The 57,070-nt window shown below is 67.8% G+C and carries 51 protein-coding genes, 4 tRNA genes and 2 pseudogenes (1 of these 57 only partly in view); 26 read left to right on the forward strand and 31 right to left on the reverse strand.

Annotated features, from left to right (window positions below):
* Positions 1-2,526, forward strand: partial view of an AfsR/SARP family transcriptional regulator gene (locus tag HII36_RS03425; RefSeq protein WP_173521542.1) — the 3' portion only. 255 nt of this gene lie to the left of the window's left edge; 2,526 of the gene's 2,781 nt are visible here — the last part of the coding sequence; the start codon falls outside the window, past its left edge; its stop codon occupies positions 2,524-2,526.
* A 57-nt stretch (positions 2,527-2,583) separates the two neighbouring features.
* On the opposite strand, the gene HII36_RS03430 is transcribed toward HII36_RS03425, so the two are convergent.
* Both HII36_RS03430 and HII36_RS03435 read right to left on the reverse strand, forming a co-directional pair.
* Positions 2,584-4,335, reverse strand: coding sequence for an FAD-binding protein (locus HII36_RS03430; protein ID WP_217369115.1), 1,752 nt, complete (start codon positions 4,333-4,335; stop codon positions 2,584-2,586).
* Between the two features lie 13 nt (positions 4,336-4,348).
* Entirely contained in the window at positions 4,349-5,533 is a 1,185-nt protein-coding gene (locus HII36_RS03435) for an MFS transporter (RefSeq protein WP_173521543.1), read from the reverse strand.
* A 190-nt stretch (positions 5,534-5,723) separates the two neighbouring features.
* Here HII36_RS03435 and HII36_RS03440 point away from each other — a divergent pair, with 190 nt between their 5' ends.
* A complete protein-coding gene (locus HII36_RS03440; protein ID WP_217369116.1) occupies positions 5,724-6,668 on the forward strand; it encodes a LysR family transcriptional regulator in 945 nt (314 codons plus the stop codon).
* Here the strand turns inward: HII36_RS03440 and HII36_RS03445 are convergent.
* Together HII36_RS03445 and HII36_RS03450 are read right to left on the reverse strand one after the other, a co-directional pair.
* Entirely contained in the window at positions 6,652-6,945 is a 294-nt protein-coding gene (locus HII36_RS03445; protein WP_173521544.1) for a DUF1905 domain-containing protein, read from the reverse strand. The two genes, HII36_RS03440 and HII36_RS03445, sit on opposite strands and share 17 nt — an antisense overlap.
* Positions 6,946-6,975: 30 nt before the next feature.
* Complete coding sequence (locus HII36_RS03450; protein WP_173521545.1) at positions 6,976-7,362, reverse strand: DUF1761 domain-containing protein; 387 nt, start codon at positions 7,360-7,362, stop codon at positions 6,976-6,978.
* Between the two features lie 74 nt (positions 7,363-7,436).
* Here HII36_RS03450 and HII36_RS03455 point away from each other — a divergent pair, with 74 nt between their 5' ends.
* Both HII36_RS03455 and HII36_RS03460 read left to right on the forward strand, forming a co-directional pair.
* Complete coding sequence (locus HII36_RS03455) at positions 7,437-8,096, forward strand: TetR/AcrR family transcriptional regulator (RefSeq protein WP_173521546.1); 660 nt, start codon at positions 7,437-7,439, stop codon at positions 8,094-8,096.
* A gap of 44 nt (positions 8,097-8,140) precedes the next feature.
* On the forward strand, positions 8,141-8,638 hold the full coding sequence (locus HII36_RS03460; protein ID WP_173521547.1) for a ricin-type beta-trefoil lectin domain protein: 498 nt from the start codon (positions 8,141-8,143) through the stop codon (positions 8,636-8,638).
* Positions 8,639-8,708: 70 nt separating this feature from the next.
* Here HII36_RS03460 and HII36_RS03465 read toward each other — a convergent pair whose 3' ends face one another.
* Positions 8,709-9,599: a LysR family transcriptional regulator gene (locus tag HII36_RS03465; protein ID WP_328807571.1), complete on the reverse strand. Its 891-nt coding sequence runs from the start codon at positions 9,597-9,599 to the stop codon at positions 8,709-8,711.
* A 126-nt stretch (positions 9,600-9,725) separates the two neighbouring features.
* Here HII36_RS03465 and HII36_RS03470 point away from each other — a divergent pair, with 126 nt between their 5' ends.
* Complete coding sequence (locus HII36_RS03470) at positions 9,726-10,478, forward strand: SDR family oxidoreductase (protein ID WP_173521548.1); 753 nt, start codon at positions 9,726-9,728, stop codon at positions 10,476-10,478.
* Between the two features lie 338 nt (positions 10,479-10,816).
* Here HII36_RS03470 and HII36_RS03475 read toward each other — a convergent pair whose 3' ends face one another.
* Positions 10,817-11,410, reverse strand: a complete 594-nt coding sequence (locus tag HII36_RS03475; RefSeq protein ID WP_173521549.1) for a TetR/AcrR family transcriptional regulator — start codon at positions 11,408-11,410, stop codon at positions 10,817-10,819.
* A gap of 96 nt (positions 11,411-11,506) precedes the next feature.
* On the opposite strand from HII36_RS03475, the gene HII36_RS03480 reads away from it, so the two are divergent.
* The 3 genes from HII36_RS03480 to HII36_RS03490 all read left to right on the forward strand — a co-directional run bounded on the left by HII36_RS03480 (position 11,507) and on the right by HII36_RS03490 (position 14,345).
* On the forward strand, positions 11,507-12,103 hold the full coding sequence (locus HII36_RS03480; protein WP_173521550.1) for a hypothetical protein: 597 nt from the start codon (positions 11,507-11,509) through the stop codon (positions 12,101-12,103).
* Between the two features lie 803 nt (positions 12,104-12,906).
* The gene (locus HII36_RS03485; RefSeq protein WP_173521551.1) at positions 12,907-13,560 is read left to right on the forward strand and encodes a hypothetical protein; all 654 of its coding nucleotides are present in this window, start codon (positions 12,907-12,909) and stop codon (positions 13,558-13,560) included.
* A gap of 125 nt (positions 13,561-13,685) precedes the next feature.
* Complete coding sequence (locus tag HII36_RS03490; protein WP_173521552.1) at positions 13,686-14,345, forward strand: hypothetical protein; 660 nt, start codon at positions 13,686-13,688, stop codon at positions 14,343-14,345.
* A gap of 212 nt (positions 14,346-14,557) precedes the next feature.
* Here HII36_RS03490 and HII36_RS57735 read toward each other — a convergent pair whose 3' ends face one another.
* The 4 genes from HII36_RS57735 to HII36_RS03505 form a co-directional block, all read right to left on the reverse strand.
* Positions 14,558-14,689 carry a hypothetical protein gene (locus tag HII36_RS57735; protein ID WP_268959437.1) on the reverse strand — a complete coding sequence of 44 codons (132 nt, stop codon included), beginning with the start codon at positions 14,687-14,689 and terminating at the stop codon, positions 14,558-14,560.
* A gap of 1,720 nt (positions 14,690-16,409) precedes the next feature.
* Positions 16,410-16,772 carry a hypothetical protein gene (locus HII36_RS03495; protein WP_173521553.1) on the reverse strand — a complete coding sequence of 121 codons (363 nt, stop codon included), beginning with the start codon at positions 16,770-16,772 and terminating at the stop codon, positions 16,410-16,412.
* 333 nt (positions 16,773-17,105) lie between these two features.
* Complete coding sequence (locus HII36_RS03500; RefSeq protein ID WP_328807572.1) at positions 17,106-18,392, reverse strand: PP2C family protein-serine/threonine phosphatase; 1,287 nt, start codon at positions 18,390-18,392, stop codon at positions 17,106-17,108.
* A gap of 309 nt (positions 18,393-18,701) precedes the next feature.
* Positions 18,702-18,965 (reverse strand): hypothetical protein, encoded by a 264-nt coding sequence (locus HII36_RS03505; RefSeq protein WP_173521555.1) that lies wholly within the window; start codon positions 18,963-18,965, stop codon positions 18,702-18,704.
* 468 nt (positions 18,966-19,433) lie between these two features.
* Between HII36_RS03505 and HII36_RS03510 the strand changes: the two genes are divergently transcribed.
* Together HII36_RS03510 and HII36_RS58530 are read left to right on the forward strand one after the other, a co-directional pair.
* The gene (locus tag HII36_RS03510; protein WP_173521556.1) at positions 19,434-20,192 is read left to right on the forward strand and encodes a GAF and ANTAR domain-containing protein; all 759 of its coding nucleotides are present in this window, start codon (positions 19,434-19,436) and stop codon (positions 20,190-20,192) included.
* A 70-nt stretch (positions 20,193-20,262) separates the two neighbouring features.
* Complete coding sequence (locus tag HII36_RS58530) at positions 20,263-20,958, forward strand: GAF and ANTAR domain-containing protein (RefSeq protein ID WP_217369117.1); 696 nt, start codon at positions 20,263-20,265, stop codon at positions 20,956-20,958.
* 132 nt (positions 20,959-21,090) lie between these two features.
* On the opposite strand, the gene HII36_RS03520 is transcribed toward HII36_RS58530, so the two are convergent.
* Entirely contained in the window at positions 21,091-21,816 is a 726-nt protein-coding gene (locus HII36_RS03520; protein WP_173521557.1) for a class I SAM-dependent methyltransferase, read from the reverse strand.
* A 328-nt stretch (positions 21,817-22,144) separates the two neighbouring features.
* On the opposite strand from HII36_RS03520, the gene HII36_RS03525 reads away from it, so the two are divergent.
* Entirely contained in the window at positions 22,145-23,416 is a 1,272-nt protein-coding gene (locus HII36_RS03525; RefSeq protein WP_173521558.1) for a YcaO-like family protein, read from the forward strand.
* Positions 23,413-24,525 carry a SagB/ThcOx family dehydrogenase gene (locus HII36_RS03530; RefSeq protein WP_173521559.1) on the forward strand — a complete coding sequence of 371 codons (1,113 nt, stop codon included), beginning with the start codon at positions 23,413-23,415 and terminating at the stop codon, positions 24,523-24,525. The genes HII36_RS03525 and HII36_RS03530 overlap by 4 nt, the downstream gene beginning before the upstream one ends.
* Positions 24,526-24,663: 138 nt before the next feature.
* Here HII36_RS03530 and HII36_RS03535 read toward each other — a convergent pair whose 3' ends face one another.
* The 13 genes and pseudogenes from HII36_RS03535 to HII36_RS03585 form a co-directional block, all read right to left on the reverse strand.
* Positions 24,664-25,386 (reverse strand): IS5 family transposase, encoded by a 723-nt coding sequence (locus HII36_RS03535; RefSeq protein ID WP_173521590.1) that lies wholly within the window; start codon positions 25,384-25,386, stop codon positions 24,664-24,666.
* Between the two features lie 69 nt (positions 25,387-25,455).
* Positions 25,456-26,172 (reverse strand): collagen-like protein, encoded by a 717-nt coding sequence (locus tag HII36_RS57740; protein WP_217369118.1) that lies wholly within the window; start codon positions 26,170-26,172, stop codon positions 25,456-25,458.
* A 427-nt stretch (positions 26,173-26,599) separates the two neighbouring features.
* Positions 26,600-27,214 carry a DAPG hydrolase family protein gene (locus HII36_RS03545; protein ID WP_217369130.1) on the reverse strand — a complete coding sequence of 205 codons (615 nt, stop codon included), beginning with the start codon at positions 27,212-27,214 and terminating at the stop codon, positions 26,600-26,602.
* Positions 27,148-27,402: a hypothetical protein gene (locus tag HII36_RS55510; RefSeq protein WP_217369119.1), complete on the reverse strand. Its 255-nt coding sequence runs from the start codon at positions 27,400-27,402 to the stop codon at positions 27,148-27,150. Before HII36_RS55510 ends, HII36_RS03545 begins: the two co-directional genes overlap by 67 nt.
* 6 nt (positions 27,403-27,408) lie before the next feature.
* Positions 27,409-27,639 (reverse strand): DUF1427 family protein, encoded by a 231-nt coding sequence (locus HII36_RS59120; protein WP_173521560.1) that lies wholly within the window; start codon positions 27,637-27,639, stop codon positions 27,409-27,411.
* Positions 27,636-27,788: a DUF1427 family protein gene (locus HII36_RS03555; protein ID WP_173521561.1), complete on the reverse strand. Its 153-nt coding sequence runs from the start codon at positions 27,786-27,788 to the stop codon at positions 27,636-27,638. Before HII36_RS03555 ends, HII36_RS59120 begins: the two co-directional genes overlap by 4 nt.
* 268 nt (positions 27,789-28,056) lie before the next feature.
* Positions 28,057-28,644 carry a dihydrofolate reductase family protein gene (locus tag HII36_RS03560; protein WP_173521562.1) on the reverse strand — a complete coding sequence of 196 codons (588 nt, stop codon included), beginning with the start codon at positions 28,642-28,644 and terminating at the stop codon, positions 28,057-28,059.
* A gap of 146 nt (positions 28,645-28,790) precedes the next feature.
* Entirely contained in the window at positions 28,791-29,699 is a 909-nt protein-coding gene (locus tag HII36_RS03565; RefSeq protein WP_173521563.1) for a UbiA family prenyltransferase, read from the reverse strand.
* Between the two features lie 1,271 nt (positions 29,700-30,970).
* Positions 30,971-32,137 (reverse strand): DEAD/DEAH box helicase, encoded by a 1,167-nt coding sequence (locus HII36_RS03570; protein WP_173521564.1) that lies wholly within the window; start codon positions 32,135-32,137, stop codon positions 30,971-30,973.
* Between the two features lie 4 nt (positions 32,138-32,141).
* Positions 32,142-32,456 carry a calcium-binding protein gene (locus tag HII36_RS03575; protein WP_328807573.1) on the reverse strand — a complete coding sequence of 105 codons (315 nt, stop codon included), beginning with the start codon at positions 32,454-32,456 and terminating at the stop codon, positions 32,142-32,144.
* Entirely contained in the window at positions 32,453-32,869 is a 417-nt protein-coding gene (locus HII36_RS03580) for a type II toxin-antitoxin system VapC family toxin (RefSeq protein WP_217369120.1), read from the reverse strand. The genes HII36_RS03575 and HII36_RS03580 overlap by 4 nt, the downstream gene beginning before the upstream one ends.
* Before the next feature lie 250 nt (positions 32,870-33,119).
* Positions 33,120-33,404, reverse strand: a complete 285-nt coding sequence (locus HII36_RS59125; protein WP_407940734.1) for an Lsr2 family DNA-binding protein — start codon at positions 33,402-33,404, stop codon at positions 33,120-33,122.
* A gap of 80 nt (positions 33,405-33,484) precedes the next feature.
* Positions 33,485-35,779 (reverse strand): annotated as a pseudogene (locus HII36_RS03585) (TOTE conflict system archaeo-eukaryotic primase domain-containing protein); the annotation flags it as partial.
* Between the two features lie 197 nt (positions 35,780-35,976).
* On the opposite strand from HII36_RS03585, the gene HII36_RS03590 reads away from it, so the two are divergent.
* Positions 35,977-37,698: a hypothetical protein gene (locus HII36_RS03590; RefSeq protein WP_173521566.1), complete on the forward strand. Its 1,722-nt coding sequence runs from the start codon at positions 35,977-35,979 to the stop codon at positions 37,696-37,698.
* A 196-nt stretch (positions 37,699-37,894) separates the two neighbouring features.
* The gene (locus HII36_RS03595; RefSeq protein ID WP_173521567.1) at positions 37,895-39,178 is read left to right on the forward strand and encodes a site-specific integrase; all 1,284 of its coding nucleotides are present in this window, start codon (positions 37,895-37,897) and stop codon (positions 39,176-39,178) included.
* A gap of 152 nt (positions 39,179-39,330) precedes the next feature.
* On the opposite strand, the gene HII36_RS03600 is transcribed toward HII36_RS03595, so the two are convergent.
* On the reverse strand, positions 39,331-41,574 hold the full coding sequence (locus HII36_RS03600; protein WP_173521568.1) for a polyprenyl synthetase family protein: 2,244 nt from the start codon (positions 41,572-41,574) through the stop codon (positions 39,331-39,333).
* A 165-nt stretch (positions 41,575-41,739) separates the two neighbouring features.
* Between HII36_RS03600 and HII36_RS03605 the strand changes: the two genes are divergently transcribed.
* The 5 genes from HII36_RS03605 to HII36_RS03625 all read left to right on the forward strand — a co-directional run bounded on the left by HII36_RS03605 (position 41,740) and on the right by HII36_RS03625 (position 46,782).
* Positions 41,740-42,501: a hypothetical protein gene (locus tag HII36_RS03605; protein ID WP_173521569.1), complete on the forward strand. Its 762-nt coding sequence runs from the start codon at positions 41,740-41,742 to the stop codon at positions 42,499-42,501.
* A gap of 203 nt (positions 42,502-42,704) precedes the next feature.
* Positions 42,705-43,643 (forward strand): hypothetical protein, encoded by a 939-nt coding sequence (locus tag HII36_RS03610; protein WP_173521570.1) that lies wholly within the window; start codon positions 42,705-42,707, stop codon positions 43,641-43,643.
* On the forward strand, positions 43,643-44,554 hold the full coding sequence (locus HII36_RS03615; RefSeq protein ID WP_173521571.1) for a TRM11 family SAM-dependent methyltransferase: 912 nt from the start codon (positions 43,643-43,645) through the stop codon (positions 44,552-44,554). Before HII36_RS03610 ends, HII36_RS03615 begins: the two co-directional genes overlap by 1 nt.
* A 312-nt stretch (positions 44,555-44,866) precedes the next feature.
* A complete protein-coding gene (locus HII36_RS03620) occupies positions 44,867-45,130 on the forward strand; it encodes a helix-turn-helix domain-containing protein (protein ID WP_173521572.1) in 264 nt (87 codons plus the stop codon).
* The gene (locus HII36_RS03625) at positions 45,127-46,782 is read left to right on the forward strand and encodes a tyrosine-type recombinase/integrase (protein ID WP_173521573.1); all 1,656 of its coding nucleotides are present in this window, start codon (positions 45,127-45,129) and stop codon (positions 46,780-46,782) included. The genes HII36_RS03620 and HII36_RS03625 overlap by 4 nt, the downstream gene beginning before the upstream one ends.
* A gap of 1,059 nt (positions 46,783-47,841) precedes the next feature.
* Here HII36_RS03625 and HII36_RS03630 read toward each other — a convergent pair.
* On the reverse strand, positions 47,842-48,336 hold the full coding sequence (locus HII36_RS03630) for an ATP-binding protein (RefSeq protein WP_173521574.1): 495 nt from the start codon (positions 48,334-48,336) through the stop codon (positions 47,842-47,844).
* Positions 48,337-48,579: 243 nt separating this feature from the next.
* Between HII36_RS03630 and HII36_RS03635 the strand changes: the two genes are divergently transcribed.
* Together HII36_RS03635 and HII36_RS03640 are read left to right on the forward strand one after the other, a co-directional pair.
* Complete coding sequence (locus HII36_RS03635; protein WP_173521575.1) at positions 48,580-49,407, forward strand: helix-turn-helix domain-containing protein; 828 nt, start codon at positions 48,580-48,582, stop codon at positions 49,405-49,407.
* A complete protein-coding gene (locus tag HII36_RS03640) occupies positions 49,398-49,610 on the forward strand; it encodes a DUF397 domain-containing protein (protein ID WP_173521576.1) in 213 nt (70 codons plus the stop codon). The genes HII36_RS03635 and HII36_RS03640 overlap by 10 nt, the downstream gene beginning before the upstream one ends.
* Before the next feature lie 1,018 nt (positions 49,611-50,628).
* On the opposite strand, the gene HII36_RS03645 is transcribed toward HII36_RS03640, so the two are convergent.
* Both HII36_RS03645 and HII36_RS03650 read right to left on the reverse strand, forming a co-directional pair.
* Positions 50,629-50,701, reverse strand: a tRNA-Lys gene (locus tag HII36_RS03645).
* Between the two features lie 49 nt (positions 50,702-50,750).
* Positions 50,751-51,905: an acyl-CoA dehydrogenase family protein gene (locus HII36_RS03650; RefSeq protein WP_173521577.1), complete on the reverse strand. Its 1,155-nt coding sequence runs from the start codon at positions 51,903-51,905 to the stop codon at positions 50,751-50,753.
* Positions 51,906-51,997: 92 nt separating this feature from the next.
* Between HII36_RS03650 and HII36_RS03655 the strand changes: the two genes are divergently transcribed.
* Positions 51,998-52,279, forward strand: a complete 282-nt coding sequence (locus HII36_RS03655; protein ID WP_173521578.1) for a PspC domain-containing protein — start codon at positions 51,998-52,000, stop codon at positions 52,277-52,279.
* 4 nt (positions 52,280-52,283) lie between these two features.
* Here HII36_RS03655 and HII36_RS03660 read toward each other — a convergent pair whose 3' ends face one another.
* The gene (locus HII36_RS03660) at positions 52,284-53,576 is read right to left on the reverse strand and encodes an MFS transporter (protein WP_173521579.1); all 1,293 of its coding nucleotides are present in this window, start codon (positions 53,574-53,576) and stop codon (positions 52,284-52,286) included.
* A gap of 101 nt (positions 53,577-53,677) precedes the next feature.
* Complete coding sequence (locus tag HII36_RS03665; RefSeq protein ID WP_217369121.1) at positions 53,678-54,028, reverse strand: metallopeptidase family protein; 351 nt, start codon at positions 54,026-54,028, stop codon at positions 53,678-53,680.
* An 87-nt stretch (positions 54,029-54,115) separates the two neighbouring features.
* On the opposite strand from HII36_RS03665, the gene HII36_RS03670 reads away from it, so the two are divergent.
* The 4 genes from HII36_RS03670 (at position 54,116) to HII36_RS03685 (ending at position 55,952) form a co-directional block, all read left to right on the forward strand.
* Positions 54,116-55,627: a metallophosphoesterase family protein gene (locus tag HII36_RS03670; protein WP_236003156.1), complete on the forward strand. Its 1,512-nt coding sequence runs from the start codon at positions 54,116-54,118 to the stop codon at positions 55,625-55,627.
* Positions 55,628-55,700 (forward strand) — tRNA-Glu (locus HII36_RS03675). It abuts the gene before it with no gap.
* Between the two features lie 95 nt (positions 55,701-55,795).
* Positions 55,796-55,870, forward strand: a tRNA-Asp gene (locus HII36_RS03680).
* 5 nt (positions 55,871-55,875) lie between these two features.
* Positions 55,876-55,952: transfer RNA gene (locus HII36_RS03685), tRNA-Phe, on the forward strand.
* A gap of 194 nt (positions 55,953-56,146) precedes the next feature.
* Here the strand turns inward: HII36_RS03685 and HII36_RS59460 are convergent.
* Positions 56,147-57,070, reverse strand: a pseudogene (locus HII36_RS59460) (IS701 family transposase); the annotation flags it as partial.

Here is a 57,070-nt window from a genome sequence, read left to right on the forward strand (position 1 = left end):
GCCGGCTATGCCGCGGTGCCGGAGCCGGGGCAGGTGGACGTCCACGAGTTCAGGCGGCTGGCCGCGGGCGACAGCGAGGAGATCCGTCAGGCGCTGGGGCTCTGGCGCGGGCAGGCGCTGTCCGACGTGCAGGCCGACTACGTGCCCGCAACCAGGGCCCTGCTGGAGGAACAACGGCTGACGGCCGTCGAACGGCTGGCGGAGCTGGAACTCGCGGCCGGGCGGCATGCCGAACTGCTCGACGAGCTCGCCGCGGAGGTGGCCCGCCACCCGCTCAGAGAGCGGCTGCGCGGGCAGTACATGCTGGCGCTGCATCGATCGGGACGTCAGGCGGAGGCGCTGCGGGCCGCGCGCGACTACCGGGCGACCCTGGCCGAGCAGCAGGGGCTGGACCCCAGCCGGGAGTTCACGGCCGTCGAAGAGACGGTGCTGAGGGACGACCGTCCCGCGGTGGTGAGTTTCCTGCCGTACGACGTGCCCGACTTCGCCGGGCGGCGAGCCGAGCTCGACCGGCTCACCACGCTGCCCGACGGGGTCAGCGTGGTGACGATCGACGGCATGGCGGGCATCGGCAAGACCACGCTGGCCGTTCACGCGGCGCACCTGCTCGCCGAGCGTTTCCCCGACGGCGGGCTCTTCGTCGACCTGCAGGCCCACACCGCCGGACGTGATCCCGTCGATCCCGGCGAGGCGCTGGAGATCCTGCTGCGCCAGCTCGGCCTGCCCGCGGAGCGCATACCGCCGGGGACCTCGGAACGTGCCGCGCTGTGGCGTGGCGAGTTGTCGGGGTTGCGCGCCCTGGTCGTCATCGACAACGCCGCCGACGCCCAGCACGTCCGGCCGCTGCTGCCCGGCGGTTCCGGCAGCATGGCCGTGATCACGAGCAGGCGCAGGCTGATCGACTTGGACGGCGCCCACGCCTTGTCCGTCGACGTGCTCTCGGAGCGCGACGCGGTCGAGCTGTTCACCGGCGTCGTCGGGCCGCGAGCGCGGCAGGAGCCCGCCGCCGTCGCCGAGGTCCTGCGCCTGTGCGGGTTCCTGCCGCTGGCCGTGCGCATCGCCGCCGCGCGGTTGCGGCACCGTCTCCGCTGGACGGTGGACTACCTCGCCGCCCGGCTCCGCGACCAGAGCCGCCGCCTGGACGAACTGGCCACCGCGGAACGGGGGGTCGCGGCCGCCTTCGCGCTGTCGTACGAGCAGCTGAGTTCCGATCATCGCCGCATGTTCCGCCTGCTCGGCCTGCACCCCGGCCAGGACATCGACGCCTACGCGGCCGCCGCGCTCGCCGACCTGAGCGTCACGCGGGCCGAGTCGCTCCTGGAGGACCTGCTCGACGCGCACATGCTCCTCCAGCAGGAACCGGGCCGCTACACCTTCCATGACCTGCTGCGCGACCACGCCAGGTCAGCGGCCGGCCAGGAGGAGCAGGACGACGCCGGAAAGGCCGCCCTGACCCGGCTCTTCGCCTTCTACACCCACGTCACGGGCATGGCCGCCGACCTCAAGTACCCGGACCGGGCACTGCCGGTTCCGTACGAGCCGCCGCCGCGCCTGCCGACGCCGCCCCTGTCCGGCCGCGCCGAAGCCATGGCCTGGCTGGACGCGGAACTGCCCGTCCTGCTGGCCGTCGGTGCGTACGCGGCGGAACACGGCTGGCACACGCACGCCTTCTTCCTGTCCACGACCCTGTTCCCGTACCTGGAGGAACGCGGCCGCCGCGGCGCCGCTCTCACCCTCCATCTGCAAACCCTCGCGGCAGTACGGCGGGCGGGAGACCGGCGCGGCGAGGGCCGCACCCTCGCCGACCTGACCAGAACCCACCACGCCATGGGCAACGTGGACCAGGCCGTCCAGTACGCCTTCGAGGCCATCACCACCTGCCGGGCCGCCGGTGACCCGGAGGGCGAGGCGGTGGGACATCACTACCTGGGTCACTCGCTCGAACGCCAAGGCGACCTTCATGACGCCCAGGACCACTACCAACAGGCGCTGCACCTCTTCCAGGCGGCGGACAACCGCGTCGGCACGGGCGTCCTCCTGATAGACGTGGGCCGGATCTACGGCCACCTGGGCAAGCCCGACCTGGCCCGCGACCACCTGGAGCAGGCCCAGCGGATCCACCACGAGATCGGCAGCCCGGTGGGCCTGTGGAACACCCAGCTCTCCCTCGGTGACCTCCACCGTGACCAGGGCGAGCACGACGCCGCCCGCCACGCACTCGAGCGCGCCTACGCGATCAGCCGCGACCTCGGCCCGCACCTGCAGGCCGAGACGCTCAACGCTCTGGGCGCCGCCGCCCACGCCATGGGCGACCACGATCAAGCGCTCCTCGATCACGACGCCGCACTCGCCCTGGCCACGGAGGTCGACGATCCCCACGAAGCCGCCCACGGCCACCTCGGCCTGGCCAAGGCCCGTCACGCGCTCGGCCACACCGCCCTGGCCCGTACCCACGCCCAAGCAGCGCTCCTCCTGCTCGAAGAACTCGGCCACCCCGCCGCCGACACCGCCAGAGCCCTCCTGTGACGCCCCCGTCGTCACCGATGATCTGATCGGCCGTCGATGCGCCGGTGGCAAAGGTCATCACTTGTCCCGTCTCGGGAACACCTCGTAGCCGGGGGTGAGGACGCGCCCCGGGTCGTACGCCCGCTTGGCGGCGGCGAGCCGGTCCCACGCCGGACCGAAGTGAGCCTGCCAGTCGCGGGCGGACATCGGCAGGGCGCTGACCGGGTTGAGCGTGCCGCCCGCCGCGATGACCCGCTCGTACACGGCACGGTTGTCGGCCACCATGCCGGCCACCAAGCGAGCGGGGCCCGGTGCCGGGATTCGCATGAGGTTCATCGTGAACGCGACCGGCTCCGCGGGGAGCCGGAACATCGGGCTGCGCACGGCGTCCGTCCGCAGCGGCAGGATCGAGACGACGCCGTGATCGCCGAGGTCGCCGACGGTGAGCCCGGCGAGCGTCTCGGCCAGGACCGCACCCGCGCGGGACGCACCGACGAAGGTGAACAGCCAGGGGTGCGGGGAATCCCAGCGCCCGGCGTCGCGCAGCGTGTTCTCCAAGGCCGTGAACCGGTCGGTGTAGGCGCGGTAGTCGTGTGTGCCGATGGTCGCCTTCGCGCGGTCGTCGGCGAGTCCCGCGAGCATGGCGTCGTCGTCGGGCGCCACGTCGGAGAACAGCGCCGACCCGTCGACGAGGTAGGTCCAGCCGCCTTCCCGGCCGGGGACGGCGAAGCCATGGAGGTAGTCCCACCTGGCCTCGTCGAGGAGCCGGCGCTGGTCGGTGAGCATCGTGCCGAGGTCGGAGTAGACGAGCTGGTACCTGCGGACGGCCGCGGGTGCCGCCGTCAGCCGCAGGGTCGCCCGCGTGATGATGCCGACCTGGCCGAGTCCGGCGCGTACGGCGTCGAACAGGTCCTGGTGCTGGTCGGGTGAGCAGGTACGGGCGATTCCGTCGCCGGTGACGACCTCGAGTGCGAGCACCGAGTCGCTCAGGACGCCGTGCCGCCAACTGGTGCCGCCCACGCCGCCGACGGTGACGGTGCCGCCGATCGTCAGGTCCAGGTATTCGGGGAGGACCGGTGGGGTGCGGCCGTCGCGGAGCGCGGCTGTGAGGACGTCGCGCCAGGTCGCGCCCGCGTCGACGACGATCCGGTCCACGTCGACGTGGTGGATCGTGTTGTGTCCGGACAGGTCGATGACGGCGCCGCGACCGACCTGGGCGCGGCCGTACACCGAGTGCCGCGCGCCCTGGGCGGCGACCTGCTTGCCGGCGCCGGCCGCCCACCGTACGACGGCGGCGACGTCCGCGGCCGAGCCGGGGCGGAGCACCGCCTCGGGGACGGTGCGCACGACGTGGCCGAAGTCGGCCGCGGCCCGCTCGCGAGCGGCCGGGTCGCGCACGAGCTCGCCGTCGAGCGGCGGCTCGCCGAGGTCCTGCGGGTACCAGCGGAGTTCGACGGTGTTGCCGTCGGGGTCGCGGACGTAGACCGACCGGCCGTCGCCACGCGCGCCCGAGCGGACGACCGGGCCCTGGACCACGTCGAGCACCCCGGCGTCGATGATCGCCGGCCAGTCGAGCGGCGCCACGACCAGGCAGATGTGGTCCACGTTGGACTCACCGCGCGGACGCTCGACGAGGTCGATGATGGTGGCCGCGTTGATCCGGACCGAGGGGAAGGAGACCTGGCCGCGCCGCCACTCCTCGACCCGCTCCGCGTCGAGGCCCAGGACGTCGCGGTAGAACCGCAGCGAGCGGTCGACGTTCCCGACGTTCAGGACGATGTGGTCCAGTGCCGTCACGCGGATCGCCCGGCCGTGCGTGCTGGTGTTCACGTGTTCGCCTCTCTCAGGCGTGCGCGGCGTCGCGGTGCGAGCCGAAGGCGGTCAGCAGCGCGGTCACCGTCAACGCGACGCCGAACCACACCGCGCCCGTGGTCCCGAAGCCGTCCGCGAACAGTCCGCCCAGCAGCGCGCCGAGTGCGATCGAGATGTTGTAGCCCATGGTGTTGAGCGACATGGCGGCCTCGAAGGTGTCCGGGGCGGCGGCGAGCATCATGTTGACCTGGCAGAGGTTGGCGGCGCCGAAGGACACCCCCCACACCACCACGGCGACCGCCAGGCCCGCCGGGCTGCCGCCGATCGCCAGGAGCAGCAGCAGCGCGGCGACGAGACCGGTGCAGGCCACGACGAACGTCGCGCGCATGTTCCTGTTGACCGTGTGCCCGGCGACGAAGTTGCCGACCGCGCCGCCGACCCCGAAGACGATCAGCAGCCCGGTCACCCACGCCGCCGACAGCCCGGCACGCTGCTCCACGAAGGGGCGGATGAACGTGTACGCGCCGAAGTGCCCGAGCACGTACAGCGCGACAGTGATCATCACGACCCGCAGCCGTACGTTCCGGATCGGCAGCGTGAACACCTCACGCACCGGGATGGCGCTCTGGGACGGCAGCGACGGAAGCGTGAGCACGACGGCGAGGAGCGCCGCCAGGCTCAGACCGCTCCAGATGAGGAACGTGGTGCGCCAGTCGGTGAGGCTCTCGATGAACGTGCCCAGCGGCATGCCCACGACGGTGGCGATCGACATGCCGGAGAGCACCACCGCTGCGGCCTTGCCGGCCTTCTCGCCGGGGACGAGCCGCATCGCCATGGCGACGCCGATCGCCCAGAACACGCCGTGCGCGAATCCGGTGACGAGCCGGGCGCCCAGGACGATCGGGAAGTTCGGCGACACGGCCGTGACGAGGTTGCCGAGTGCCATGATCGCCAGCAGCGTGGCGAGGAGGGCACGGCGGTTCACCCTGCGGCTCCACGCGACCAGGAACGGCACCCCGACGCCCGCGGAGATGCCGTACAGCGTCACCATCATGCCCGCGAGGCTGACGGAGACGGACAGTCCCGCGCTGACCGGGGTGAGCAGTCCGACGGGCATCAGCTCGGTGGTGACGAAGACGAACAAGCTCGCGGTGATGGCCGCGACGCCCAGCCACGCCCGGAACTGCGAGCGCGGTTCAGTACTGACGGTGGTCATGCGTGTCCTTATGAAGGTTCCCGTACGAGCGGGGGAGAAGTGCGAGAGCAGGAGAAGCCGGGTTCGCGGTCACGGCCCCGGAGTGACGACGGTGGTGACGACCCCGTCCACGACTCGAGTCTCGCGGTGCGCCCATCAATGAGTCCAACGCAATGTTGTCACTCCAGCGATGCCGAACCATCATTGATCCATGGAGCTCCAGCAGATGCGTTACGTCCTCGCCGTCGCCGAGACGAACAGCTTCACCCGGGCGGCGGAGCAGTGCCTGGTCGTCCAGTCGGCGTTGAGTCGCCAGATCGCGAGCCTCGAACGGGAACTGGGCGCGCGGCTGTTCGATCGCACCAGCCGCCATGTGCGCATCACCCCGGCAGGGAGGGCTTTCGTGGCCGCGGCCCGTGAGAGCCTCAACGCCGCGGAGCGGGCGATCGCCGACGTCGCGGCGGCGACCGGCGAGGTGCGCGGCAGGCTCGCCCTCGGCCTCATCCCCACCGTGGCCGCCGTCGACATCCCGGACGCGCTGAGCCGGTTCCGCGACAGATATCCCCAGGTCCAGCTGAACATCCGCATCGGCGGCAGCGACGAGCTCACCGAGCAGGTCAGGCAGGGCAAGATCGAAGTCGCCTTCCTCGGGTTGCCCACCAGCGCGCGACCGGTGGGCGTCAACAGCCGCGAACTCGCCCGCGACCGGCTGGTCGCCGTCGTCGCCCCTGACCACCCGCTGGCGGGCGAGCCGGCCGTCGACCTCGCCCGGCTCTCCACCGAGACCTTCATCGACCTGCCGCCGCACTCGGCCGCGCGGGCGCAGTCGGACGAGGCGTTCGCCGCCGCGGGTCTGAGCCGTGAGGTCGCGTTCGAGGTCACCACCGCGGACTTCATGATGGCCCGGCTCGTACGGAAGGGGCTGGCGATCGCGCTGCTGCCCTCGGCCTACGTCCCCCAGCTGACCGGTCTGGCCACCATCGAGATCACCGACGCGCCCATGCGCGTCGAGTACCTCATCTGGAGCGGCGTCGGACGCACCCCGGCGGCGACCGCCTTCCTCGACCTGCTGGACCTGCCCGACCCGCGGACGGAGAGTCGCCGGAGACCGCTACCCCTTGGAACAGATCGTCCAGGGACTAGAGACGCTCGATGAGTCGTACGGTCACGGTGTCCCCGGCGCCCTTGCCGAGGGCACGGCGCAACGGGGCGGCGATGGGGAGCTTGTGGGTGCCGTCGCCGAGAGCCATGAACGAGCTGGTGAACGGATGGCCGTCGACCTCGCCGGTCACCTTGACGAGACCGCGGGTGCCGAAGTAGGTGGCCGAGTCGGCCATGACGACATAGGTCCATCCGGCCCTGGCCGGGCTCCGCACGAGCGTGGCGGTGAACTCGCGGTCGAGCGGTCCGGACTTCGGGTGGTCGGCGTTCATGATGGTTCCTTTCGGGTTGTCGTCGGGTTGTCAGTGCAGGACGCCGAGCACGGCTCCGATGAGCAGCAGTTTCAGCAGCCAGTCCCCGGCGTGCAGGACGGCGGTGACCACCGGCACGCGCTCCCACAGCACCGAGCCGGTGAGCAGGATGACCGGGAAGCCCAGCCACGCGACGAGAGCCAGCAGCATCGCCGAGGGCCAGCCCAGCAGGTTCGCCTGTGCCGCGATCCAGGCGAACACGCCGGCGACGAGGGCGGTGCGCAGCAACTCCACTGCTGCTTTCCACGGCACCGGACGTCCCCGGTCGAGCGCCGCATCACCCAGCCGGCGCCGCTCGAACGGCGTGGCCAGGGCGTAGTAGACGGAACTGACGATGAATGCCGCTATCGCGGACAGGGCGATTCCCAGAGCGAGCATCTTGGCACCCCTTTCAGTACTGATGGGTACTATATTTTTCGGGTTATAGTACTGTCAAGTACTAAGGAGGTCGGATGTCGGCAGAGGCACGAACGCGACCACGCGGGCGCCCAGGCGGCAGTGGCGGCGCGGACCTGCTGGCGATCGCCCGCGACGTGTTCCTCACCCGGGGATATCCCGGGGCGACGATGGATCAGGTGGCAGCCCAGGCCCGGATCTCGAAACAGACGCTCTATCGCGAGTACCCTTCGAAGGAGCGGCTGTACGCGGCGGTGGTCCGTGACTGGGTCGACCGCGGCTACGACGCCATGCGACCACACACCGAAGCGCTGGCGGAGTCCACGGACATCCGGGCCGGCCTGCTGCGGCTCGCGCACGTACTGCACGCGGGCGTGCTGAGCGAGCCGGTGCTGCGCATGCGATCGCTGGTCGCCACGGAGTCCGCACGGTTCCCGGACGTCGCCGCCGACTATGTCGTACGCAGCTGGACCCGGAACACTCGACTACTCGCCGACGCGCTCGCCGCCCTGGCGACGCGGGGGCTGATCAAAGCCGACGACGCGCTCGTGGCGGCGCAACAGTTCACCTGGCTGGTTCTCGGCGACCCGCTCAACCGCCTCACGCTCGCGGCGCACTCCGAACCGCCGGAGGACGGCGAGCTCGCGCGGCAGCGCGAGGAAGCGGTCACCACGTTCCTCAGCCGCTACGGTCCGCCGGACTCGCACCGAGAATGACGACGGCGCCTCGCGCCCGGAAGGTCGTCGTAGCATGCCATGCCATGAGCAGACGATCAGCGACCGCGGCCGTCCTCGCCCTGGTCATCTCCGCCGCGCTCGTCCCCTCTCCCGCCCTGGCGGCCCCGAAGACCTACCTGATCAGGAACGACGACCGCTGCCTGACCTACGCGGCGGACCGCACCCCGGCCGAACTGGGCTTCCGCGCCCAGGCGAACCACTGCCCGTCCACGAAGTTCGACGGTTATCTGTGGAAGCGCACGGCCCGCTCCCAGCTCGCCATCACCTACCGCGGTCGCACGTACTGCCTGGGGGCGCCCAAGGGCACCGCGGTGCAGGTGGGGCCGTGCAGCGGCGACAAGCGTCAGCAATTCACCTTCCCGGTGGTCAAGGAGGGCGGGTGGGACACGGTCGTCCAGATCAGGTGGAAGCACCTGCGCAACCTGTGCCTGCACCACAATGTGCGGCGTCCGTGGGAGGTCTTCGCGGTGACGTGCGGCCGTTCCGGCAGTGACCAGCACTGGGTCATGGTGCGCCGATGACGCCCGCCTGACCCGGCGGTGGTTGGTCCACCGCCTCGCCGGGTGAGGTGAGGCGTGGAGGGGGCCGGTGTCAGATGAGTGTGTCGGTGGCGGCCTGGACGAAGGCCCTGATGCGTGTGGTGACGGTGCTGGTGCGCCAGATCGGGCCCCACTCCAGCGTCGGCCCGTCGTGGATGGGGACGTACACGACGTCGGGCCGCGCGTAGTAACGCGCGCTCAGCGACCCGCACGGGAAGATGCCCTGGCCCGCGCCGACCAGCGTGAGCACCTCCTGGAAGGTGGCGGCCACCGGTCCGGCGGGAACCGTCCTGCCGCCGGGCGTCACATGCAGGTGACGGGCGGCGCGCATGTACTCCGGGATGGACGCGGGAACCTGGACGACCTTGTCGCGCGCCAGATCCTCGACCGACACCGAGTCGCGCCGGGCGAACGGATGCCGTGCCGACACCGCGAGCGCCGCCGGTTCGGAGATCAGGGCGGGTCCTTGGGTGAACTCCTCCTCCAGCACGGGGAAGCAGGTCAGCATCACGTCGACCTGCCCGTCGCGCAAAGGGTCGAGGACAGCCCCGATCTGCACCTCCTGCACGTCGACCGCGCAGTCCGGATGGCGTTCGCGAAACAGCTCGGCCGCCTTGAGCGCCAGCTGCCCGGTGGCGGCGGTCAGGAAGCCGACGCTCAGGGAGCCGGTGACGCCGCGAGCCGCCTCGACCACCGTGGTGAAGGTGGACCTGATCTGGGCGTAGGCCGGGGCGAGCCCGTCACGTAGCTGCGCGCCGATCGGCGTCAGCCGTACCTGCCGAGTGGTCCGCTCGAACAGGGGAACGCCGACGCGGCGCTCCAGCTTCTGGATGGTCTGGCTGACGTGGGCGCGGGAGACGAGGAGCCGGTCGGCGGTGCGGCCGAAATGCAGTTCCTGGGCGAGCGTCAGGAACGTCTCGATCTCGCTCCGCTCCAGGACCACCGCGCCTCCCGATTGTTCACTCCGACTGATCAATTATTCCTAAATGGACGGTTTTTCGCGAATGGGCGAAACGCGAGAGTTCAGGGGCACACGCAACACCCTTCACTCATCAGGAGTACGAGACACATGACTCTCACCGCCCGCGTCGCCGTCATCACGGGAGCCTCCAGCGGTATCGGAGCGGCGACTGCCCGGCTGCTCGCGGCCAGGGGCACGAAGGTGGCCCTCGTGGCCCGCCGCCGCGACCGGCTCGACGACCTCGCCCAGGAGATCAAGACGACCGGCGGCGACGCCCTGGCCGTCGCCGCCGACACCACCGACAGTGCGTCGCTGGCCGAGGCGGCCGGGCGGATCCACGCCACGTTCGGTGCCGTCGACCTCGTGGTGAACAACGCCGGCGTCATGCTGCCCTCCGCCGTTCATGCGCGCAAGACCGCCGACTGGCAGCGCGAGGTCGACGTGAACGTGCGCGGCGTGCTCAACGTCATCGACGCCTTCCTGCCCGACCTGCTGGCCGCCGCGGCGCACGGACGCCCCGCGGACCTGGTCAACATGTCCTCGATGGTGTCGCACGTCGTCTTTCCGTACATGGCCGTCTACAACGCCACGAAGGCGGCGGTCAGCCACCTGTCCAGGACCATGCGCGCCGAACTCGGACCCCAGGGTGTGCGGGTGAGCATCGTCGAGCCCGCCATGACGAGCACCGAGCTGCAGGGCCACGTCACCGACGAGGGCGTCAACGCCTGGGTCGCCCAGGCCCGCGAGTCGTTCGAGTGGCTCTCGCCCGACGACGTGGCCGAGGTGGTCGCCTTCACGGCCTTGCGCCCCGCCCACGTCACCCTCTCCCAGACCGTCGTCTACCCCACCCGGCAGGCCTGACGTGATCGAACTCGGCACGCGCTCGCGCGCGGCGTCAACTGGATCGACACCGCCGCCGTCTACGGGTACGGCCACGCCGAAAACCCCAGCTTCACCACGGGGCTGGCCGAACGGCTCGCCGTCGTGGACGCGCTGCGGCCGATCGCCCGCCGCGATCCTCCCCGGCGAACGCCCGGCCCGGCCGGTGCCGACGGGCTGAGGCCCGAAGCGGGCACTGACCTTCCTCCGTCAGCGGAAGGTCCGGCTGACGACGGGCAACGCGCTGTCCACGCCCGCCGTCCGGGGTGACGTGGATCAGCCAGGTGATGCCGCACCAAGGCCGCGGCCATCATGGCTGGTCAGGCTTTCGACCGGCCGAGGATCAGATCGGCTGTGGCGGCCAGCCGGTCGGTGCGCTCGCCCGGCAGGGCGCCGGGGCCTGAGACGTATCCGGTGTACGCCTCGAAGTGTGCGGTGCCGCACAGGATGAGGGCGAGCGTGTACGGCTCGGCGCCGCGCGGGAGCTCGCCGGCCTTCTGGCACTCGGCCAGATAGCGGGCCATCTGGTCGAGAGCCAGGTGGGGGCCGGTGCCGTGCTGGCGGTTGGTCTCCTGGTAGGCGGCGAACAGCTCCTGGTCGGCGGCGGCCCCGGCCACCAGCGGCAGCGACGCCGTGTAGAAGGCGATCCCGCGCTCCAGCAGATCGACGAGCACGGTGCGCATCGGCCGTTGCCCGGGCGGGGTGGCGGCCTGCTGCCAGGCCCGCAGCTCCGGCAGTTCCTGCGACAGCAGCGCGATCAGCAGGCCGATCTTGCCGCCGAAGTTCTTGGTGATGCTGCCTTCGGCGGCGTCCGCGGCCTGAGCGATCTCGCGCGTGGTGAGCCTGGCCAGGCCGCGTTCGCGCAGCAGCCGGGCGGCGGCGTCGAGGATGCGCCGGCGTGCGGGTGGAGCCATCGGTGATCTCCCCGGATTGACAAGTGAGGTGAGCGCGCACCACAGTACCAAGCGAAAAATGAGGTGCGTGCGCACCTCACTACCGCTGGAGGACTTGTGAGCGCTGCCCCCATCGCGGGCCGTCCCGCGCAGCCGCCGCCGCGTGTGCTCGGGTACTCGCTGATCCTGGGCCTGGTCTTCGCCGCGGCCTGGCTCGGCTTCACCGCGGTCAGGGCCCGAGACGGGCGCATGCCGATCACCGACTGGCTGGATCCGATGCTCGCCGGCTCAACCCTGCTGGTCACGCTCGGGGCCATGGCGGCCCTGATCGCGCTGTGGCCGCAGGTGCCCGCGACCCGGCTGCGCACCGTCGCCGTCGTCCTGCTGATCACTGCCGAGTGGGTCTACCTGGCCGGGGAGATCCTGTCCAACACCCTCACCGTCGGTGAGCCGCCGTCTGACGTCGGCAGCCTGCTGGAGATCTCCGCCGGAGCCGTCGCCGGGGTGGCCCTGATCGCGGCCGCCGTCGCGCTGTCGGGACCGGCCTGGCGCCAGAACCGTCCGGCGACCGCGGCCGTCACCCTCGCCGCCGTGCTCCTCGCCTTAGGCATGACCTGGTGGTTCACCCACCCGATCGACCAAAGCGCCCCGGGGACGCCGGCCTGCGTCCCCGGAAACGCCCTCTACAACGCCTTCCATCGGGCGAGTTGCTGATCACCCGATGAGTGCGGGCTTATTCCGGCAACTCCTTCGAGGAGGCGGCATGACGACGACCACCACGTGATCACTCGGAGTCTCTGAAGACATGGGGGAGCCCCTGAGGCTGGATGCTCACCTTCAAACGACCTGATGAGCCGGATCGCGGGTCGCCGCAAGGGGAAATGCGAGCGCTGTCGTCCTCGTCCGCCGATGAGCGATGACGATGAGTTCTCCCACAGCAATGACTCCTTTGAGCCAGATCCTGAGCATTGCGCAACTCTTAGTCAGCAAACGGGGCTAAAGGCGAACCAGGCTGCACCGCACTCGTCATGTGCTGAGACTCCTTCGTCTTCACTCGCCGAGTGATCTTGACAGATGCGGCGGTGGCGCGCCTGCTCGACTGGATTGCCTCCCCTGCGGTCCGGGCAGTGCACTGAAAAGAAATATGAATTTCCCGAAAGCCGCATTTAAGATCGCCATTGGAGTGGTAGCACGCTGCACTTGCATAAACGTCATGCATCAGGCGTGAAACGACACCGGCCCCGTACCTCACGTCGTGAGAGTCGTCAAGACCTTGTGTCGATTCCGAGAATCAACGAAGGTGTTGACCGATTCAACGTGACTATGCAAAGCCATGGACGGGATTCCTGGCGAGGTCGCCCGTCCGTGGCGCACCTTCGATGCAGCCGGGAGTCTAGTCGTGTGCCCGCACGAAAGGTATTACACGTGGCATTGAGCGGTGTCATAGCCGTGGCCATGATGTTCGCCGGTACCACGTCCTCCGACGCCTCGCCGAGGCTACCCCGTCGCGGAGACCGGTGACCGCGAAGCTGCGCGAGATCGACGGCTCTGGCCCGAGAGCCGAGCTGGCTACCGGGCCGAGAGAGGACGAGACGTCCCTCCGCCTCGTAGGCCACCCCGCCGGCCTTTCCGGCTCCTCGCCCTTGCGGATCCTGAATCCGGCTCAATACTGCAACAGCAACGAGGCCTATTTCTTCGCCATGTCCGACCTTCCGATCAAGCGGGAGATGGTCACGGTACGCGCGCACGCGACAGGTCCTAAAACCGAGGCCGCCTACGCCTGGGGAATCACCAACTCCACCCAAGTGGAGGCTGCAGCCAACATCGGTGCGGGCGGTGGTCTTGCCAAGGCCGGATTCACCTATGTCCAGAATAACTCCACAGGAATTGATTTCAAAATCGGCCATTACCGGCCAGTGCACTTCCAAGCCCAGTTCGAATTCCGTACCTGGGACCTATGGTGTGAGGACTACATCACTCTGAAGCAGCGGCTTTCCAGGAAGTTCGAGTGGCGACTCTACCGCTTCACCGGGGGCAACGACATCATTCCACGCGGCGGCAACCAGGGCGTTTGTCATGACCCTGATTATGTCGTTCCCATATCATCACGGTGTGGGTCGCCCGGGAGAGCACCTGGACCCGGTACGGCGGTGTCGACTTCGGTAGGGTGAAACTCGACTCCAGGACGACGAACGGAGCGAGCTGGAAGCTCACCGTAACTCCCGTCAAACCGGCCGAGATCTGCGGGCTGGAAGACGTTCCTGTGGATGCGTCCTATGTCATGGAGAAGTACTAAGTGCAGATGATCGTTCGCCGGCCCGGGCCGCGCTCCACTGCGCGGCCCGGCGGCCTGCTCGCGTGCCTGCTGCTGTACTTCGCGCTTCCGGCCTGCTCCACCGAGCCCGGCATCGGCGCGGCGACCGCCTCGGCGTCTCATGACGACGGCCGGGTGGACGCTTCCAGACGGGTCGGGTCAGGGCCGCTCAAATCCGTGCACCCCACCGGTTACGCACTCCGCTTCGACCGCGGCGCCGTCTTCACCGACGGCTGGGTGCTGCTCTACAACTTCGGCGACGCCCCGATCACGCTCACCCGCGTCACCGCCGTCCTGCAGGGGGACGGGTTGCAGCAGGTCGGCGCCCGCGTCGCGGGGTACGGTCGCAGGTACGCCATGCGCCAGGCCGTGAACGGCTTCCCGCCGAGCCTGACCGAACTCGGCCCGCTCGCGCAGGCCGAAGGATACGTCCTGCCCGCCGAGCAGGGACGGCCGCGCAAGAAGGGCCATCAGGTTCTCATCGGTCTGCGGGTGATCCAGTCCACCGGACGGTCCGCGCGCACGCAGGTGGAGGTCGCGTACACCTACAAGGGACGCGCCTACCTCGACCGGTGGACGAACACGATCGCGGTGTGCAGCCCGAAACGCGGGCCCGACTGTCCGCAGGAGTACGGCGAATAGGACCGAACTCCTGCGCGCAGTCTCAAGCGGCCAGAGGTTGGACGGGTTGAGCGGGCGGCAACGGTATCCGCGACCGTTCGTCAGGTCCTTGGACTCCGCGCCTGCCGACAACGCCTCCGGCCAGACCGTGGCCTTGCCGGGGGCACCGGACGGCAGAAGTGCCTTTACTGCCGGCGGAGCAGGAAGGCTTCGACTCGGCACCCCAGCGGGCATCACCACGGGGGGTCGACTTCCTGTGCTCGCCAGCCGCCGCTCTGCCGGCCGGTGATTTCATCGAGACCCTCATCGTGAACGGGCAGCGTCAGCACATCCTGGCCGTCATCGAGCAGACCGAGCAGGCGCATGCGCAGTGCTCCGCCGGAAAGGTCGCGTGGTGTCTGTTTGTCCCAGACGTGACCCAACTCTTGATTATTTGATCAAGGAGTGGGTGAACCGCAGATCGGGGTGGTAGGGGCGCCCGAGGCTCGCACCCGGAGCCTGCGGATTAAAGACATCCCTTGGCCATTCTTCGGGAAGGGGGCTATGCGGTCCCCAGCGGACCTGTGATGCGCTTAGAACGAGCGAATCCCGAGAGATGGGCCCCCAAGAACAGCTCGTACATCCTTGCTGCGGGGATTCCCCTCGATCCTTGGTCGCAGCATTACCGTGTCGTGCATGGAGTCGCATCCTGCCATCCAGGGTGTCGGCTATGCTGCACCGTAGCGCACGGAGGCGCGCTTGCGATGAGTGGACTCGCCCGGAACGAGTCCCAGAGTCATCCACAGGGTGTGATGCCCGGCCTCCACGCGAAACGGTGTCGAATCAGTTCGGCTTCAGTCACGGAAGAATCGCAGTCCGGGATGCGAACTTCCATATGGAGACTGTAAATGCCGTACGTGAGAGACAAGAGTAATTACGCGGAATGCGCTCGCCTTCTTCGCGGCCCAGTTAGCTTGGAGCGAGCCGCGAGAGTCAACGGTCGTCGGATCATCGACACTTCGGGCCCCGGCCAGCAAGAGTTTCAGGCACTACTCCTATGGGCCCTTTTGAGCCCCAATAGATCGATTCGATGGGATTCGCGAATCGGCAGGTCCTTCAGAGAGGTCTTCTTTTATTTCAGTTGGGCGTCCCCTCAGCCAACTCGCATGGCGATCGGTTGGACCGTTGCGGCACGGATAGCCGCATACCTTCTTCCAGATCCCTGGACTCCGATTCACGGAAACGAGCGCACGCAGCATTCGACTTACCCACATCCCTACGGGCGGCATCATCGACCTGGCGGAGCAGAATCGTCAGACAGCGAGATTCATGGAAGAACATCTGCTGAGCGAGGTGAGTCGTTCTCACAGGCCGGCATCCGACGATGTCACCTGGACGGCGTCCCGACTGACCGAAGTCGAAGGGGCTGCCCTGCGTGACTGGTCTCTTCCTCACCACGCATCGCTCCTATCCGCCATTATGGCTCGCATAAGTCTCCGTTGGAGACATTGGGATAATGGTGCAGAGCTGGACGTTGATCCAATATCCCTTCGTCCCCGACTCTCATGGCGGGCAGGACCAAGCTCGGTGACTTTTGTAGAACTCCTCAGGGACTCTCCCATCCGCGTTGCCGGTCTTCATGCTTCACGAATCGACACAAATATGCGCATAATTTGGCTCGGAGATTCGGCTCTAGAGCTTCGCGGACCAAGTCGAGACTCCAAGGACCCTTACGAGGATTGAAGGATTCCGAGAACCGGATATCTCGGGTTTGTAAGGCTCGGGTGAGAGGGGCGCCCCGCCGCCATCCAGCGCGACAGCGATCGCTGCGGTGGCTCGGCGGGCGGGCGCTGGATCGCTCGATGACGTAAACGGTTGTCGGAAATGATCGATTCTCAATGGAAGATCTTCCCCTTGCGCCGTTGTGCGCCGAGCGCTTCGTGGATCCGGTCGGCGACAGTGCTGCCATGGTCGGTCTGCCACTCCAGCCGGGTGCAGCCATGGCTTGCAGCGTTTCCATAAGCTGGCGGGCCATGCTCTGTCGGCGTGCCGCAGGGCGGACGACGCGCTCCTTGAGGGAGATCGAATGACGACCCGCGGTCGGCATCACGTAATGAAGACTCCGCCGCGCACGCGCATCAGCCGGGCGACCATGCAGCGCCACCCGCACACCCTGCCGGTTGAGCGCCTCCACATCTTGCGTGAGCCATACACCTCGAAGTTGTCGTGCCACAGCCGCGAGATCTCGGCCTTCAGTTGCTCATCGCGCCGTTGCCGGGCTGATGGTGGCCGGTTCTCGCCGGCATGGAAGGTCGACGGCGCCACCTGCAGGACCTGGCAGATCGGCTGGATGCCGAAGCGGTCGTGATGGGCATCGATGAAGGTAGCACCGACCGCGTCGGGATGATCAACGTCTCGTCCGCCTGGCCAAGTCCGCCCGGGTCTTTGACGTCCCGGTCGTGCTGTCAACCATGGCCTGCATCAACGTGACAGTGGCGGCAGGTGGCTGCGGCACGGCCGCTGTACTCAGGAATGCTCATTGCGGCTGACCGACTTCTGGCCGGATAGGGCGCCCCTCGAATGGGGTCGGGGGTCCGATGAGGCTGAAGGCGGCTGCTCGTCCAGGATGAGATGGTGGCCGTTTCCAGGGTGAAGGCCGCCGATCGTACCTGTGCCATAGGTGTTGCGTACGACATCGCTTCATTTCGTGTCGGGTGGAACAGGTTGCCGCGTATGCGACGGCGTTGAGGGTCATCTGGGGTTCGCCTGGACCTGCAGGCAAGTAAAGGGGTCGCGGTCTGCTCATACGTCAGCCCCGGCATGCGTATGGCGCCCCTCGCGGGAAGGACCATGCCAGTCCAGGCACAACACTGTGGCGTCGTCCTGGAGCTGGCCTTGGCCGGCGTCGGTGACCGTCGCGGTCAACGTTCGCACGACCTCCCGGGGATGCTGGACGATGGTGTCGCGGATGATGGCAGGCAAATCGAGCTTCGCAGCCTGGCGTTCGCGCATGCCGTCCGTGTAGAGCACGAGGCGGTCGCCGGGGCGCAGATCGAATTCCTGCACCCGGTAGTCGACGGAGAACGGGAAGCCGAAAGGCGGATCGACGTGCAGGGTCAGTTCCTCCACCTGGCCGTCGCGCAGCCGCAGCGGCCACGGGTGGCCGGCGTTGACCAGTTGCGCGCGGTTGCCGTGCAGGGAGATGCGCAGCAGCTGGCCGGTGGCCAGGGCGCCCTTGCTGTGCTCCACAAGGGCCTGATGGGTTCGCTGTGCCTGTTCGGTCAGGTCGCAGCCGGTGCGGCGGGCGCCGCGGGAGGCATTGACCAGCAAGGTGGCCAGCAGGGCGGAGTCGAGGTCGTGGCCCATCGCATCGGTGACGGACAGGTGCAGGGTGTCGTGGTCGAGGGTGTAGTCGTAGGTGTCACCGCCAATGCTGTCGGCCGGTACCAGGGCCGCGGCCAGGACGAACTGGGCGGCCTCGCAGCAAGAGGATGACGGCAGGAGCTGATGCTGGATCTCGGCGGCCAGGCTCACCGGCGTGGTGCGCTGGGCCCAGTGGTAGAGATCGGTGAAGCGGCGGTCGGTCACGACGATGTACGCCAGCGCATGCGCGGCCTGGGCCACTCGTTCCAGCATCTCCTCATTGACCTTGGGCAGGGTCAGCTCCAGCAGGCCGATGGCATCGCCCCGGTTGGTAACGGGGGCGATCACCCGCTGCCCTTGTCCGTCGTTCGGGGCCTGGGTCAGCTGCTGGGTACGCAACACCTGTTCGTAGACGCTGCCGGCCAGGGGAATCTGCTCGGCGTTCCGGTCCTGCAGACTGGCGCTGTGGTCGGCCATCCGTACCACCTGCTGGCTGACGAGGTCGAGGAACAGGAAGGACACCGCGGTCGCGTCGAACCGTTCCCGCAGGTTGGCGGCGACCACGTCGATGGACTCTCCCGGCGCGGCGTCCTCCGCCGCCCTCAGGATCTCCTCGAGCCCGAACCGGTCCTGTGCCATGGCAGCCTCCTCGATCTGTGATCTCTTTCCCTCCGGCATCAAGGGCATCACCAGTGATGGAAGGATCTTGATGATGAGGCGTGCCACGGCAATGGAAAGCCGATCGACCGCGATGTGGGTATGGCAGGTGTTCTGATCTCAGCGACGACCACTCCATCGCGCCCGAGACCGCGATGCGGTTCTCTCAGGCGGAAGCGGTGCCGGCGCGACCACGCGGCTCGGCCGCGGCGTCCTTCTCCCGGCGCAGATCGAGCCGCCGTTCATCGGCCGGCCGTATCTGCTGGTGGCGCCGCGATCGGCAGACGGCGCATCGACGAGAGGCGAGGGACGGGCGAGAACGGCGAGCATGCGCCTGGCATCCATCGAAGCCCTCTCTTTCTCCGCGCGCCAAGGGCGTTAGTCCTGGGAGGGTGCTCCGCCTGGCCTGAGCTTGGGTAGCCCCAACTCGTCCGCGAGGCGCTGCGCATGCCGTTCGGTGATGCCATAGGCGTCGGCCCATTCCCGCGTCGTCAGACGCGCCGCGCGTGCCGTCGTGATGAGCGGTGCGAGGGTTTGGCGGTGCTGTTCCAGGTCGGCGCGGTAACGGTCCTCTACTGCCTGCCTGTCGGCGCGTGCCTGGCGGAAGCGCTCGATGATCTTCGTTCGTTCGTCGTCGCTCATGGGTTCATGCTATCCGACCAGGCATGTCATGACATGCCAGTCGGCTATGGCCGACATGGGTTGACATGACATCTTATGTCGTAAAGGACGTTCTCGCCGAGCAACAGCACCCGAGATCGTCACTGGCGGAGGATGGAGGACCACCGAGGTCCGGGGCAGCCCCGTGGACCACGTTCCTGGTGCCCATGCTCTCACCGGTCAACCAGGCCGGATCATCAGAGAGGCATTGCTCACCAGCAGTTCGGACAAGCTGCCACAAAGGGCATGGGGTCCCGCTCTGAACTGTGGCCAGGCGCCTCCGGCAGACCAGGGGCGGCGGCCGGCCGCTCATCATGGTCCAAGCCGATGGGCCGCCATGAGCCTTTCCTCTCGCCACCAGGAGGCGGATGATGGCCACCACGGCGCGTTTCACGACGCTCTGCCGGCCGGCGAGGGCGCGTCCTGATCGGATGCGACGAGGTGATCGTAATGACGCAACCGGAGCGAGACGAGCGGCTGGCACGGGCGTTCCTGGACCTGGCCGACACCCTGACCGGCGGCTTCCATCTGATCGACTTCCTGCACGTGCTGACCGATCACGTGGTCGATCTGCTGGACGTGGACGCGGCCGGCGTGGTCATGGTCGACGTCCACGGGCGGCTGGTGGACGTCACCGCCTCCACCGGCAGCGTGCACCAGCTGGAGGAGGTGCAACTGGAGTACGACGAGGGCCCGTGCCAGGACTGCTGCCGCGAACGCCAGATCCTGGGCCCGGTGGATCTGACCGAGAACGCGGCTCGCTACCGCTGGCCGCGTTTCACCGCGGCGGCCCGCGATGCCGGTTTCGTCACCGTGGCCGCGGTTCCACTGCGCCTGCGTGAGGAGGTCATCGGATCGTTGAACCTCTTCCACACCCGCCCCGATGGTCTGGATCCCGCCGACGTGCGCTTGGCACAAGCCCTCGCCGACGCCGCGACCATCGGCATCTTGCATGAGCGCCTCGCACACGACCAGGCCGAACAGGTCGGGCAGTTGCAGACGGCGCTCAACAGCCGAATCGTGATCGAACAGGCCAAGGGCTACCTCGCCGCCCGCCTGAACATCTCGCCCCACGACGCCTTCACCCGGATCCGCGCCCACGCCCGCGCCCATCAGCAGCCACTGACCCTCCTGAGCGAGCAGGTCATTCAGGGCGGCGCAGCCGCCGACCTGTTCGCCACCCCCACCGATCCTCGCCTCGAGGACTGATCCCCGCGCCTCCGCGGCCGCGCGGCCGGCGCCACGACGCTCCACCCCATCCGAGTTAGGGAGGCCCGTAGTGTCCGAACCCGCAGATCTTGCCGCGCTGTTGGCCGCGGCCTCCCGAAGCACCGAAGGGCTGGCGGCCCTGGCGCCGGCCAAGTGCGCGGCGGCACTGGCCCTGGACGGCCTGACCATCTCCCTGAGCAACCACTCCGGCCTCGAACTGGTCTGGTCCGACCCCGCCGATGCCACCGGCACCACCGTGGAGGACCTGCAATACACGTTGGGTGAAGGCCCCAGCCTCGACGCCGCCCGCACCGGCCAGAGCGTGGTCCTGCCCGACCTGCACACCACCCCGGACGAGCGCTGGCCCGTCTTCCTGCCCGCCGTCCGCGACCATCCCGTCCGTGCGATCTTCGCCCTGCCCCTGCACCTCGGCGTCATCCGGCTCGGCGCGCTCACCGGCCGCCGCAGCAGTCCTGGCCCCCTCACCCGCGCCCAGATGACCGATGCGCTCGCCCTCGCCGAAGCCGCCACCCTCATCCTCCTCACCCCCGACGGCGTCCGCGACATCGGCAGCGACAACCCCCTCCCGCTGCACCGCGCCCTGATCCACCAGGCGGCCGGCGCCCTCAGCTACCGGCTCGACGTTCCCGTCGACGAAGCCCTGGCCCGCCTGCGCGCCTACGCCTACACCAACGACCGCCCCATCCTGGACGTGGCTCACGACGTCATCCACCACCACCTCCACCTGGACAACGCAACACGTTGAAACGATCCATTCAGGAAGGCGGGCTGAACCCCGCGTCACGGAGCATGAGGGCCAAGGGCGGCCTGCCGGCCCGAGACGGGGCTGTACGGAGGGTCCACGCGAGCCGTCCCGCCTGGCCTTTTGGTCGCCTTCTCAGGAGCCCTCCGGTGGAGGCGAGGCCAGGGTGAAATGGAAGAGGTAGTGATAGGGGGTGCCGTCCGGCATGCGCATGTCGGTCGGGCTCTGTTCCCGCCCAGAACGCAGCACTCGCCAGCCGCCACCTTCATAGAGTCCGGCCAGATCGGCGATCCGCTGGGTGGGAAGGTCCGTGCGGCCGAGTTCGCGGACGCGTTCGGGGAGCGCGTCGGGCTCGATCGTCCCGGCATCGGCGCCGAGGCGAGGCTCGATATCGAAGACGAGCCCCCGTCGGCCGGTCAGAACGGACAGGGCGTGCAAGGCGGCGGAGGTGCTCGACGGAGACAGCACGTGCAGCACTCCCCGCATGTGGACGTTGGCCTCCCCCAGTCGTCCTCGGAGGTGCCGGGCCGCCGCTACATCCGTGAGGTCCAGTGGGTGGAACTCGACATTGCCTGGCAGTTGCCGCCGCCGGGCTTCGGCGATGGCGCCGGTCGAGACGTCCAGCCCGACGACGCGGGGGAAGTGGGCGGCGAGGTGAGAGGTGAGAGCGCCGGTGCCGCAGCCCATGTCGATCAGCGGCAGGTCTTGGGGGAAGTGCTGGAGGAGAGTGGGCAGGTACGGGGCCATGGCTTCCGTGTGATCCCACTCCCAGGGTGGGACGGACAACTGGCCGTCAACCACTCGGGCCCAGTATTTCTCCCATCGGCGCCCATCGTGTTGCCGTCGCTGCGCCTCGTTCATTGACAGTCCTCTCTGCAAGCTGTTACACACAGTAGTTGCCAAACTACTCAGAGTAACTTACCTTGGAGGCTATCACCCCATGAGAAAGAAAGGAGAACGCCATGGGTTATCCAGCGGCTTGGGACCACAGCGACACGCTCGACAAGCCCCAGCAGCAGCTGACCGAGCAAGAGCAGCAGCTGCTGGCCGAGGCGGGCATCGCCGAACGCCGGTAGTCCGATCCGTCCCCGCAGCAGCGGTTCGTGATCGACACGTCTGAGCAGGCGAGGCGTGCCTGACACACCTCGCCTGCCCAGACCTCTTCATCTCTGCCAGGAGGAGACGGGACGTGAGCAAGCATCTGCACGCCGACGGCTGGGGCGAGCGCATCATGCCGGCGCGCCTTGCCGAACAGCGGTGCCGGCAGGAGCTGCGGGAGCTGAGGCTGCGGCCGGATCTGCGGGAGGTGGGCGCGCATCACGAGCTGAGCATGTGGAGCTGCCACCTGCGTGACGCCGACGGGCACATGCCGGCCAGGGCCCGCGGATGCGGTAAGGGCTCAACCGAGACCGCCCGTACCGGTGCCATCTTCGAGGCGCTGGAGCACTATCTGACCGGTCCGGAGCGATTCGACGCCGCAGAGGTACAACTGCACCCCGGAGCCGCTCTGGCGGAGGGACCACTGGCCGCCGACGCATGCGCGCCACTGCTGGCCGTCACTCCCGAGGTGGCCTGTCACATGTACACACCGCTGCCGGGCGGCCCGGCCGATACCGCACCGCTGCCCGTACCCGTGATCCTCACGACCAGCTGGTACCTGGACGCGCCCGATTGCCGGGAACTGGCCGGCGACCGGACCGACTACCGTCAGCTGGTCCGCTACGGCTGCAACAGCGGATCGGCGATCGGCTTGACCGCCTCCGAGGCGCTGGTCCACGCGCTGAACGAGAGCATCGAACGCGACGCGATCTCCCTGCTGCTGGCGCGGGCGTTCGTCAGCCCCCATCCCTTCCACCTGCAAGTGATCGACCCCGCCACTCTGCCCGCCGACCTGGCCGCCGCCCACCGGACCGCCCAGGAAGTCACCGGCGGGCACGTGCACCTGCTGGACGCCACCACCGACCTGGGCGTGCCCACCTTCGTGGCCTACCGCACCAACGCCGGCCAAGGCAAGCAGCGCCTGGGCGCGGGCACCTCACTGTCGGCGCATCACGCCGCCTGGCGGGCGCTGGCCGAGGTGGTGCAGCTCACGATCGGTGAAAGCATCCACGTCCCCGCCCCCGCCGACCTCACACCCCTGGAACGCTACCCGCAGCTCCACGCCTGCGCCCGATTCGATCTGATCGATCACCTGGCACACGCGCACAGCGTCGCCTTCTCCGCCGGCCCCGAGCCTCCAGGACACCCCGACGCCCAGCTCCGCCGTCTGGTGTCTCTGCTGTCGGCGGCCGGATACCACCCGTATCACCGCATCGCCGCGGTGACGCCCAGCGGCATCACCGCCGTCCACACGTTCGTGCCGGGGCTCGAGCGGTTCATGCTCATCCTCAGCGAGGTGCTGACGCTCCCCGGACCGCGCGCCCGCGCCGCCGCCGCCCGCCCGGTCGCACTACGAGGATGACCAGCATCGATCGGCCGGACGCGCCGTCGCGCATCGCTGCCCACTCACCTCGCCTGCGCCGCGCCCGCTGCCTGGTCTGTTACTGGGACGCCGGCCACGCCCTGATCGCGCACCCCTACCCGTACGGCCGTCCGACCCCGCTGCCGCCGCCCTCCGCCGCAGTCCTGGCCGCCTTCGACGACTGGACCACCGCCGCCGAGGCGCTGCCCGACCTCAGCCCTCTCACCGATGCGGTCGGGCACCTCCATGCCCGCGGCCTGCTCCTGGCCGAAGGCACCCCTGAGGCCGCGCGCGACGCCGAGTTGGCCGCCCACTGGGACGGCTGGGCCCCGCAGGCTCCGTTCCTGCACTACACCTCCCAGGACGGCGTGCCGCCCACCGGCCTCATCCCGCCCGCGTCCGGGCCGTTCACCACCTACCCGTACGCCCGGCGGCTGCGGCTGCCCGACCAGCCGACCGACCTGACCGCCCCCTTCGGCGACGTGCTCTACCAGCGGCGTACCCACTATGCCTTCGCCGCCGCCCCTGTGCCGCTGGCCACTTTGAGCCGCCTGCTCACGGCGGTCTTCGCCCCCACCGAACACCTCGGCAGCACCCCGCAAGGCGCCCTGTTCCGCCGCACCAGCCCGTGTGCTGGGGCCCGTCAGGAGCTGGAGGCGTACCTGGCCATTCGCGACGTCGCCGCCGTCCCTCCCGGCTGGTACCACTACAACGTGGCCGAGCATAGCCTCGAGCTCCTCACAGAGGGCTGCACCGGCGCGCAGATCATCGAGGCTTGCGACGATCAGGCCTGGACCGGTGAGGCCGCCTTCCTGGTCGTCCTGTCCGCCGTCGTCGCCCGCCAGCTCACCCATCACCCTGGTCCGCGCTCCTACCGAGTCTGTCTGCTGGACGCCGGGCACCTCGGCCAGACCTTCACCCTGACCGCCACAGCTCTGGGTCTGGCGTCCTTCCAGCTCGCGGCCTTCCGCGACAGCACGCTGGCCACTCGCCTCGGCCTCGACAACATCACCCAGACCCCACTTCACCTCCTCGGTGCTGGCCTCCCGGCCGACGCGGCCGTGCTCACGCCGGCCGAAAGCGAGCATCAGGAGCCGGGTACCACATGACCGACACCGAGCGGGCGTGTGTACGGGCCAGTGAGCACAACCAGGGCTTGCACAGGATGAGGCGGACTTCAGCGGGCGAAGCAGGCATCGTCCGGTCTTAGAGGGCATCTGATCTAGATCTTGAGCTGGATGTCCGTTCTAGGCATATGTGATGCGCCAGGTTTGGGTTGATTCCCCAGTCAATGTCCGGCTCATTATGTTAGCCATCGCCCAATAGATCATGGAGCGGGACCGCTGCGGGAGGGTCTCGTAGTCGCGCACCAGCCGCCGATGCTGCATGAGCCGGCCCAGCGTTCGCTCGACCACCCACCGGCGCGGCAGGACCTGAAACCCGCTGCCGGCACCACGCTTGACCACCTGGACGGCGATCCCACGCTTGACGCCATGCCGGATCACCGTGTTGTTGCAGCCGCCATCGACCCAGGTGGCCGCAACGGTGGGGTGCTCGGTGGCGATGGCGTCCAAGAGCTTCTGACCTCCGGCTGAGTCCTGCACGGATGCCGCCGTCACCAGTACCGCCAGCAGCAGGCCCAGGGTGTCCGTGGCGATGTGCCGCTTCCGGCCCTTGATCTTCTTGCCGGCATCGATGCCCTGGCTGAGCTCCCCGACGTTGCCCGAGGTCTTCACACTCTGCGCATCGATGATCGCCGCAGTGGGTACGACAGCACGCCCCCTGCTCTCCCGGACCTGCTCGCGCAGCAGGTCATGCAGACGTTGGGTCGTTCCGTCGGCCTCCCATTCGGCGATGCGCGCTACTGTACCCGGACCTCGCCGGGCCGCCCGCCAGGCCGTCAGGGTCGGTTCGATCAACGCCCATCGGGCGTCGGACAAGTCGCTACGGTACGGACGCCGGGAAGCCATGCGAAGATCAACGATCTGCCCGCCGCTCCGATACGGACAGATCATTACGTAAGAAGATCAGATGCCCTCTTAGGAGATCTTCGCGCAAGTGACCTGGATGTCCACCACGAGCGGCCGGTCTCCTGGGTTCTGCGCGGCCAGGAGGTAGTGACCGTCGACCACTCCTTGTGCGGCGATTTGTAGGTTGTAGTCCCACCACGGGCCGGCGAATACCTGGTAAGAGCCGGCGAGCGCGGCCTTGCCGGCCGGGCAGTTCACCTCGATGTGCCGGCGCTGTTTCGCCGCCAACTCCATGCGGCCGGTGACCTTCTCGACTTCGCTGATTCCCGGTTCACCCTCCGGCCCCGCCGGTCCGGCCGGTCCTGTGTCTCCCTTCGGGCCTTCCGGCCCCGCTGGTCCTGTGTCTCCCTTCGGACCTGGCGAGCCCGCAGGTCCAGCAAGTCCTGCAGGTCCGGGGGCCCCAGCGGGACCGCTGGGGCCGGCATCACCTTTCGGCCCCTGCTGGTTCCACCAAACCAGCGTCTCACCGGGCTGGCACTCGGTCGGGATCCTGTCCGGGAGCGTGGAGGTGGGCGTGGGGGTCGGTGCGGGGGCAAATGCGGTGTTGATCCGATTCGCCGTCGGGCTGGTGGTCGTCCTGGTCAGAACCCGTATGCCGCCGTCCGCGTTGACGCACGCCTCGATCACTTCGGTGTCGGTCGCCGCCGACGCCAGCGCCAGCCCTGAACTACCCACGACCAACCCCACTACAGCTCGGGCCAGCAGCATCCGCTTGTTGCCGTTCATGTCTCCTCTTCCTTGATGCGCTATCGGAGACATCATGTTCAGCCCGCGATGGTGATCCAGTTGTGGCTGACTGGCATCGAAGGCCCTTATCGCGTACATGAGCGAACACGGCGAAGCGGCGACCAGGAGAAGCCTCCGCCAGGACGGTGTAGGACTCCGGCATACCTCCGTACGAGACGTCCAGGCGGCGAGATCGCGCGGCAGCTGCATGTCACCTCGCTGCCACTGCCACCCCTCAACCAGGCATGATCGCTTAGCGTAAGAATTGACTACGCTGAGCGGCGTTCGACTTGGGGGATCGTGCCCTTCTCCCCGCGGCCCCGAGCCTCATCGCTGACGGCTGCGGGGCTCTCCACCGGTCCCGTCTCGGGCTGGCTCCCGGGACCGCTGATCGTCGCGGCCCCCGTGGGCGCGGCACTCGGCGACATCAGGCGGAATTCGGGCCGAATTCGTGGTAGATGTCGGCGAGGAAGGTCGACAGGTGGGTGAACTCGGTCTGGTCGTGGATGATCATCTCGTAGGCGAAGGCCAGGGCCGCGTCGTGTGCGCTGTTGCCTGGCGAGCTCGCGGTGGCTATTGATTTGTCGAAGTAGTAGCGGCTGCGCAGTTCGAACCCGTCCTCGGTGGCGCGGGGGAGATGGATCATCCAGCTCTTGTCGTTGATGATGCCGCAGGCTTGGGAGTACTCGGGCTCTTCGATGCGGCTGCTGTCGATCCCGAGGTCGCCGGCGTCGTGGAACTCGATGACCAGTTCGGCGCGGGTCGGGCCGACGTACTCGACGATGTCGTGGGTGTTGCCGATGTAGCGTTCGGCGTCGGTGAGTCCGGGCTGGGTGAGTACATCCCGGTTGCGGGGGTTGGCGTGGTCGTGGTTGAAGGGATACCACAAGGAGTACCGCTCGGGTTCGACCGAATGCCACCAGAACCACCAGGTGAACATCTCGACCCTGCAGCCGGGGTAGCGGACCAGGCTGGTCACGTACGCGTCGTTGTCCTTGGTGGCGCCGAAGCCCGTCTCGACCCGGTGGTACCCGGGGTCCAGAAGCGTGTTGAGGTGGACTTAGGCAGAATGTCGGCTTCGTCCATCGGCTTCTTCAGCTGCGGCAGCACCTCGTCGTGCAGCCACAGGTCCCCGTTGAAGTACTTGGCGTAGGGCTTGCCCTTGATCCGCTCGGCGTTGGACCGGAACAGGTCCTGGGTGGGAATCGGGTAGTAGGTGACGGGCATCATGCCGTTTCAGTCCTTTCCTGCGGTTCGATCCGGTGGCGCGGGCGTGCCCTGGCCACGGCGGCGCTGTAGCCGTTCGCGGAGTCGCCTGACGCAGGCTTCGCCGAAGAGAATTCCGAGCAGTCCGCACAGCGCCTGCCAAGGTGGAGCCGGGGTCGCCACGCCCATGAGCCAGTACACGAGCCCAGCGATGATCCCGGCGCCGAGGGAGATGAAGTAGGCCGCGACTGTGCGGGTCATCCGAACAACCCGGGCAGTCCGTAGCCGATCAGCATCCCGGCCAGCCCCACCAAGGCCACCGTCGGCGGAGCCGGCGAAGGGACTTTGATCAGTCCGTACACGCCCCCCACGATCACCCCGGCCCCCAGCGACTGGAGGTAGGGCAGCATCGCTCACCTCCGCACGTCAGACGCCTCATTTCCGAAGCCCCGTCTATGCGCATGTCCTTTCCGGCCGCGGTCCCGCGCTAAGCCATGACCAGCTCAGATCTGGGCCAAGAGGATGCGTCCGGAGCGAGCTTCGGGGGTTGACCGGCATGCGAACGAAATCGCGCTAGCGGGCCCGGCGAGGATCTTCTCGGCGGCCCTTGGTCGGCCGGACCGCGATGGGCGCGGCCTCATCGGTGAGTTCGCGCCTCCGATCGACCCTGAACAGAGGCTAGCGACGGACCGGATACCGCAAGTGCAAGGCACGCCGGCCCTGGATGACGACCGGGTCGTCGAGCAGGAGGTGCCCGCCCTCGATCTTGGAGAAGTACGGGATACCCTCGCCGAACAGCACCGGTACGAGGCTGACGCACACCTCGTCCACCAGGCCGAGCGCGAGTGCCTGCTGCGTCACGTTCGCGCTGGCGATCGTGACGTTCCGGTCACCGGCGATCTGCTTGGCCCGATTGATCGCCGCCTCGACTCCGTCGACGAACGTCGTCGTCGGCCACTTCTCGGCGGCATCCTCCGGTGGGCGGTGCGTGACCACGACCACGGGCGCGCCGGCCGGGTGCTTGTCGTTCCAGCCATCGGCGATGTCGAACAGGCGGCGACCGGCGATGAGCGCGCCGGTGTTCTCGGTCAGGTCCCGCCATGCCCGCGCACCCGCATCATCGACTTTGACCGAGATGTCCTCGTTGGGGTTCGGCACGCTCACGTCTCCGGCCTCGTACCAGTCGAACAGCTCGCCGACCTGGTCATCCGGTTGCGCGATGTATCCGTCCAACGACATCGTCATGTGGCTGAAGATCTTGCCCATAAGGGTTCTCCTGTGGCTATCGCTCGGCCCGGTGGCTCCCGGCCCGTCTCACATGGGCCTGTCAAAATGATCAGCACACCCCATCTTTCCCTGCCCGGAGGTCGGGACAACGGGCTAATTTAAGGCCGGCGAGTCTGATCTCCCGCTCACAGCAGCACCACAGCGCAGGCCAGAGAGAGGTTGAAGGTTACGCAATACAGCTGGTAGGTGGCCTTGTCGGCGGCAGTGGTGCGCCGCAGCAGGCTGCGCACGGCACACGTCCAGCACACTGCGGCGAGGATGGCGGTGGCGACGGCGACGGCCGGTGCCGGGGCGCCGGTGGACGCGAATAGCATCGTATGGATGAGGACGGGCAAGACGGTCATCGAGACGGCGAATCCGAGCCGTACCGGCCAGTGCCCGATCAGCAGGGGCAGGGTCGTGCGGCCGATGCGGCGGTCGCCTTCGACGTCTCGGACGTCCTCGTAGCGCAGCGGCACGTTGAAGGTCAAGGTCAGCACCCAGATCCAGGTCCAGCCGGTGGCGTCGATCGGACCGGTGCTCTGCCAGGCGGTGGCGAGCAGCGCGAGGGTGCCGGCCAGCATCGACAGCGGTTTGACGTACAGGTAGTGGCGGGGCTTGGACAGCAGATTCTGGCCGAGCACCGCCGCCTGCCACAGCGAGACCCAGATCAAGGTGCCGCTCAGCCAGCCCAGCAGGGTGTAGGCGGCCATGCCCAACCAGAATCGGCGCATCAGCCCGGCCGGGGTGGTCATGCCTGACGGGATGGGCCGGTAGGGCTTGTTGGCCTGATCTTCATCTGCGCCGGTGGCCTGGTTACTGGTGTCGAACACGTATTGGTACAAGAAGAACAGCGCGCAGCCGACCGCCAGATGCCGGGCGAGCGACCAGCCGGTGATGTCGTGGTAGGCGCAGGCGGCGGCGACGAAGGTCAGGCCCGGGATCGTGGCGGCCAGGGCGTTGTCGGCCATGAGCAGGCGTGTCAGCTTGATCTCGAACCGGACCCGCTCTGCCGGCGAGCGCCGGGCCGGGCGGACGGTGTCCGTCGCGGTCATGCCTTGTCCCTTCGCAGGCTGGCGTCCGATGCCAGAACCAATTATCACTATATGCATCTGGACGATCGTGAAGAGTTATTCGATCCGAGTGGCGAGAACCTCCCCACCGTCCCAACGGCCAGACGTTCGAAGTCTTCGAGCGATTTCGTGCGGTGTATCTGAATCCCATCGAGGCGGCGGACCTGGTCTCCAGCCCTGACAGCGACAACGTCACGGAGAGGGACGCGCTCACTCTCGATTCGCAGCCGGCCGCGCCTCGCGCGTTTCGTCCACCCCGCCCTGTCCCTCACGCTTGATGCGCGAGGGACAGGGCTGACTTCGGCTGATTCCGGGAACTACCGGCGACGGCGAGGCGGCAGATAGGTCTCCAGCGCGCAGCTGATCATCTCGCCAGTCGCAGGGTGGCCGCGACCCGGATCGCCATTGGCGCGATCAGATCCGCGGAGGCCGCCAGTTCCACCATGTGGCGGTCCGGGCTCGCCGAGGTCATGCCGGAACCTGGGCGGCCGGCAGGGTACGGGCGCGAGGGCCGGGCACGATGAGCTGTCCGTTGGTGATGAGGGTCGGCGAGGTCAGCGGTGGACTTCGCGGGGTCGCAGAAGATCTTCACGAGGTGTAGCTGCCGTCGTCGAGTCGGCGCACCCATGGCCGCGACGTCCTCGCGCACGGCCTTCGGCAAGGCCGTCGTCGACGAAGACCGTGACCATTGCTTGGACGGGTCTACGGGCAAGCGGGGGGTGTCCCGTCGGGTGACCCCTCCGTCGGGCTATTCCGTTGGCTGTCGTTGGGCTCTGGCTTTACGGTCCGGCCGAGGCGGCCGACAGCGGGCAGCGCAAAACAGCGCAATTTGCCGTGGTGTCAGCCCGGCGATATGCCGGACGCGTGCCGAAGAGCATCTGACGAGCATGAACTCGGCCGTCTCCGCCTCTCAAAGGGTCGCCGAGAATCGAGAAAGCCCAGGTCCGGCGGGGTATAGGATGGTAGGGTGCCCGGGGCTCGAACCCGGAACCTATGGATTAAAGTCGCAGTTCTCAATGCCGCCCAATATCGAATCGTGTCCTCTTGCGCCACGATGGCATGCGTTGCCCACCCCTCAAACGTCCAAGAATGCCACCCAGTGTTATGCCGTATCAGGCGCCGATGAGCATCCAACGAGCAACCGTGTAACCGTTGGCATCCCTTGACCATACGCACTTCTCTGCTGGCCGGGCGGTGCGGCTACGTGAATCTCGGTGGTGCGGACCGCTGGTCACCAGGGATGGAATCCCCGGTTACTCGGCTGTTAGGCCAGCGTCGTTGAGTCGCTTGATGAGGCTGGGCTTGCCCTGGTGGCGTTCCCGGAGGTGGGCGAGGCGCTGGGTGAAGGCGCCGGTGTGCTCGTCGCGGATGGCCAAGGCGCTCAGGTCGCGCAGGACTTCGACGGCCAGGTCGTATTCTCGGGGCTTCTTGGTGCCGATGGAGGCCTCCACCACGTCCCACGCGGCGTCGAGATCCTGAGCGAGCCGGTTCAGGCGCAGTTCCCTGGCCTGCCGTCGCTCCTGTTCCCGGCGCGCCTGTTCGTCGGCGTGCCGGGCCGCCTCCTGCTGCTCGCGTACGTGGCGGCGGGTGGCGGCGGCGTCCAGCAGTTCGGCGACCGTCCGCCCCGTCTCCACCTCCTGGCCGGTGCTTACGCCGCCGAACTCGCGCAGCATCTCCCGCCGAACCTTCACGCCGTCTTCCTCGATCACCCGCAGCAGCAGCGCGTCCTTACGCTTGGCGGGCAGCGCGCCGATCCAGGCGGCAAGGGCCTGTTGATCGTGTTGTACGGGTTGCGCCGGCGGGCTGGCTTCGGCGGCGGCTGCGAAGAGGTCGTCGTCCAGGCGCAAGAAGTCGGCCAGAGCCCGTTGCGGCGCGCTGAGCGAACCCAGCCCGGGCGGAACGGGCGGCTCCAGCACATCCTCCTCCTCGTAGTCGAAGGCATCCTCGTCCCGCTCCCACGCCCCGTACGCCGACAGCCAGGCCAGATAAAGCGGCCGGAGGTCACCGGCGGCCAGTTCGGCACGGATGCCCACGATCGCCGACAGCGACCGCTCGACGTCGTCCTCCCAGGACTCCTCCTCCGCCTCGCTGGTGAAGTCGAGGACGAGGTGTCCGCCGCTGGTCCAGGCACTGACCTGCTCGCCCACGCAGTAGCGTTCGGCCTGCTTGAGGTCGAGCACGGTCTTGGGCAGGCGCAGCATGATCCGGTGCGTCCCCCAGTTGGCCAGATGCAGGTGGGCGTCGTAGTAACGCTCCACCAAGCGGGACGGGTCCCCGCGGAAGTCACCCCAGTGGTACTCGTTGGTGAAGCTGGTGGCGGTGATGTGCGCCCGGGTGGACAGGGCCCGCACCTCGGCCTGCTGCTGGTCGGTGAGCGGCCGGTCCAGGGCCAGGAACTCGTAGTACTGGTATTCGCTCATGCCCTCACCCGGCCCAGCGGCGAAACGCGTTGATCCATTCGGCTCCGTCCGGTGGCGGGACGGGGAGCGGCAGGTCGAGGATGCCGATCGCCTGCTCGTGCCCGCTATGGCGGCAGATCGCCACGATGCCACTCCCGACCAGGAAGTCGATCGCGGTGACGGTGACCCGCAGGCCGAGCACGGTCGTCTCGAACGGCATCGCCAGGTTGTCGCCGATCATCACATGGAAGCCGGAGAGCTGCTCGTCATCGTTGTAGGCGTCCACGATCGCCTGCTCGATCAGTTCATCTAGATGATCGTCAGGGGGGCGGCGAGTCACAGAAGCACACGATACTCCCGCGAGGAACCCTGGCGATCACGCTTGGGTAGAGGGAATGCTGGACCGTCAGGGCTGTGCGGGGGTGATGTCGGTGTGCGGGAAGTCGTCGCCTTTGAAGGCAGGGGCTGGTCGAGGTCTTTGGCGAGAGCGTAGGCGAAGCAGTCGCCCATGTTGAGTTTGGCCTTGGAGTTGTTGCCCTTGCCATAGATCTGGTACGCCCGGCGTGCGATCCTGGCTTGAAGGGGTGTTACCGGCTCGATGATGAGGCCCATCTCATCAACGAGCGTGTCGAAGGCGTTGCGCATGGCCTCACCACGGTTGTCCGCCACGATGACCGCTTCGACGTAGGTGACGGCCGAGATGCGACACGTCTGCGGCGATGGTGTGAGCGAATGGAATGGCCTCTGGCGCACCGTTGATGACGGCAACGATGGCGCTGGAGTCGATGATCAGGCGGGAAGACCGGTGTCCGGGTCGTACAGATCTTCCACGGACAGTCGATCTCGACCGAGGTGGGTCCGCATGCCGGCGGCAACGCTCAGAATGCGTTCGGCCCTGCCGGCGGCTTCGGAGCGGCGTTCCAGCGCATCCAGGCGGCGTTCGAGCACTTGAGCGGCGTGCTGGGTTTCCTCGGCCAGCCGGATGACCCGCGTCGTTCTGCGGTTAGTCAGGGATTCCCCCTGGCGTGGTGCCGGCGGCGGCATGCCAGGCTTTCCAGATCTCGGGGCGGAGTCTGCCGCGGTCGGCGACCGGCAATCCTTGTTCACGAGCCCATGCGCGCACTTGCGATGAGGTCGGCTGCTGGTCGCTTGGCTGCGCCACCTCTGCTGACGTCTTCGGCGGGGAAGGGAGCGGGGGAATGTCGGTGGCCGGTGGGTGCTCATCTGAGCCGGATGTTGCGGTGGTGAAGCCGAGGCGGGTGAGGGTGCGGCGCCGCTTGCCGTACATACGTTCCAACTGTGGGACTTGTGCGTCAAGGTAGTCATGTACCTCGACGTCGTGCTTGGTGGCGGCTTTCGCATGATCCGGCCGACATGCTGGATCACCTTGCCTTTGAACGAGATCGGCATCGCTAGAAACAGGGCGTCCAGTCGGGGTAGGTCGAATCCCTCGCCTGCGACCTTGTCGATGGCCAGGAGCACCAGGGGTCCTGCTTCGGTATCGGTCAGGCGGGTGCGGACGTGGTCGCGTTCGGCTGCGCTGAACTGCCCGTGCAGGAGCGTGGCGGCCACGCCCCGGTCTGCCAGGGCGGCGGTCATGCATTGAAGGTGTTCCATCCGATTGGTCAAGATCAGGCTGTTCCTGCCCCGGCTCGCCGCGTCCGCGATGTCGGCGGCGATCTGGGCGGTCCGGACCTCGTCTGCAGCCAGTTCGCCGTAGATCGCTTGGAAGGAGGCGCCGTCGTTTCCGATTTCCTCGGTGTTGAAGTCGGTCGGGTGGACGATGAGTCGCTGGGCGAACGACACCTCGGCGGTGATCTCGTGCCGGATCGGTCCGCACTGCATCGTGATGAGCGCGTCCATCTGATCAGCCCGGTACGGCGTCGCCGATAGCCCGATCCAACGTTTCACGGCCACTTGACGGATGGCGGCCTCGGCGGCCGGAGCGCCCACCGCATGGCATTCGTCGACGATGACCATGCCGTACTCGTTCAGCAGCGACGGGTCGGCGTCGCGGTGGGCAACGGACTGCAGCATGATGACATCGACGACTCCGTGCCGCTTGTCCTTGCCCTTGCCCTTGGCGCCCACCTGCGCGTCGTCAAGATCGAGGAACGTCGTCAGTCGTTCTTTCCACTGGTCGAGCAGTTCGGCGCGGTTCACGATGATCGCCGTCGGTGCTTGGTGCCGGGCGATCAGTGCACAGGCCATCACAGTCTTGCCCGCGCCAGGCGGCGCCATCAGGACTCCCGTGAGGTGCTTGGCCATCGCGGTGACCGCCTCGTCCTGTACGTTCGTCAGCTCACCGGTGAAACGCACCGCGATCGGGTCGTGGTCCGGCACCGCGGTGGTGATCTCCATGGCGCCGCCCGCTGCCGCGATCAGATGTTCCGCTTGCTCCGCCAGCCCTCGTGGGAGTCGTAGCCAGTCGGGGTCGCTGTCGTCGAAGCAGCGTACGAAGCGCGGAGTGGCGAAAGTGGAGTACCGCATCGACTGCCACCGGTAGAACTCTGGGTTGTGAAAGGCGGCCAGGTGTTTGAGAGCGGCGATCAGTGGCGCGGGAAGGCCGTCGGTCGAGATCGCCAGCATAGCGCCCAGCCGCGCGCGCACCCGTTGGGGCGCGACACCCAGCGCGCCATTACGGGGCTTGGCGGGCAACCTGCCGGTCGTCGATGGCCCGGCGTCGATCTGGCCGAACCGCTTGACCAGCGCATCCACCTCGACCGGACGTAGCCGGCGCGCACTGGACAGGAACGCGAACTGATCCTCATATGGCTGCCAGGTGTGCGGGTCACAGAACAGCGTTGTGCCCTGCTCCCGGCTACCGCCATGCAACGGCAACGCGATCAAATTCCCGAACCGGAATCGAGCCGCCGCCTTGACCGGAAGCGAATCCTGCGCTGGAAACAGCCGGTCATAGCTGGCCAGCGACATAGTGCCTCGCCGGTCGATCGCCTCACGCAACAGTCCCATGCCGATGGCGCGCGCCGACGCAGCCAGGACGGGCTCGGTGAAGAACACCCACACGTGGGCACCGGCTCCGGACCGGGAAATCTCTGCCGCCGTAGGGATGCCGGCCCGCGTACAGGCTTCCGCGTAGGCGGCGGCGTCGCCCTGCCAGCCCACGCCATCGAAATCGCATGCCACCAACTGGCAGGTGTCGTCGGACAGCATCGGATACAGCCCGACATGGGAGTCGCGTCCGTCGGTGGTTCGGCTCAGGTGCGCGATGAGAACTTCATCCGTCAGCGGCAGGAACTCCCGCTCGGCGTCGTCCCTTTGACGCCAGAACTCCTTCTCCGCGGGGCTCCACCCGTGCCTGCCGGTCTTGCGGCTGGAGAAGCGAGTGGCATACACATCGCGGCGGCCGACGAACAACGCCTTGAACAAGGCGAGCTTTTCGGACGGAGGTGAAGCTGCGTCCGCGTACGGCAAGCCATTGTGCGATAGATTGCCGGGTGTAGCGGAGATTCGATCAGGTTCGATGGGGCCGCGCTCGATCGAGGCCGAGGCTTGCTGCCGGAGAAGCTGCCTGAGCCGGCCATTCTCCTCACGCAACTCAGCGATCTCGACCAACGCAGCGTCCAGTCGCATCCGTAGCTCAACCGGGTCGTTCCATTCAGCCCACAAGTCCACGGACCTATCCTGCGTGTTTACCGCCATGCATCCAAGCGCCCACCCCCAGATGACCGTCCCAAGGACGCCGACACTAGGGCGAGGCTCGCATTGGACAGTCCGTATGCACGGGGCACGCCCAGATGAGACGCCAAACAGTGGCGGTGATCCCTCAGGACCGTCACCAGTGGCGTATTGGCGCGAAGGGCCTGTCTGCGGTGGCGTCGGCCGTTATGGTCGTGGTCATGCTCAGCGCATACAACCAGAACGAAGTGCTGCTTTCGATGATGGACAGCCTCGTGGGGGACCACGTTGATTTGGAGCCGATGAGAAAAGCGTTCGAGTCCACCAGGGGTGACTTCGCGGCGAAGTTCACCGCTGCTGTTCAAGCACGTTTCGCTCAGTTGGTCGTGCCAGAGGTGTTCATTGACGTGCCTGAGCACCCTGAGGAACTTCGCAAAGCCGAACTGGAGGCTTTGGTGCGACCCGCGGTCGACTTTCTTCACTCGAATCCAACCAAGCGGGAATTGCTGACCACGTTGGACCGCATCCAGTGGCGGCAGGAGCGCCGTCCAGCATGGGTTCCGCGTCTGGATCGGCACGGCAAGCCACGATCGGAGCCTGGGGCTGACTCGTTTGATCCGGAAGCTCCCCCTGAGCGGCCTCTGGTGGTGGGTGCCCTGGCCGAGCTCGGCGACGTGACTGTTCTCCTGCCTGCTTCTGATCCGGAGAGACCGGAACTGCCCATGCTGCCTGGAGGGATCGGGGAATGGGAGGTGGCTCTGTGCACGCTCCTGGGTATCACTGGCGAGCGCGGGCCCGCCACGACTGTTCAGGTCGACGCGGAGGCCAACGAGGCATTGATTCCCGAGGACAGGCGCTGGTGGGCGGTCGAACCGGCGAAGTCGTCGCCGGCGGCACAGGATCCGGGTGTGGCGAGCGAACTGCTGGCCACTTCGACGACGCTTGGGGGACTGCCGGTCACCGACACTACGCCTCAAGATCATGAGAGGCTCGCCATCGCCCTCGGGGCCGCGGGGGACTGGCGCCACAGCGTCCGATGGGTACTGGACGGATGGGACCCCGGCGTGGATGCGCACATACTGGCCACTGCCCGCGCGGCCGTCGCCGGCTGGGCGGGTGGAGGCAGGGGCGGGCTCATCGTGTACGTGTACGGCGGGGCCCTGCATGGCACCGACGGCCTGATCGCTGAGCCTGGCCCGCTGCACAGTTACCTGCTGTGCGTGAGCCGCTCCCCCGATGGAACAGACGTTGTGGACACAGTGGATCGGGTGATTCTTGCTTGTCCGGGAGAGGGCTGGTGCCACCGAGACGGTTGTACCGTCGCCGACTTCCCAGAAGCAGCCGAGTTGCTTGCGGCGATCGTCACTACCGGTGATGTCGCTGGGGTGGCCGACCAGGACGGTGGCCGGGCAGGGGAGAGCTACCAGCGGTTGTACGGAGCCGACGGCACCGATCACGATCCGGACAGTGTCTTGGACTACTTGGAGATGGAGCTGCTGGGCGCCGGTTGGGTGGAGTTGGAGCGATCGACCTGGGAGGGCGGGCTGGAGGAGTCGTTGCTGCGCCGCGGCGACCACTGCCTGATCGCCTGCTACGATCCGATCACCCGCCAGCTTCGACTTGCGGACGGCAAGTCCCAGCTCGATGGCATGCTCGACATTCTGGCCGACGACGGTGTGCTTACCGGCGAGGACGAATACGTGACCGTAGACACCAGCGAGCAGGTGGTCGCGCGGTGGGGCACGGACATCCTGACCGCAGCGGAGGATCATCTGCGGGGGCGTATCCAGGATCTGTCGCAACTATCCGTCCCAGTCCAGGGCGCACTACTCGGGCTGCATCCTCATGCGGACGGAGCCCTCAACGCCCCCGAATCCACAGCACTCGCGAAGGAACAGCTCACCGTCCTGGCCCGCGTCGCCGGCCTGCTTGGCGATAAGTGATCCGAAGACTGCGACCGGCAACGGGCTCTCGACGGTCGCGGCCGAGGTTGTCATGGCGGGCTTCTCATCAGCAGACTGACCGGTGGACCTAGGAGATCTACCTGATCTTCGTTGGACGTAGATGCTGTTGTTGCCGTCATCTCCCGTGACCCAAGTGAGGGAGTGAGTGACGATGACATGCGTTCAAGATCGCCACGTGGTGCATCGGCGTTGTGGCTGTGCCGACGCGGTGACAGGCAAACGGCTGGGAAACCGCTGCGCCCGGCTGGCCGATCCTGCCCATGGCAGCTGGTACTTCGCCGTCCAGGTGACGGATGTGTCCGGTCGGCGGCAGCGCCTGCGCCGTGGCGGCTTCCCCACGGCCGAGGCGGCGCAGCAGGCCGCCCGCGATCTCGCTCAGGCGCTGGAGGCGGCGCCGGTGACCGGGTACTGCGCGGTCGCCCAGTGGTTGCGCTACTGGTTGTCGGTGGTTGAGCAGCGGATCCGGCCGACCACTTACAAGGCCTACCGCGATCGCGTCCGGCTGTTCCTGATCCCGCACCTTGGCCTCATTCCGTTTCGCCAGCTGTCGAGGCGGCACGTCGTCAGGATGTTCACCGCTGTGGCCAGACGTCATACCCGCTACGGCAAGCCGATCAGCGCGGCCACGCTGGAACGGATCCGGGCGACGCTGCGCGCGGCGCTGAACGAAACCGTCCGGGAAGACCTGATCCGCGACAACCCGGCTCGTGGGCTACGGCTACCGTCCCCGCGCCATGTCCACCCGGTGGTGTGGACCCCGCGTCGCGTGGCCGCGTGGAGGCGCACTGGCGAGCGCCCAGCTGTGGCGGTGTGGACGGTCGAGCAACTGGCCGCGTTCCTCGCCTTCGTTCGCGATGACCGGCTGTTCGCGCTGTGGTGGCTGATCGCTCTGCGTGGTCTGCGGCGTGCCGAGGTGGCCGGGCTGCGCTGGATCGATCTCGACACCGACCGGCGCGAACTCACCATTGCCTGCCAGCTCGTTCACACCGACCATGGCCTTTTCCCGTGTCCGCCGAAGAGCGCCTCCAGTCAGCGTGGGATCGCTCTGGACCTCGACACTCTCCGGTTGCTGCGCCGTTACGAACGAGTCCAGCGCGGCGAATTGGGCACCGATTGGTCGCCGTCAGCGCCGGTGTCCACGCGAGAGAATGGTGAGGCGATTGATCCGGACTATCTCAGCTACCGCTTTCACAAGCTGGTCTTGGCCAGCGGGCTTCCCCCGGTGCGGCTGCACGACCTGAGACATGGAGCCGCGACGCTGGCCCTGGCGGCGGGAGCGGATCTGCGGGTGGTGCAGGGCCTGCTCGGGCATGCCGGCATCGTGCTCACCGCCGACACGTATACGTCGGTGCTGCCGCAGCTGTATCACGACAGCGCCCGGGCCACAGCGCAGATGGTCCTGAAGGCCGCCCGAAAGACCGCGAGACGGGTACGCAAGGGTCATACCGTGGAGGCGTGACTCACATGTGTCTCACCGTGACTCACGATGGGACGACTCGACTACAGGATCGCGGGAAACCGCAGGTGGAGGTGGTAGGGCGCCCGGGGCTCGAACCCGGAACCTACGGATTAAAGTCGCCACAAACGGTCCCCAGATCTAAGAAACAGCCCTTAGCGGCGCCGGGTGGCGAAGTAGCGTGCCATCCCGCGCAGCAGCGCGACGTCGAAGGGCAGGCCGTCCAGGGCCGCGTACGCGCGCTCCAGATGATGGGCCATGAGGCGCTCGGCCTCGGCGCGGCCATGCACGGTGACCAGGCTGCCGCGCCCCGTGTCCTGGCCCACGTCCTTGCCGAGTGCGGCGACGGTGGCGGTCTGATCGAGGATGTCGTCGCGGATCTGGAAGACGACGCCGGCGTGCCTGGCATAGCCGCCGACCAGCTCGATCTCCCGCTGCGGCCGGGCCGTCAGCATCATGAGCGGGACCAGGGCCGCCTCGAACGCCGCACTGGTCTTGAGTGTGTACAGCTCGACGAACTCGGTGGCGGACAGTGCCCGGCCGCTCCTGGCCAGGCGCAGATCGAGGTCTTGCCCGCGGCAGAGCCGCTCGGGGCCGAGGCTGGTGCCCACGTAGGCGACGACCTGCGCCACCCGGTCGGGCGGGAAGTGCGCGGACAGCTCGGCCACGAGGCCGAAGCCAGTGGAGATCATCGAGATGGCGGCGAGCTGGACGCTGCTCTCGGGGAAGACAGTGTGCGCCGTGGGCCTGCCGCGGCGTACCGATGCGTCGTCCTGGGCGGGCAGGTCGTCGAACATCAGGCTGGCCGTGTGGAACAGCTCGCCGGCGGCGACGATCGGCGTGAGGCGGTCGCGGTCCAGCCCGAGCGCCGCCGCCAAAGCCAAGGTGAGGGTAGGGCGCACCCGCTTGCCGTGCGCACCCAGGCTGTAGGCGATCACCTCGTGGAGGTCTCCGGTGGAGCCTTTGCGCACGTGCCCGTCGATCGCCGCCGCGATGAAGGGCAGCTGGTCGAAGGCGAAGGTACGGCAGTCCACGTCGGTGGCCGGCCGGGCCTGCGTCACGGCGTTCACCTCGGCGCGCAGCCGCTTGTCGACCGGGAGCTGGTGGGCCGCGACGCGCGGGTGCAGACCGGCCGCCACGCGCAGGAACCGGCGGATCTCCGGAGTCGGCGGGTAGGCCCGCTCGAGCTCGGCCGCCTGCGCAGGATCCTGTGCCAGGTAGGCGGCGATACTACCGGCGCCGTGGTAGGCGAGGTCGTCGGCGACCCGTTCGTCGCCGTCGAACACGCCGTCCACCACGTAGGCCTCGTAGGCGAACACGTCGTAGAGCGGGTCGCCCGCCACCTCCTCCGGCGGCAAGGTGAAGAGCGTGCACCGTCCTGCGGCCGCGTCCTCCTCGCGGTCCTTGAGATCGTCGCGGAGCTGGCTGAGCATGATGGTGTTCAGGCACCGGGCGTAGAAGCCGTCCGGCAGGCTGCGCCGGCCCATGATGTTGGCGATGACACGGCTCAGCCCGGCCTTGATGAACACATCGGCCAGGTCAGGGTGCGCCCTGGACGCATCGCGGTGCTGGGCGAGATACATGCACGTCCCTGCGCGGTAGAGGTGCCCGTGCGTCGCGGGCGGGAAGTCCGTCAGGACCTGCTCGCGCATGGCGCACAGCTCCTCGGCCAGCGGGTTGTCGGGCAGCTGCGAGGGGCACAACGGCTCGCCGGAGGGCAACGCGCGCAGAACGAGCCGGTGGTAGTCCTCCCGCTCGGCCCGCGGCAGCCGATGCTCGGGTAGGTCGTGCAGGCAGTCGTCGATGATCGCGTAGGCCGCGCCCAGCGCATAGCCACCGCGGACGACCCGCCGCAGGTGATCTGCCGCCTCGTCGGCGCTCACGTCGAAGGTGTCGTAGACGGCGATGGCCAGGACCCCGCCAATGGTCCTGGACACCTTGCCCATGGCTCCTGCGCGCAGCACGTCCGCGGGGAGGACGCGGTGCAGGCGCCGTAGCCGCTCACGCAGCCACAGCAGCTCGGGCAGATCGCCCGCCCTTCCATTGAGTCGGGCACGGACCAGGTCGACGGCCGCCTCCAGCCCACCCGTCCGCACCGTCCGCTCGACCACACGAAACTCCGGGACGTACCGCGACAGCCCCTCGGTGATGAGCGCGATCCTTTCGTCGGTGGGCACCTCCAGCAGGTTGTAGATGACGAAGTGCCTGACCTCCCGCTCGATCCTGGCGTGCTCGGCGGCCCGCGCCCCCAGCCGACGCAGTCGTACCCGCAGAGGATGGCGAGACGGCAAACCGTCGATGTGCCGGGTGTAACGGTCTACGTGGCCGGCGATCGCCTCGGGGTTGCGCTCCTGCCACGAGCGGAATTCGGCCAGTGTGCGCCGCGCACCTTGGATCATGCGATCGTCATCGAGATCTTCCTCGGTGAAGGGGTATGGCACGTCGGCCTCCGTGGACAAGGGTGTGGATGACCCACATGCTGAATGTGGGCCACGCGCCCTGGCCACCCCCCTGAGCTGCGCAACAAAAGACGCAACAAGCGCAGCAAATCCACCGGAGGCTTCATGAAGCGGCGTGGGAGAGAGGATCGCCCCATCGACCGGGGGTCAGGGCCGGTCGCGGAATTCGTGGACGACCTGCGCCGGCTGCGCGGCAGACTCTCCCTGCGGGAGATCGGCGAGCGCATGCTGTATCACTCCAGCACGATCTCGCGACGGCTCACCCCTGATGAGCTCCCTCCGCTCGACTTCGTCCGCTCCTACGTGGCCGCCTGCGGCGGCGACGTCGAGGCGTGGGAACGCCGCTGGCGCGGCCTCGCCGTGCCTGCGGAGTCACCGTCCCGGCCGCGCCGCAGAGCCCGTATCGCGGTGGCCGCAATCGCGCTGGCCGTGATCGGGGCCGGGACAGGGGTCGCCGCGCTCTCCGGCGCCTTCTCCAGCGGCGCGGACGCCGAGCAGGCGGCCCTGCCCGGCCTCACCCCAGCGCCCGTGGCGAGCGGACGCGGCTTCGACTGGAAGGTGGACCGGATGACCGTGCGCCTGTCCTCCCGCGAGTGGGTGCAGAGCGCCTCGGGCACCATCGAGGTCTGGGCGAACATGACCTGCCCCGTCGAGGTCACCACCTACTGGATGGCGGTACGCCCCGACACCCGCGCGATCCGGTTCACCTGCAATGCCTGGCAGTATCACAAGTGGGAGGGCATACCCGCCGGCCGCCACCACTTCGAGATCTGGAAGACCGACGACGGCCTGGCCATCCACGGCCAGGGCGTGCTCCAGGCGAACATCACCATCCACGAGCGGCCCAAACCCACCCAGCCGGGGTAAGCGGCCTGCCCAGGCTCGAGCGCATCGCAAGGCACAGGCTGTGGACAAAGCAGGTGAACGGCTGCGCGACGGAGCCTGGGACGAGAGCGGTACGGGCAGGCATTACGAGGTCTTTGCTTGATGGGGTGTCCGAACTCGGGCCTTCAGCCAGGTATTTGGATCAGTGACAGGGATCGGTGGCCCGGTACTCGGGCCACACCCACATGACCGAACCCGCCAACACCTCCACCGTCTCCGGCACGAGCTCAGAGACCGATCGGGTCACCACCAGGCCGGCCAGCCGCCCTCACGGCGAACTCGCCGTACACCGCGAGACGCAGCACCCCGCTCGGGGGCACTTGCCGCTGACGGTGTGGCTGGCCGCAGCCGACACCGAATCCATCTCCACCTGCCTGACGGGTTGCTGTCATCCGGTCAGCGGCCCGCTGGCCCGCCACCTCATCGTCGCCTGCACCCGCATGGGTGAGACGGTCATCCATCTCGGCGCCGCCGATCACCAGCTCGTCTCGGCCGTGCTTACGGCGGGCTGCCTGCCGGTGGCGGTCTTCACCGACGCCCATCGGGCGGGGGTGACCTGGACCCGGCTCGCGCGTACCCATCCGGACTACGACCTGGAGGTCACCGACCTGCGCATCACCGATCCGGACGATGAGGAGATTCCGCTGACCGACCTTGCCGGATGCGCGGGCCTGGTAGTGACGGAGCTGACCTGCGACCAGCTTCGCCGCCGGGGCTCGCATCATGCGGTAAAGCCCCACGACATCGCGTCGGCGGCGAGGCTGGTGAAGCCGGGCGGCCACCTGGCCGTCGTGACCGGCCTGCACTACCAGGGCCGCCTTGCCGACCCGCTGCCGGAGATCATCGCCCAGGCCCGCGCGGCGGGGCTGGTGTATCTGCAGCACATCATCGCCCTGCGCCAGTCCGCTCGCGGCGACCGCGTCCAAGCCTGTCTGCCTGGTCGCGGCCAGGTCGCCTCGCAGGATCTACCGCAGTGCGCCGGGTTGCCGGCGAGCGCGAGGGTGCACTCGGACGTGCTGCTGTTCATCAAGCCGGCGATGCCGCCGTGCTCGTCCGCGCCGGTAGGCCCGCTTGCCGACGCGAACGCCTCGGCATCGGAGGAGAAGACGAGGGGTACCCGCTGATGGCCGAGACAACGACGTTCGGGGCGACGACCTCGGTGTGGGCGACCGGGCAGCAGCAGTCTCGGGTGCAGCGGCGCGGCCGGTATGTGCCGGAGTCGATGCGCCACCCCGGCAAGATGCTGCCCTCCATCGCCGCTCGCGCGGTGGACACCTATACCGGGCCGGGTGAACTGGTGCTCGATCCGATGTGCGGAATCGGCACCACCCTCGTCGAGGCCACCCATCTCGGCCGCCACGCCGCGGGCGTGGAGTATGAGGAGAAGTGGGCGCGCCTGGCCGTGGCAAATCTCGGCCACGCCCGCAAGCAGGGGGCACCCGGCTCGGGGCGGGTAGTGTGCGGAGACTCCCGCTCCATCGCCCACCTGCTGCCGGACCTGACCGGGCAGGCGGCACTGGTGCTCACCTCACCCCCGTACGGGAGCCACACCCACGGGCACATCCGCTCCACCCGAGACACCGGCGAGCCAGGGGTGCGTAAGCGGAACCAGCACTACTCACGAGATCGTGGCAACCTCGCCCACCAGCAGCTCCCAGCGTTGCTGGAAGGGTTCGGCCGCATCTTGGCCGGATGCGTGGATCTGCTGCGCTCCGGCGGGGTCGTGGCGATCACTGTGCGGCCCTACCGGATGCGCGGGGAACTGGTCGACCTGCCCGGCCACGTCCACCAGGTCGCCCAGCAGGCCGGGCTGGTGTTCGCCGACCGGATCGCGTGCCTGCTATGCGGACTCGGCGACGGCACGCTTCTCAACCGGGCGTCGTTCTTCCAGCTCCACGAGGCGCGCAAGGCCTGGGCGCGCGGCCTGCCCATTCACGCCGTCGCGCACGAGGACCTGCTCATCTACACCAAGGCCGCGTCCCCGGCCTCGGCAACGCCCGGCCCCGGCCTTCCAGACGATTGCGAGCTGGAGTAGCCCCGCGACCCGTCCTGTTCCTGGCCCGCATCCGGGCCAGGAACAGGGACGTGGGTACTGACCTGCGGATTTCGCTTGACGCGGGCCATGAAGGTGGGCGTCGATACCGCCGCCAACCCGCCCCGCACCGGCCCTCGGCATGCCGGGGGTGTGGCCGTCCCGTCGTGAACGGGACGGCCGCACCCGGCACGGAGGACCGGACGGGACCGGGTCGGCGGCGTAGCACCCACCACAGCCCGCCTCGGCCGTACGGATCGCGCAACACGCGCGCCCGCACCGGCCCCTGTTCATCCACGCGTATGGAGGTGACGCATGACCAGCACAACCCCACCCCAAAGCCCGGCAACCGAGGCGGCAGAGTGGCCGCAGGTGATCAGCCTGCTCGCGGCCGGACGGCTGCTCGGCATGGGCCGCACCAAGGCATACCGGCTCGCCAAAGCGGGCGCGTTCCCGTGCCGGGTGCTGCGCATCGGCGGCCGGTACGTGGTGCCGGTTCGCGGGCTGCGGGCGCTACTCGACCACACCGACTCCGTCGGCACCGAAAGCCGTTCGGAGGACCAGGAAGGACGGGCATGACGGCAAAGGACCCGGAGCCGAAAGTCGCCAAGGGCACTACGTTCAAGATCTGCAGATGCATCGATCCCGAGACCGGCAAGAACATCAGCAAGACATGCCCCAAGCTACGCCGCGCCCATGGCGACGGTGGCAGCCGGTGGAGCACCACGCACGGCACGTGGGGCTACCAGCTCGAACTTCCCGCGCACGCCGACGGCAAGCGCCGTACCCCGCTGCGGCGCAGCGGCTTCGCCACACAGGAGGACGCCGAGGCTGAGCTGGATCACGCCCGCGGCCTGCTCGCCCTCGACCCCGAGCCCGCCATCAGGCGGCAGATCACCAAGCTGATGCTGTCGGTGCTCAAGGACACCAAACACCTTCCCGACCTGGAAGAAGTGCGACGTAAGGTCCGCACCCGGCAGGACCTGAACCGGCATGTCACGGTGGCCGAGTGGCTGGAGGAGTTCCTCAAGCGCAAGCGCGCGATCGAGGAGACGACGAAACGCTCCTACGAATCCCATATCCGTCTCTACCTCAAGCCCTACCTCGGCGACATCCGGCTGGACCGGCTGCGGGTATCGGACATCGCGGGGATGTTCGACGCGATCGAGGAGTTCAACGACATCATCGCCACCGAACGTGCCAGCGGTGATCCCGTCCGCGTGGCGGCGGTGCGCTACCGGCGTCCGGTCGGCCCCACGACGATGCACCGCATCCGCGCCACGCTGCGGCACGCACTGAACGTTGCTATCCGGCAGGACCGGTTGCTGGACTTCAACCCTGCCGCCGTCGTCGAGCTGGCTCCAGGCATACGCCCCAAGCCGGTCATCTGGACCGAGGAGAAGGTGACCCAGTGGCACAAGGATCACAGCGCGCATCTGGACCGGCTCAAGCGGGCCCGTGACGGCAAGCGGGTCGATCCAGTCGCCATCTACATCGGAGCGCCCCGGCCTTCGCCGGTCATGGTATGGACACCCAAGCAAACCAACGCCTTCCTCGCCTACGCTCGCCGCGACCGGTTGTTCGCCCTGTACCGCCTGGTTGCCACGCGGGGCCTGCGGCGCGGCGAGGCGGTAGGCCTGAGATGGACCGACGTCATCTTCGAGACATCGAGGATCGGGATTCATTGGCAGATCACCCAGCTTGGCTGGAACCCCATCCAGGGCACTCCCAAGACCGATGCCAGCGACCGGGAGATCGCCGTGGACGCCGAGACGATGGCGATCCTGAAGGAACACAAGAAGCGGCAGACGCGGGAGCGGCTGGCCGCAGGGGAAGACTGGGTGGACTCAGGCTTTGTCTTCACCGACGAGCTCGGTCAGCCGCTGCATCCGCAATACGTGACCGACCGCTTCTACTGGTTGTGCTACCAGGCGGGCTTGCCGCCGATCCGGCTGCACGACCTGCGCCACGGCGCCGCCACCGCCATGCTCGCGGCCGGGGTGGACATCAAGATCGTGCAGGAGGCGCTCGGGCATAAGACCTCGGCGTTCACCCGCGACACCTACACCAGCGTCTACCCCGAGGCCGCGGCTGCTGCGGCGGAGGCGACGGCCGCCCTTCTCGCCGCGCGCTCTGTCCCCGCCCCTCGGCCAGTGCCGCCTGAGCCCCGCACGCCTCGGCCTGAGACGGGCGAGGCCGGTGGGGCGGTGATTCACCTGCCGTCTAGATAGCCGCCAGTAGAAGGTACCGGCCAAGGCCGGTCAGTCACCCAGACTGGCCGGCCTTCGCCTCTCCTCCCTCAGGGGGGAAGGGGAGATCCCTCGGAAGGGAGGGGCACCCGACTGCGACTCCTGGCGGGCGCTCCCGAGGGACTCCGGCCCGGCAGCAGCAGGCGCTTGGAGGGGATGCTGCTGCCGGATGTCTAGGGGTAGGCGGCTCCTCCCATCGCGGTCTCTGCGACTGCGACGCCACCTCATCGGAAGGGGGCCGCTATCGGTGACGATCAAGCGGACGGGGCACCGCCGTGATCGTCGTAGGAGCGGTGGCTGACCTGGCCTCCGGACATGGGTCAGCCACCACGGCAGCCGCGTCACGCTCCAGCGGGGGGAGGCTCGTGCCTACCGCCATCTCGGATACGTCGTGTCGAGTTCGTCCATACACGACTCGCGCTCCCGAGAGGGTGGGTTGCTCATCCAGCTTTCCGGATGAGATGAGGTGAGGGGGCAGCGCCGTCCTCCGGGCAGTTGTGGTTGCCCAGCAGTGTGTACCCGGTCATCCGACCCGGCGCGTGGCGGGGACCAGCACATGGCGGATACGTTCGGCGGCGATGGCGACATCGCTGACCGGGGTGATCGGTCGGCCCATGACCACCAGAAGCTCCACTCGTTTTCCGACGGCGCGACAGATATGACTTCGCTGAGAGAAGTGGCGTCGGGGTTGATGACCCGCAGCCGCGACAGCCTTCCGGCGTGAGTCAGGACGCGGGTGTGCAAGCCCCGTTGATTCAGCAGGGTCTGCAACTCGGTGAGGTGGGCGGCGGCTTGGTCGGCGACCTCGGCGGCGACGGGTTCAGGCATGACGGGTCTCCCAGGAGATGGGCTGGAGCGGTCAGAAGGGGGAAGGCTGGCTACGGTTGGCCGCGCCGTGCGTAGTGGATTTCCGCACGATCACCATCAGGGCTGCGACACGATGACGGCGAGGTGATGGCGGCGCACGATGCTCCTCCGAATCCGGGCATGGCCGACACAGGCAGTGAACAAGGTGAACAAGATGAACAGGGGCGAACGAGGTCAGCCGGCGACAGGGGCGCGGTACAGCTCCCCCAATTGCGCCTCGGTGGGATGGCGATCGAGGTAACACCACACGTGGCGGCATCCGCTGCCGGGCATCCGGTAGCTTCCCCACCGGCCCCGCGACAGGGTCTCCACGATCGCCAGCCCCCGCCCGTGCTCGGCGTGCAGGTTCGGCGCTTGGAGCGGGATGCGGGCGGGCGTCGAGCAGGTTGAGCCCGGGTCGGTCACAGCCAGCCGGAGAACAACCGCGTCCTGCGCCAGCTTGAGCGTGATGCCCGCGCGACCGTCACCGGCATCGGTCGCATCGGCGTACTTGGCGGCGTTGGTGACCAGCTCCGACACCGCCAGAGCGACGATCTCCCGGGCAGCGTGGGTAGTGCCCAGCCACCTGGTGATCGCAGTCCGGGCCAGATACGGCGCCCGAGCGCTGCACGCCAACTGGAGAACGCCGAGTTCCTCGAACTGTGTCGGTGGGGGTGTGTAGTAGATCACCGGATTCGCCTCGCTATTTCCCGATCATGGGCCGCTTCCTTGTGTGAAGAACGCGAGTGGCATCTAAGCGCCTGCTCTCCATTCGTGCGGCTGGTTGTGTGGTCCGCGCTGGCTTGAAGAGACCATCTCAGAAAACCCCTGCGTGTGGGGACTAAGACAAAGCACTTCCCAGGCACTAACCAGGTGTGCTACTACACATGCCCGTGCGTTTCGTGTGTGCCATCGGGAAGGAGGCGTTTCACCTTGGAAAACGCCGAGCCAGAACCTGCACTAAAAGCACCTAGCGTGGAATTCGGCGTTCATCTTCGCGAATACCGCATTATGGCAGGCAAGCGGCAAAAGGAACTTGCTGTCATGCTCGGCTGGTCGGTCTCGAAGATCAGCATGCTCGAGCGCGGAGAACGCCGGGCCGACGAAGAATTCGCCCGCGCCGCCGACACCGCGCTGGAGGCAGGCGGCGGGCTGCTGACGCGCTGGCGAGAGACCGTCGAGCATGCCGGACGATTCTCCATCTGGCTGGCGCAACTGGTCGAGATCGAGCAGCGAGCGGACATGCTGCGCGGCTGGGAGCCGTTGATCATTCCCGGCATGCTCCAAACGGAGCAGTACGCCCGAGCCATCTTCCGGGGAAGGCCGGGTATCACGCCTGACCTCGTCGAGCAAAGCGTGGCGGCGCGGATGGACCGCCAGTGCATCCTGGAGCGGGAGAATGGTCCTACGCTATGGGTAGTGCTGGACGAAGGAGTCCTCACCCGGCCCATCGGGAGTGAGGAGGTCATGGCTGAGCAACTCGCGAAGCTCACCGCGATGGATGATCACCCGCGGGTTCACCTCCATGTCCTCCCTCATGACGCGTGGCTGACGACCGGCTTGCAAGGTGCCTTTATGCTGGCCGGCGGACCGGAGATGCCGGACACGGCCTACATCGAGTCGATCACGCTGAGCCAGATCACTGCCGAGCCAAGCCGCGTTCTGGATGTCAAGTCGAGATATGAGATGTTGCATGGTGAGGCCCTACCCCGGAGGGCTTCACTCCAGTTGATCGAGGAGAAAGCCAAGCGATGGAAGTGACCAACGAAGAACTGGACCGCGCCATCTGGCGCAAGGCCACGCGCTCCGGCGACAACGGCAATTGCCTGGAAGTGGCCCCCCTGTCGGGTGGCCAGGTCGGCATCCGTGACACCGAAGCTCCCGGCCAGGCCCCCTATGTCGTCTCAGCATCGGTTTGGGCGGCGTTCATCGACGGCGCCAAAAAAGGCGAGTTCGATTTCTGACCCCGACGGCAGTAGCAGAGAATGGGGTCTGGGCAGGTCCCGGACCTCATTCTTGCCCGAGTGGCCAGTCTCGTAGCTAGTCTGGATCTCACTTGCAGATCTTCGTCGGGTGGCTGCAGCCGGAGTTCACCTCCTGGCGTTTGATCCGGAACGACCTGTGACACCGGCGGGAGGGGCTGTCGGCGCCACATATCTTGACGAAGTCGATGTGGGGGATGAGGTGCTGTCGGTGCCACATCCGGACTCGGGGCCATTGTCGTCGGGCACCTTTTGTCTATGCCGAGCATGGAGTGAAGTACTCGACATAGACGCTGTTACCGTCGTCTTTCAGGTTGCACGCGGTGACATGTCCGCGACCGAGGCATGGACGCTCCCTTCGACGGTCTCAAAGCTCCTGCCGGAAGCGGGTGCGGCAGCCGCCGCTGGGGTGGCGTGCAGGACAGTTGTTTCCGAACAGGGCAAGACGAGCGATCCTGTGCAGGTCAGTTCTGTAGAGGAGATCAGAACGGCAGTCACTGTGATGCACGGGATCTGTTCGGCAGACGGCTTGATCAACTTTTGGGCTGGTGGGCAAGGCAACCGGTCCAGGGTGTCTGCCCCCTTGGCCCCGCCGTGATGCTTCCCCGGCCTTGCTCGGGGCTGGGCTTTGCCGACAGGCCCCGCCGGGGCTTCTTCAAGCGAAGGCAAAGAGCGCAGCTGTGGCCTGAGCACTCCACGAGGGGACTCGCCGTGACATCGCCGGTGGAGCGCTCGCAGGTGGAGCGCAGGTTTGATCAGATCTTGACGCGGCTACAAGCACAACCAGGGTTGGGGGCCTTGTCAGGTCTTCCGGCTTGGTGTTCTCCTGACCTTCTTGCGGGTCTGGCCTGACGATCAGGGCCGAACCGGGGTTCGGAGCACCCGGCCATGTGCCGGATCCGTGCCGAAGAGCAACCGGCGAGCAACCAACGGTCCGTCTCGGCCTTGCCAGAAGCCCACGAGAATCGAGAAATCGCAGGTCAGATGGGGTGTGGAGTTGTAGGGCGCCCGGGGCTCGAACCCGGAACCTACGGATTAAAAGTCCGCAGCTCTGCCAATTGAGCTAACGCCCCTCGCATCTGCAAGGGTACAGAGATTACCGCCCCCCACGCGACGCCTCCATCACCGGTAAGCCGGCAGCCCCGTAAGCGCCTCGCCCAGCACCAGCGTATGGATCTCCTGGGTGCCTTCGTAGGTCAGCACCGATTCCAGGTTGTTCATGTGCCTGATCACAGGGTACTCCAGGGTGATCCCGTTCCCGCCCAAGATGGTGCGAGCCTGGCGGGCGATGTCCAGTGCGGCCCGGACGTTGGCCAGCTTGCCGAAGCTGATCTGTCGGGGCTCCAGCTGTCCGGCGTCCTTGAGTGCGCCCAGGTGGAGGGCGGTGAGGCCGGCCTGGGCGGCGGCGACGTACATCCAGGCGAGCTTCTCCTGGGTGAGCTGGAAGGCGCCGATGGGCTTGTCGAACTGGACGCGGGTCTTGGCGTACTCGACGGCGGACTCCAGGCAGGCGCGGGCGGCGCCGACGACGCCCCACAGGATGCCGAAACGGGCCTCCGACAGGCAGGACAGCGGGCCCTTCAGCCCGGTGACGCCGGGCAGGGCGGCCGAGCCGGGCAGGCGCAGGTCGTCGAAGTACAGGGACGAGGTGACCGACGCCCTCAGGGACAGCTTCTTGTGGATCTCAGGGGCGGAGAAGCCGGGCGTGGCGGTGGGGACGACGAATCCGCGGATGCCCTCGTCGGTCTGCGCCCAGACCACGGCGACGTCGGCGATGGAGCCGTTCGTGATCCACATCTTGGACCCGTTCAGTATCCAGTCGGCGCCGTCCTTCTTGGCATGAGTCCGCATGTTGGCCGGGTCGGAGCCGTGGTCGGGCTCGGTCAGGCCGAAGCAGCCGATCGCCTCGCCGGACGCCATCCGCGGCAGCCACTCCTCCTTCTGCTCCTCGGAGCCGTACCGCCAGATCGGGAACATCGCCAGCGACCCCTGCACCGACACGAACGACCGCAACCCCGAGTCGCCGGCCTCCAGCTCGCGGCAGGCGACGCCGTAGGAGGTGGCGTCGGTGCCCGCGCAGCCGTACCCCTCGAGGTGCATTCCGAGCAGCCCCATCGAGCCCAGCGCGGGCGCGAGTTCGCGCGCGGGGAAGACGCCCTGCTCGAACCAGTCGCCCACGTACGGCAGCACCCGGTCGGAGACGAAGGACCTGACGGTGTCCCTGATGAGCCTCTGGTCGGAGTTCAGCCGGTCGTCCAGGCGAAGCAGGTCGTCCATCGCGGGGTCCTCTCCTCACGTAGGGGGCTACCAGGGTTCTACCAGGGGGAATCCCGATGTGCGAACACGGGGGCGAAGGGCAGTCTTGAGTCATGAGCGAATACAACGTCAAGAAGCTGCGTCGGACCCACAACGGCAGGATCGTCGCGGGCGTCTGCTCCGGCATCGGCGAGTACCTCGGCGTCGACGCCAACCTGGTCAGGATCGCGCTGGCGATCGCGACGCTGTTCGGTGGCGTGGGCATCGGCGCGTACGCCATCGGCTGGCTGCTGATGCCGGAGGAGGGCAAGGAGACCTCGGTCGTCCAGGACCTGATCAGCAAGCAGCAGCAGTCGCGCACCGACTGGAGCGGCGAGCAGAAGCCCCAGCAGTGACCTGTCAGGCGGTGGCCTCGGCCTCCACCGGGGCGGTCCGGCCGCTGCGCGGCCGCGACCACATCAGGGCGAGCCCGGCCGCGACGATCGCTCCGGCGATCCCGGCCGCGGCGACGACAGGTTCGGGGCCGACCCGCTCGGCCGCGAACCCGCCCACCAGGATGCCGATGCCCTGCACCGCCATCAGCCCCGACTGCACCAGCCCGAACGCCTGGCCGCGCCGCTCCGGCGGCACACACTGGACGAACGCCGCGTTCGCCGCGAGCTGATACGCCCCGCCGACCCCCGACAACACCCAGGCGGCCAGCACCACGGCCAGCGGCGGACGCAGCGCGGTCACGGCCAGCGGCGCGCAGCTCAGCACGGCCAGCAGGCCCATCAGCCGCAATCGTCTCGACGGCGCGACGAACCGGCTGAACAGGAACGCGCCCACGACCGTCCCCGTCGGCATCGCCGCCATCAGCAGGCCGGTGATCACCGGGACGGGCAGGTCGCCGGTGTAGAGCTCGATCGCGTACGGCACGGCGATGCCCTCGGGCAGGATGTAGAAGCCGCACAGCCACGCGAACAGCACCAGCGTCCGCAGCTCGCGCGAGCCGAACACGAGCTTCGCGCCGGCCGCGGTCATCGTCCACATGGACGGTCTCGTGCCGTCGCGCGCCGCCGCGGGACGCCTGCCCACCCCCGTCACGAGGATCAACGCGGACCCGAGGAACGTGGCCGCGTCGAGCGCGAGAGCCCGATAGGGCCCCATGCCGGCGATCACCGCGCCGCCGGCCGCGAAGCCCAGCATCTGCACGGCCTGGTTCGTCATGTTCTGCAGCGCCGAGCCGACGACGTACTTGTCGCCTTCGAGCACCTCGGGCAACAGCGCCGCCCGCGCGGCCGAGAACGGCGCGCTGAGCAGCACCACGAAGAACACCAGCGTGCACAGCACCGCGAACGGCATGCCGGGCACCGCCATCGCGGCGACCAGCAGCGCGCGGATCACGTCGCACACCAGCATGACGCCCCTGCGTGCGAACCTGTCCGCCAGCCCGGCCAGCAGCGGCCCGCCGACGATCGACGGCAGGTACGTCAGCGCGTAGACCGCCGCCGTCGCCAGCGGCGAGCCGGTGCGCTGATAGACCAGGACGGCCAGCGCGACCTGCGCGAGCTGGTCGCCGAGCAGGGAGAAGCCCTGGGCGTACCAGAGCGCTCGGAATTCTTTGACGGCGATGACCTCGCCGTAGGTGGCTTGGCGTTCCAGGGCACGGCGATGCCGCCCTGGGAGCCGCCTTGTCTGCTTGGCCCCCATGGGACTCCGCTGTACCTGACTGAGGGTGTTCGGTATGTCACCTAAGGTGCCCGATCAACGACGCGCCACGCAACCGGAAGTGGTCAACGCACGGCAAAGGGTTACCAGCCGAGCTCGTGGAGCCTGGCGTCGTCGATGCCGAAGTGGTGACCCACCTCGTGGACGACGGTGATGCGGACCTCGTCCACCACGTCTGCCTCGGTATCGCAAATCTGGCAGATCGGATTGCGGTAGATCTCGATGCGGTCGGGCAGAACTGCGGAGTACCAGTCGCCGCGTTCCGTGAGGGGGACACCGGTGTACAGGCCGAGCAGGTGCGGCTCAGGCGGATCATCGACCACCGTGACGACGACGTTACTCATCACGCCGGTGAGCTCCGGAGGAATCGTGTCCAATGCCTCGGCCACGAGTTCCTCGAACTTCTCCCTCGAAACCTCGATCACATTTGCCATTCTGCCCCGTCGGTCAGGTAAGCAAGAAACTGTATGAAGTTCGTCGAGAGGTCGAAAACAGTCATTCGGTCGCGGGCGGCGAGGATCATGGCGGTGCTCCTCGTGGCGGCGGTCGGCGCCTGGCTGGGCATCTTCCTCAGCGGTACGGTCCGGACTCAGATCGGCCCGGTCGAGACCGGCATGTCCGTCAGGCCCGCCTGGAACGGCGAAACCGTCGTCGACGCCAGCCCGCTCGGCACCCTCACCTTCCGCACCCACGACGCCCCGCTGAGGCTCCGCATCAGCCTCGAGAACATCGACCAGGAACGTGCCAGGGCCCTCATCGAGGACCCCAAGCTGGCCGACCGGCTGCCCGAGATCATCGAGAACGACCTCCTGGACGGCGTGCGCGCCCTGGCGCTGCGCTCACTCCTCTGCGCCGGGGCCGGCGCGCTGCTGGCCGGCCTGATGGTCTTCAGACGGCCGCGCGTGGGCCTGCTGGGCCTCCTGGCGGCCGCTGTGGCGCTCTCCGGCACCGGAGTGGCCGCCGCGCTCACCTTTCGTCCTGATTCGCTCGTGGAGCCGCGCTACTCCGGCCTGGTCGCCGCGGCGCCGTCGCTGGTGGGCAGCGCCGAGTCGATCGTGACGAAGTTCGAGTCGTACCGCTCCCAGCTCACCAAGCTCGTCACGAACGTCTCCAAGCTGTACGACACCGTCTCGACCCTGCCGTTGTACGACGCCGACCCCAATTCCATCCGCGTCCTGCATGTCTCGGACATCCACATCAACCCGATCGCCTGGAACGTGATCCGCTCGCTCAAGGACCAGTTCGCGGTCGACCTGATCGTCGACACCGGCGACATCTCCGACCACGGGACCAAGGCCGAGAACAAGTTCCTGGACGAGATCGGCCGGCTCGGCGTCCCGTACGTGTTCGTCCGCGGCAACCACGACAGCATGACCACGCAGAAGGCGGTCGAGAAGCAGAAGAACGCCGTCGTCCTGGACGATCGCGCCAAAACCGTGGCCGGCCTGACCATCTACGGCCTGGGCGACCCGCGCTTCACCCCGGACAAGTCGGTGCCGGTGGACACGGACGTCAAAGCCCTGGAGGAATTCGGCAAAAACCACGCCAGACGGCTCACCGCCACGAAACCGGACGTGATCGCCGTCCACGACGGGGAGATCGGCCGCGGCTTCTCCGGGGCCGCGCCGATGATCCTGGCCGGGCACACCCACGTACGCAAGACGACCGTTTTCCCCACCGGCACCCGCATGCTGGTGCAGGGCAGCACCGGCGGCGCCGGCCTGCGGGCGCTCGAACGCGCCCAGCCCACGCCGGTCCAGGCCTCGGTCCTGTACTTCGACAAAGCCACGAAACGCCTGCGGGCCTGGGACGACATCACCCTCGGCGGCCTGGGGGAGCAGTCGGTGTACATCCAGCGTCACGTGGAGCCCGACCCACAACGTATGATTTCCCCAGAGCCAACGAACGCCCCGTCGCCAACGGGACCGGTCACTGGCACTGCGACGCCGACCGGCGGACGGCCACTTTGGCATCAGGGGCAATCGTCCCCTATGCTTCAGAGGTCCCCGACGGAAGGCGACAGGGAAACCTAAGCCCCCATCGTCTAGCGGCCTAGGACACCGCCCTTTCAAGGCGGCGGCACGGGTTCGAATCCCGTTGGGGGCACAGCGAGCGCCTAGCGCACCGCGAAACGGCCGGTCATAAGACCACCGGAGAGCTGGTAAGCTAAGCGAGCGCAAACAGAAAGAAACGCAAGACAAGGTCCTGTAGAGCAGTTTGGAGTGCTCGCCACCCTGTCAAGGTGGAGGTCGCGGGTTCAAGTCCCGTCAGGACCGCTCTGGGTCAGGTAGCTCAGTTGGTACGAGCGTCCGCCTGAAAAGCGGAAGGTCGGCAGTTCGACCCTGCCCCTGACCACCACACTTCACCAGCAAAGACGCCCCGGGACGGGTAACCGCCCGGGGCTTCGCTATTGTTGCAGCGGTACTAGTAGTGCTTTGTTAGGTCTTCCGGTGACGGTTGCGTAGCGGACGGTTGTAATCGTTGGCAGGTCGGGCATGTGCCGGTCCAGGTGGCGAGCAGCAGTTGCAGTTCGTGGACGGCCTTGTAGAGAGTCAGACCGGCGCAGCCGCTTGTGGGTCGCCTCGCAGGGTGGTCAAGAACAGGTGCGCGGCGGTGACCAGGGTGACATGGCGGTGCCAGCCGGTTCAGGTGCGGCCTTCGAAGTGGTCCAGACCGAGGCCGGTCTTCAGCTCGCGGTAGTCGTGTTCGATCCGCCATCGGATCTTGGCGTAGCGGATCAGGTCGGCCGGGTCGGTGGTGACGGGCAGGCTGGACAGCCAGTACCTGACCGGCTCGGGCTCATCGGCCGGCCATTGCGCGATCAGCCACCGTTCGGGCAGAGTGCCGTCCGCCTCGCGAGCGATGCGGTGCCCGGCCGGACGCACCCGCAAGAAGACGAACGCCGATGTCATCGCTCCTTTGGAGCCTTCACGCCAGGTGATCGGGATCGCGGCGGCGGGGCCGGCCGCCTGGATGAGTGCGGCCAGGCTGACGGCGGTGGCGAGATAGCGCGGTTCGGTCTGCCTGGATGGCCGGCCCCGCCCGGACCAGGTGCGCGGCACCGGCCGCGCATCCGGCAGATGGGCCAGGGCATCACCCGACCTGCACTACATAGCCGATGCCCCGTTCGTCCAGCGCACCCCGAAACGGGCTGCTGCCGCCGTAACCGGCATCGGCGACCAGCAGCGGCGGCCGTAACCCCTGCCCGGCGAGCGTATCGAGCATCTCCACCGCCATCGTCGCCTTCGAGCGATGACGCTCCTCATCCGGGATGCTGCACCGCACGCGCCGCGCCGCCGTCTGCGCGCGCAGGTCAGCCTCGACGCTGGGCCCGTCCCATGACGGCGGTACGAACAAGCCCCACTCCAACGGGCAGGAGGCGACATCGGTGACGGCGTGCACGCTGATGCCGACCTGGCAGTTGGCCACCTTGCCGAGCGTGCCGGAGTACTGCCGCGCCACACACGGCGAGCCCT

It is taken from the genome of Nonomuraea antri (assembly GCF_013283785.1).
Classification (GTDB): domain Bacteria; phylum Actinomycetota; class Actinomycetes; order Streptosporangiales; family Streptosporangiaceae; genus Nonomuraea; species Nonomuraea antri.

Bases quoted from the DNA above. Each gene is read 5' to 3' on its own strand.
- HII36_RS03435 (WP_173521543.1), bottom strand. From the start codon at position 5,533: ATGACCACCGTCAGTACTGAACCGCGCTCGCAGTTCCGGGCGTGGCTG.
- HII36_RS03440 (WP_217369116.1), top strand. From the start codon at position 5,724: ATGGAGCTCCAGCAGATGCGTTACGTCCTCGCCGTCGCCGAGACGAAC.
- HII36_RS03445 (WP_173521544.1), bottom strand. From the start codon at position 6,945: ATGAACGCCGACCACCCGAAGTCCGGACCGCTCGACCGCGAGTTCACC.
- HII36_RS03450 (WP_173521545.1), bottom strand. From the start codon at position 7,362: ATGCTCGCTCTGGGAATCGCCCTGTCCGCGATAGCGGCATTCATCGTC.
- HII36_RS03455 (WP_173521546.1), top strand. From the start codon at position 7,437: ATGTCGGCAGAGGCACGAACGCGACCACGCGGGCGCCCAGGCGGCAGT.
- HII36_RS03460 (WP_173521547.1), top strand. From the start codon at position 8,141: ATGAGCAGACGATCAGCGACCGCGGCCGTCCTCGCCCTGGTCATCTCC.
- HII36_RS03470 (WP_173521548.1), top strand. From the start codon at position 9,726: ATGACTCTCACCGCCCGCGTCGCCGTCATCACGGGAGCCTCCAGCGGT.
- HII36_RS03475 (WP_173521549.1), bottom strand. From the start codon at position 11,410: ATGGCTCCACCCGCACGCCGGCGCATCCTCGACGCCGCCGCCCGGCTG.
- HII36_RS57735 (WP_268959437.1), bottom strand. From the start codon at position 14,689: ATGCGCCTGCTCGGTCTGCTCGATGACGGCCAGGATGTGCTGACGCTG.
- HII36_RS03505 (WP_173521555.1), bottom strand. From the start codon at position 18,965: ATGAGCGACGACGAACGAACGAAGATCATCGAGCGCTTCCGCCAGGCA.
- HII36_RS03510 (WP_173521556.1), top strand. From the start codon at position 19,434: ATGACGCAACCGGAGCGAGACGAGCGGCTGGCACGGGCGTTCCTGGAC.
- HII36_RS03520 (WP_173521557.1), bottom strand. From the start codon at position 21,816: ATGAACGAGGCGCAGCGACGGCAACACGATGGGCGCCGATGGGAGAAA.
- HII36_RS03530 (WP_173521559.1), top strand. From the start codon at position 23,413: ATGACCAGCATCGATCGGCCGGACGCGCCGTCGCGCATCGCTGCCCAC.
- HII36_RS03535 (WP_173521590.1), bottom strand. From the start codon at position 25,386: ATGGCTTCCCGGCGTCCGTACCGTAGCGACTTGTCCGACGCCCGATGG.
- HII36_RS57740 (WP_217369118.1), bottom strand. From the start codon at position 26,172: ATGAACGGCAACAAGCGGATGCTGCTGGCCCGAGCTGTAGTGGGGTTG.
- HII36_RS55510 (WP_217369119.1), bottom strand. From the start codon at position 27,402: ATGATGCCCGTCACCTACTACCCGATTCCCACCCAGGACCTGTTCCGG.
- HII36_RS59120 (WP_173521560.1), bottom strand. From the start codon at position 27,639: ATGACCCGCACAGTCGCGGCCTACTTCATCTCCCTCGGCGCCGGGATC.
- HII36_RS03555 (WP_173521561.1), bottom strand. From the start codon at position 27,788: ATGCTGCCCTACCTCCAGTCGCTGGGGGCCGGGGTGATCGTGGGGGGC.
- HII36_RS03560 (WP_173521562.1), bottom strand. From the start codon at position 28,644: ATGGGCAAGATCTTCAGCCACATGACGATGTCGTTGGACGGATACATC.
- HII36_RS03565 (WP_173521563.1), bottom strand. From the start codon at position 29,699: ATGACCGCGACGGACACCGTCCGCCCGGCCCGGCGCTCGCCGGCAGAG.
- HII36_RS03570 (WP_173521564.1), bottom strand. From the start codon at position 32,137: ATGAGCGAATACCAGTACTACGAGTTCCTGGCCCTGGACCGGCCGCTC.
- HII36_RS59125 (WP_407940734.1), bottom strand. From the start codon at position 33,404: ATGTACGGCAAGCGGCGCCGCACCCTCACCCGCCTCGGCTTCACCACC.
- HII36_RS03590 (WP_173521566.1), top strand. From the start codon at position 35,977: ATGCTCAGCGCATACAACCAGAACGAAGTGCTGCTTTCGATGATGGAC.
- HII36_RS03600 (WP_173521568.1), bottom strand. From the start codon at position 41,574: ATGATCCAAGGTGCGCGGCGCACACTGGCCGAATTCCGCTCGTGGCAG.
- HII36_RS03605 (WP_173521569.1), top strand. From the start codon at position 41,740: ATGAAGCGGCGTGGGAGAGAGGATCGCCCCATCGACCGGGGGTCAGGG.
- HII36_RS03610 (WP_173521570.1), top strand. From the start codon at position 42,705: ATGACCGAACCCGCCAACACCTCCACCGTCTCCGGCACGAGCTCAGAG.
- HII36_RS03615 (WP_173521571.1), top strand. From the start codon at position 43,643: ATGGCCGAGACAACGACGTTCGGGGCGACGACCTCGGTGTGGGCGACC.
- HII36_RS03620 (WP_173521572.1), top strand. From the start codon at position 44,867: ATGACCAGCACAACCCCACCCCAAAGCCCGGCAACCGAGGCGGCAGAG.
- HII36_RS03625 (WP_173521573.1), top strand. From the start codon at position 45,127: ATGACGGCAAAGGACCCGGAGCCGAAAGTCGCCAAGGGCACTACGTTC.
- HII36_RS03640 (WP_173521576.1), top strand. From the start codon at position 49,398: ATGGAAGTGACCAACGAAGAACTGGACCGCGCCATCTGGCGCAAGGCC.
- HII36_RS03650 (WP_173521577.1), bottom strand. From the start codon at position 51,905: ATGGACGACCTGCTTCGCCTGGACGACCGGCTGAACTCCGACCAGAGG.
- HII36_RS03655 (WP_173521578.1), top strand. From the start codon at position 51,998: ATGAGCGAATACAACGTCAAGAAGCTGCGTCGGACCCACAACGGCAGG.
- HII36_RS03660 (WP_173521579.1), bottom strand. From the start codon at position 53,576: ATGGGGGCCAAGCAGACAAGGCGGCTCCCAGGGCGGCATCGCCGTGCC.
- HII36_RS03665 (WP_217369121.1), bottom strand. From the start codon at position 54,028: ATGGCAAATGTGATCGAGGTTTCGAGGGAGAAGTTCGAGGAACTCGTG.
- HII36_RS03670 (WP_236003156.1), top strand. From the start codon at position 54,116: ATGGCGGTGCTCCTCGTGGCGGCGGTCGGCGCCTGGCTGGGCATCTTC.